Below are 57671 nucleotides of genomic sequence, written 5' to 3' on the forward strand. Positions count from 1 at the left end.
CGATACTTTGCCAGTTGATTAGGTTATGTAGTTCATCGAGTTCTTCGATGGCTTTGTGAGCGTTAATGAGACTGTCTGCTAGGGAGAGTTGCCCTGTTTGTTTCCATGCCATATTCGTGTCTTTTGCCATCTGTTTGATTTTACTGTATTATATCACTTTTACAAACTTTTGTGCATTTGTTCGTGCAAAGGTTTTTTTTATTTTAAATTCTTAAAAATTATCTAAACTTATTGAAAATTGCTGTCACAATCCCCGATAATGCATAAATCACGCTGATGGCTAAAATACCCGCAGGAATATCGTACAATACAATACCGAGTGCAAATACCAACAAAATCAGTACCACAAACGGTACACGTTTTTTGTCAAACTGCTTAAAGCTATGGTATTTTAAATTACTCACCATCAATAAACCCGAGATCACCACCCAAACAGCGGCAACGATCGCAAAACCATGACTACTGCGTGGTAGCTCAGCTTGCCAGCTCATGTGCACCATGACAAAACTGGTCACCAAAATTGCCGCCAGTGGGCTTGCCACACCGATAAAATATTTTTTATCCACCACACCGATTTGCACATTAAACCGCGCCAAACGCATAGCAGCGCACGCCGCGAACACAAATGCGCAGGCAATGCCAATCCGCCCCAGTGGTTGCAGAGCGTAATGATAAATCAGCAACGCAGGTGCAAGCCCAAAGGCAATACAGTCGGCTAGCGAATCCATCTGCTCACCAAACGGGCTTTGCGCGTTGAGCATGCGCGCGGCGCGGCCATCTAGCCCATCAAGCAGCGCGGATACAAAAATTGCCAAACTGGCATGATAAAAATGCCCATCTCCAAGCGCACTTTGGGTAATCGAATAAAACCCTGCCAACAGTGATAGCAGGGTGAAACTATTGGGTATCAAGTACACGCCTTTTTGGGCAATGGTTTTATCGGCCACGCGCGCATGCTCGATAACCTCAAAAGTCAAGCCGTCGTAGTGGTCGCCCTCAGCTTGTTGGCGCAGCTGCTGATCATGCAACTGTTCTTGCTCACTTAAGGGCGCATGGGGCGGTTGGTCGTTAAAATTGGGTGTCATGGTTGTTTGGTGGGGTTAAGATTCAGCAAAATTTTTGCACGTTGTTTAGGCGGCAGACTTTTTAACATTTCATCTTGACGCAAGGGCTAGCCACCCATCACTCACCAACCAGCCAGCGCACCTGTGTACGTGCATCTTGGGCGATGGGTGGGCTGTCAGGGTGCTGCAAAATCGGCTGCAGGTAGTCCAAAATTGCCGCCGCGTGGGTGTCAAATTGCCACGGCGGATTCATGATGAGCAATCCACTGCCATTAAGACCCATTGGCACATCGGGCGGATAAGCATACAGCTCAAGCACCAGTTGGCGGCGAATGGCGGTGCGCTGCATTTTTTTGTAAAACAGGCTCACCGCATCGGGATTTTTGAGCGGATACCACAGCGCCAGTACGCCTGTCGCCCATTTGCTATGCGCTTTTACCAACAAGTCCACCAAACTGCTAAAGTCGCGGTGTTCCTGCTCAAATGGTGGGTCAAGCAGTACCAAGCCGCGTTTTTCCTGCGGTGGCACGACAGCAAGCACGCCCTCATAAGCGTTACGGTGGTGAATGCCGATAGGCAGCTGGTGTAGCTGATAGTTGAGTGCGTCGTACTCATCGGCATGGTGTTCAAAGGCTTCGGCACGGATGGCAGGTTCGGGGTGTTTTTCGACATGGTGGGCGATAAACCATGGCGATCCGGGGTACACGTGCTTATCATAACGTGCTTTAGCCGCTGCCAAATCTTGCAAATAGGTCTGCACCGCAGGCGGCGCGTTGGTGTTATCGTGTGCCAAAAGGCGCGTGACACCAAGCTGGGCTTCGTTGGTTTTTTTTGCTTCTTCGCTTGCCAGCGAATACAGCCCACGACCGCCATACGCGTCAAGCACATAATACGGTTTGGGTTTTTGGCTTAGTTGGGCAAGCAGTTGCAACAGCAAGCAATGTTTGACCACATCGGCAAAATTGCCTGCGTGATAACTGTGAAGGTAATTCATCTGCGCCCCTTACTGCCAATGCTGGCTTAATTTATTCAAATGCCAATTGCAACGCTAAATTTGTGCAAATCTAGCTTGACGGCGGCAAATGTGTGTACCAATACACGCTGGTATCTTGCCACACACGCCAAGCTGTACCGCCTGTTGCCTTGATTATCAAACCGCTATGGTAGCATAGCTTGACACACGCTGCTGATATTTTTACACTTAAGTTTTTTGCAAAAGTGTGCCTAGCTTGACCACGACCTTTGACCCGACCTCAACGCTTGCTGATTGTGCCGAACAAGCCCCATCACACCGATTAGACCAATCGCCCCATTTAGCCACCCACCTGGCCACAAGTTTAGAACCCGATGCGCGGTTTATGGTGGATTGGGCGGCACGGATTGGCGATACGGGGCTTGATGCGCTGGCAACCAACGGTTTTTGGCAAATAGACGACTGCTTTGCCGCGCCTGCCTTACACGCCTTACAAACCGAAAGCGGCTTTATCGACTACCGTTTGGCAAATTTAACCGCAGGCAGGCACGCGCGTGAAATTCGTGGCGACCGTATCCGCTGGCTAGATGATACTTGCCCGTATGGTATGGCGTACTTACGCGCTATTGAGCATTTGGCAAGTTGGTTTAACGCCACGCTGTACACAGGTATTCAGCGGTGTGAAGCGCATTATGCCTGCTACCCGGCAGGCTTTGGTTACCAATGGCACACCGACAACCCACACGGGCGCGATGAGCGCGTGTTGTCCGCGGTGTTTTATCTCAATGATGATTGGGGCGCGGCAGACGGTGGTGAGTTGGTGCTGCTCGACGCGCACGATACGGTGCAAACGTGCCAACCGCGCGCCAATCGGCTGCTGATATTCAACAGCGATTTGCGCCATCAGGTCAATATCACCCAGCGTACTCGCTATTCTATCGCCACATGGATGCGCCGTGATATGGCGATGGTTTAATTGCTCATGGCACTGTCATCCTACTGTTAGGAACTTAATATGTCGCAACCGCTATCCCCTGTTTTGGATTTAAGCCTACAACTGATGCGTGAGCCTTCCGTCACGCCGTACGATGGTGCGTGCCAAGATATCTTGGCGGCGCGGCTGGCTTTATTGGGTTTTGACTGCGAAACCTTGTATTTTGGCGATGCCCAAGCCACAGGGCGCGACGCACAGGTCAAAAATCTGTGGGCAACGCGGCGCGGTGCTGCCAAAGCTGACCAAGAGACTGCCCCATCCAAGCCCGTGTTGTGCTTTGTCGGGCATACCGATGTTGTGCCAACGGGTGATGCAGCGTTGTGGATGTATCCACCGTTTGAGCCGACCTTACACGCAGGTTATTTGTACGGGCGCGGCGCGGCGGATATGAAAACCGCTATCGCGGCGTTTGTGGTGGCGTTAGAACGCTTTATTGGAAAGTACCCCGAGCATGGGGGCGATATCGCGCTCTTGATTACGGCCGACGAAGAAGGCCCATCGGTACATGGTACGGCAGCGGTGGTCAAGACACTACGCGAGCGCGGTGAGCGCATCGATTATTGCATTGTCGGTGAGCCGTCAAGCAGCCAGCAGGTGGGCGATGTTATCAAACACGGGCGGCGTGGGTCATTGGGCGGTTATTTGACTGTGACGGGCAGGCAAGGCCATGTCGCCTATCCGCAGCTGGCCGTCAATCCCATTCATCACGCTTTGCCTGCGTTGGCAGAGCTTGCCGCAACAACATGGGACAATGGCAACGCAGATTTTCCGCCAACCAGTTTGCAAATTGCCAATTTAAATGCGGGCACGGGTGCAAGCAATGTCATTCCGCAAACCTTGAGCGCACAGTTTAATTTTCGTTTTTCGACCCAAACAACAGCCGACGCACTACAAGCCAAAACCGAAGCGATTTTTGCCAAACACTTTGCCAACTGTGAGGCGCACTACCACATCGACTGGCAGCTATCGGGGCAGCCGTTTTTAACAGCGCGTGGGGCGTTGCTGGACGCTTGCCAAGCAGCGATTTTTGCCACGACGGGTTATCATGCCACGCCTTCAACGTCAGGCGGCACTTCCGATGGGCGTTTTATCGCGCCGATGGGAGCACAAGTGGTGGAGTTGGGTGTGTGCAATGCCACGATTCACCAAATTGATGAATGTGTCAAGGTGGCAGATTTAGAGGCGTTGGTGGATATTTATGAGCGCATTTTAACAAACTTGTTGGTCAAATCCTAAAACCAGCCAGACATTAACCCAACTGGCGATACACCAAAAATCCCAACACCACAACGATAATGGCAAAAATCAGCACGCGTTTTTGCCAACGTTTGAGCCATGGCAAGCGGATGTTGTTATCGGCTAGGTGTTGGTCTAAGCCGTGCTGTAGCTGCCCAACCGCGTTTTTGGTGGGTTGGGTAGCGGCGTGTGGCGGCTGAGGCTGAGCCGCGGTTTGGCTTTGTTCATACGCGTCAATTTGCGCTTTGGCTTGCTCTAGGCTCATGCCCTGCTCTTGGGCGTGGGTTTTGATGGCAATCACATAGTTTTTTTTATCGACCAACTGGCGGATATGGGCAGGCAAGGCATGGTTTGGGCGGTTTGGCATGGGTGATTCCTTCGACTATCTCCCCTGCCTAAAAGCAGGGGAATTTGTATAGGCAGGTTATGCCAAAAGGCTGACTAACCTGCCCGATGACTGGGCGTTTAATTTTTTTGTGGGTTAGGCATCGGCTGTATCACCTTGCGCCGCTGGGGTTTTTGCCAGCAACGCTTCAAGCAATGCCTTGATTGCGTCAATCCGCCCTTGCGGTGTGGCAAGTTTGTCATCGGTGTAGCGCAGCCCCGTCTGCCCGTGCATACGGTAATGCTTGGGCTTAGATTGAATTAGGCTGATGATGGTTATTGCCTCAACGGGGGTATCGGGTGCAAAGTCAAGCGTGACGCTATGGTCATTGCCGTCAATTTTGTGAATGCCCAGCGGCTCTGCCAATAGGCGCAGCTGGTGGACGGCAAACAAATTTTTGGTGGGCTCAGGCATACTGCCAAAGCGGTCTAGCATTTCGCTGCGAATACTGATGAGGCTGTCTATATCCTCAGCCGCGCTGATTTTTTTGTAAAACAGCAAGCGTTGGTGCACATCGCCCAAATAATCGTCGGGAATCAGCGCCGATAGCTGCAGGTTGATATCACTGGTCAAAGACAATGGCGTATTGAGGTCAGGCGTTTTGCCGGCCTTGATGGCTTTGGTCGCACGGTTTAGCATATCCATATACAGATTAAAGCCTATCGCCTGCATGTTGCCACTTTGCTGCTTGCCCAGTAGCTCGCCTGCCCCACGAATTTCCAAGTCTTCACTGGCAAGCATAAAACCTGCGCCCAAGGTATTGGCACGGCTAATCGCCTCAAGGCGACGCTGGGCATCACTGGTCAAGCCTTTGAGCGACGGCACAAGCAGGTAGCAATACGCTTGGTGGTGACTGCGCCCAACGCGCCCACGCAGCTGGTGCAGCTGGGCTAGGCCAAATTTATCGGCGCGGTTGATGATGATGGTGTTGGCATTTGGGATATCAATACCCGTTTCGATAATCGTCGTACACACCAGCACGTTAAATTTTTTGTGGTAAAACGCTTGCATGACTTGCTCAAGCTCGCGTTCTTTCATCTGCCCATGGGCGACAGCAACGCGCGCTTCGGGGACAAGTTCGCGCACAGTCTCTGCCATGCGCTCAATGCTGGCAACATCATTGTGCAACAAAAACACCTGCCCTCCGCGCAATAGCTCGCGCAAAATCGCTTCTTTTAACAGGTTATCGCTGCGCTGCATGACAAAGGTTTTGACCGCCAAACGACGCGCAGGCGGCGTGGCAATCAGCGACATATGACGCATCCCCGACAACGCCATATTGAGCGTACGCGGAATTGGCGTGGCGGTCATTGACAGGACATCGACATCGGTTTGCATCGCTTTGATGCGCTCTTTGTCACGCACCCCAAAACGGTGCTCCTCATCAATAATCATCAAACCCAAACGGGCAAACTTGACATCGGGCTGCAACAGGCGGTGCGTGCCGATGATGATATCAATTTTGCCCGCGCTCAAATCTTGCAAAATCGCCTCGTGCTGTTTTTTTGTGCCAAAGCGTGACAGCGACGCGATACGCACGGGCCAATCGGCAAAACGGTCTAAAAAATTGTCCTCATGCTGTCCTGCCAGCAGCGTCGTCGGCACGAGTACAGCGACTTGATAACCTGCCTGCACGGCAATAAACGCCGCACGCATGGCAACCTCGGTTTTGCCAAACCCGACATCGCCACACACCAACCTATCCATCGGCTGATTTTGCTTCATGTCATGGATGACCGCGTCAATCGCCAGCATTTGGTCGGGCGTTTCCTCAAAGGCAAACTGGCTGGCAAACAAATCATAGCTGACAGGATCAATGGGAAAATGAATGCCGACTTTGGCATCGCGCCGCGCCTGCACGTTGAGCAGCTCTGCCGCCACGTCGTGAATTTGCGTCATCGCCTTGGCTTTGGCTTTGTCCCATTTGCCGCTGCCAATACTGTGTAGCGGTGCGGTTGCCGTATCACCGCCTGCATAGCGGCTAATCAGCTGCAAATTTGCCACGGGCACATACACGCTGGCATCGTCGGCATAGGTCAGATGAATGAATTCTTGTAACTGCTTATCAATCTCAAGCGTCACCAGCCCCTGATAACGCCCCACGCCAAAGTCGATATGCACCACAGGGTCACCGATGTTCATTTCACTGACCGATTTGACCAAAAACTCCTCGGACACATCGCTTTGGCGACGGCGGCGCGTCTGTAGCACTTGCCGCCCAAACAATTGCGTTTCACTGATGATGGCAAAACGCTCAGGCAGCCACGCACCACGCTCAATCGGCGCGATGGTGATGGCGATTTGGTGGCTAAAATCCAGCGGACTTTGGGCAAAATCCTGCAAAAATTCGGGCAAGCCTGCCACGCTGGCAACGTTGAGTTTTTTAGCCAACAAATCCAATAAAATCTCACGCCGTCCTGCGGTTTCGGCAACCAGTAGCGTTGGGATAGGATGGTGATGCAAAAAATCCAGCAAATGCGTCAGCGGCTCGGCAAGCTGGTGCTCAACAGGCAGACTTGGCGGCGTTTGCGTGTTGGCATTGACCGCACCGCCGCGCTCACTGACCGATTGGCTGCTCACCAACACGCGCTCATAAGCGGCGATGTTGTCATTGAGTAAGCCTTCGGTGAGGTACAAATCCTCAGGCGGTAAAATCGGGTTGGCGCTGTCGTGGCGGCGGTCTTCATAGCGTTGGCTGACTTGTTGGCAAAAATGATGATACGCTGTTGCCGCGGTTTCCTCAACAATCAGCAAGCTATCTGCAGGCAAATAGCTAAAAAAATCGCTGGCGGTTTGCCACAAATCTGCGTCAAAAAACAGCGGCTGATAATATTCAATACCAGGCGGTGCGATGCCATTCATCACATCGCCGTGCCACTCCACCCGACGCGCGCTGGCATCGGGAAAACGGCTGGCAAAATTTGCCCGAAACGTCTCTTTGCCTGCCTCAAGCGGAAATTCTTTGGCAGGCAAAATCTGAAATGATGGAATTTTGCCCAAAATCTGCTGCACATCTTGCCCAGCAAACCGCAGCAAATTGGCGTACTGGTACGGGTCAGTCTGCTGCAACTCGTCCAAATCCGCCTGCGTCAAGCTGCGCTGGGTTTGCGGATTAAAAAAGCGCATACTGTCGATTTCATCATCAAACAAATCAAGCCGAATCGGAAACGGCTGCCCCACGGCAAACAAATCCACCACACTGCCACGCACGGCAAATTCGCCCGGCTCAAAGACATTATCCACCGCGCGATAGCCTGCGACGGCAAGGCGGTGACGCTCTTTTGCCACATCAAAACGCGCACCAACTGACCAGTCAAAATGCTGCCCAACCAGCCACGCGGCCGGGGCAACACGCTGCCCAAGCGTCTGCACGCTGATGAGCAGCACACCTGTGCGCGGCATATCGGTGAGTAGCCCGATACGCTCAGCAATGATATCTTGATGCGGTGACAGCGCGTCATACGCCAGCGTCTCCCAATCGGGAAAGACATGCGCATTGATACCACAAAACAAAAGTTCCGTCGCCAGCTGGTTCAGTTGGTTTTGGTCAGCGGTGATAACGACTTTGAGGCGATTATCCTGCCCGCTTGCGGTGGTGGTCAGGCTGGTTAGCCACAGGCTTTGTGCCATGCCTTGTAGATTGCCAAGTTTGTACTTGGCAGCGTCTTTTTTGGTGGTGAATAGCTTGGCATTGAGCGCATGGCTCAACGTGGTGATGGGGTCTGTGTGTTGTGTGTGTTCAGTGGCGTGCGCTTGGTTCATAGGTCGCAGATAGTCTTACCGTTTTTCTAAAATTTATTGGTGCTAATGGCTAATGAAATTGCGTTATAAGATAACGCTGGAGTAAAATCAAACGCTTTATTATACCCAACCTGCCGCTGAATATCGACGTTTAGCCACAATTGGCACGTTTTAGGCGGTTAAGCTAACGGTTTTGCTGGTGGCTGCCAATCCACTTGCACGTATTAAAAAATCTGTTAAACGGTTTTTAACACAAGATTTTGACAATTTTTATCCAGCACTCCGTGATGAATATAAATGGCTTATGAACCAGTTTTTGTATATTGTATTTCGTCTGACCATCACAGTTAGTTCAACGTTTTTATCATTCGTTGCCGTAAACCTGCGACTTCAGGCGGTGGATATAAGGCAATTGTTAAATGCGATAAGTTTTGCTAGACTCATCTCACTATATTCAATGTCTTACATTCCACAGTTAAGTTAAGACTAAATTGCGAGTACGCAGTAACTTAACGGGTAAGACGTTTCCAAACACACACTTAAGCTAATTCGTGTCTAAGACAATCCTAACGGTAGGATTAGCTTAAAATAAGAACCTAAGATGTACGGTGTGTCGTACGGGTGGTTGCCATTGTCTTAGGTTTGCGGTGGGGCTTCACCGTCTTGCAGAAGGAATCCCCGAACGATAGGGAGGGGAGGAAGTCAAATTCAGCGCGGCGCAAAAAATTGACGTTTTTTTGTCAAATTAGGGCGTTGTCACTGACGATAATGCCGTTGTTGTCGGCATACACATACATACCCGATGCCAACGTCATGTCGCCAAAACGTAGCGTGACATGGGTTTCGCCCACACCTTGGCGGTTGGATTTGCGCGGTGTACTGCCCAGCGCCTGTACGCCGATGGGCATGGCCGCTAAGTCATCGACATCGCGCACGCAGCCATACACAATCACACCTGCCCAGCCGTTGTCCACCGCGGATTGGGCTATCATATCGCCAAGCAATGCGCAGCGCATCGATGCACCACCATCCACCACCAACACCTTACCGCGTCCGTTGGCGTCTTTGCCATTGGTTGCCAGCAGTTCTTTGACGCGGCTATTGTCTTCAAAACATTTGACCGTCACCACCTCACCACCAAACGCACTGTGACCACCATAGCCAAAAAAACGTTTGCCTTCGATGTTGGGCGCGCACACTTGGCATTCGGGGGCTGCGTCAAGCAAATCACAGGTGACAAACGGGCGGCTTGCTGCAGCCAATGGATTGGGTATTGGGTTCATAACAACTTCCTTGTTTGCTGGTTGATTAAAGGTTTGCTGGTTGTTTAAGGTGGCTGGTTGAATAAAAAATCATTGCACCGTCATGGCTAGCATGTGCGCGTTATCGACTATATGCGTGTGCGGTACCGTGCGGTGTGAGGAGCATACGGGCATGGCGTTGGCAGTTTGAGCCATCGCTTGCGCGACGCGTTCGGCTTCGATGGGGCGCAGTCGTGTCTGCTCCAATGATTGGGGCAAAAACGGCTTGATTTTGCCAAATACCGTTTGTGCCAACGCCTCAAGCGGTCGGTCATCGTGTTGCCCAAGCAACAACGACGGGCGAAATATCACCACTTGAGTAAAACCCAACGCCTGCACGGCTTGTTCAAGCTCACCTTTGACGCGCGGATACAGCAACGGGCTGTTGGCATTGGCGTTCATCGCAGACAGTAAAAAAAACCGCTCAACGCCTTGTGCGCGGCACGCTTCAGCAAACGCAAGGTTATAGCCATAGTCGATTTGGCGAAACCGCTTGGCGCTGCCTGCCGCCTTGCGCGTTGTGCCCAGACAACTAAACGCGTCGGTCGCTGCATCCAGCGTGAGCGTTGCCAGCAAGTCTTTGAGCCCCGTAAAGTCCTTGCACACCTGCACGTCGATATTTGGCGCGGTGACACTCGGTTGGCGGCGAGCAATGACAGTAATTTTGGCATAGTCTTTGGCCAACTGTGCCAAGAGCGTCTGCCCCACCAGGCCCGTCGCACCTATCAAAATCGCTTTACGTTGGCGATGGTTGACCATTTTTTTATCGCTTATTTGTCTAAAGTCTACAAAAATCTTTGGGGTATTGGGCTAAGTTAGCACGGAATCTTGGCGCGTGCAAGCCGCGGCTGGTACGCGTTTTTGATGCTTTAACGCTTGTTATCACGCATTGACGCTGCTATAATAGCTAGCTTTTAAAACGCTTGCTATCGCTTGATTATGTTTTGCCGTGTCTGGTGATTAAAGCATACAAGTGTAGGCGGTGCGTGTTAGGCTGCAACATGCCCGCCGACAAATCATTGTATCACGTTTGGCACAGATGGTTTGCTAAACGTTCTTGTTACTAACATTGTTATTCAACGTGATTATCCAAGGAGCTATTCGTGGCAAATACTGCACAATCGCGCAAACGCGCCCGCCAAAACGTCAAGCGTCGTCAGCTAAAAGCGTCTCAACGTTCTATGGTGCGCACTTACATCAAAAACGTGGTAAAGGCGATTGACCAAAAAGACTACGCAGCGGCAACTGAAGCCTACCAACGCGCTGTGCCTGTGATTGACCGTATCGCTGACAAAGGCGTGATTCACAAAAACAAAGCGGCACGTCACAAAAGCCGCCTAAACAAAGCAATCAAAGCCTTGGCACCACAGTTTCAACAAGCTGCCCAAGCTTAATTGATGGGTTGTATCACCCATTAATTTGCTACTAGCACAAAAAAGCCAACATTGCGTTGGCTTTTTTTGTAACGGGGTGTGAGCCATTAGGCGTTAAGCTCTGCCAACACTTGTTTGCTGACTTCATCAATACTTTGCGTGCCGTCAAATTTGGCATAGCGGGGCGCATTGCTGTCGGTTTTTGCCAAGTCTTGGTAAAAATCCACCAACGCAGCGGTTTGGCGGTGGTAGGTTGCCAAGCGGTCGCGGATGATGTCTTCTTTGTCATCGTCGCGTTGTACCAGCGGCTCGCCTGTCTCGTCGTCGATATCGGTAACTTTTGGTGGGTTATATACCACATGATACACGCGCCCTGACGCAGGGTGTGAGCGGCGGCCTGATAGGCGCTCAACGATGGCGTTATCGGGTACGGCAATTTCGATGACGTTGTCGATGTGTACGCCTGCATCGGCCAAGGCTTGCGCTTGTGGGATGGTGCGCGGAAAGCCGTCAAAAATACAGCCGTTGGCGCAATCAGGCTGCGCGATACGGTCCTTGACCAGCCCAATAATCAAATCATCTGAGACCAAACCACCTGCATCCATCACGCTTTTGGCTTGTTTGCCAAGCTCAGTGCCTGCCTTGATGGCGGCGCGTAGCATGTCACCCGTTGAGATTTGTGGGATGCCAAATTCCTTGGTGATAACTTGGGCTTGTGTGCCTTTACCGGCGCCCGGCGGTCCTAAAAGAATGATACGTTTCATCAAGCTGTGTCCTTTGTGTTGGTTTGTGTGTTTACATTGCACCCAAAATGTTTATGCTAAAGCCAGCGGTTTTGGTTTTGACGCTAAACGGTTGGCTTGGCGTGTGACAGCGTGTTCTTTTGCCATATTTTTAAAAAATATCCATAGAAATTGGCAAAATAAACGCGGTGCACCCAGACAAGATACCGTGATGACGGCAAAATCTCAAGCGATTTTTTTTGATGGCGCTCGGGTCTGCTGCACGCTTTGCCCTATTTTGGTGGCGGCATTAAATCGCAGTATCACGGCACCAAGTGATTGACCATGACCGCCACCGCTGGATTTGCTTGGGTCTGATTGGGTGATAATTCAACGGCAGAGCTGACTAAGTCACCCGTTTGCGGCATGGCATTGCCCGAATGGCTCACCCGTGCCAAGACGGTCAATGTATCATTTGCTGCCAAGGCTTGCGACAGCTTAGCGGTTGGCATGGGGCTGTCGCTGTCTGATAGTGTGACTGTCAAGTCGGCCTTGCCTTGGGTCTGTGCCAGTGCGGCGGCGGCAAGTTTTTTGACCGCGATGGGCGCACCGCCTGCTTTTGGCCGTACCAAAACAAATAAGCTATCATTCGGCGCGATTTGATTGACCAAATCGGGTGCAATTTGCACGTTGATGGTCAGTGCAGCTTGGCTGGCAGGCGTTTGCGTGTCCGCTTGGGCGGCGCGTTCATCAATGGTTTGGGCAAGTTGGCTTAGGCTATTTAACGCCTGTGTGTGGTCGCCGCTGCGGCTTTGGATTTGCTGGCGCAAGCTTGCCAGCCAACGCCGCGCGTTGTCGTAGTCGCCTGCCTGCATGTCACCCATCAGCATGAGCATTTGCGCGCCTTCGTGCTGTGGATTGCGCTGCAAAATCCGCGCCACCACTTGCCGCGCTTCGTCATCCAGTGTGCCGCCTTGCCCAAAAAACCGCGTCTGGGCATAGGCTAAGGCGAGGCGTTCATCATCGGGGCTTAACCGATACGCGCGTTGCAAGGCGGTGATGGCTTGCTCGGGCGCTTGTACGGCCAAGTAAACTTCCGATAGATGATACCAGCGCATCGGGTCATCTGCATGGCGATAGACGTTGGTTTGAATCGCGGATAACAACGCTTGGGGGTCACGCGCCGCCTCAGCAGGTGGCGTGTCTATGCGCCCTGTCAAAAGGTCATCGGCGATATTGCCATAACGATCTTGCGCTTGCCACAGGTCATACACGGGGCTGCGGTTGCCAATCATCAAATACGCCGCCGCGCTCAAAAACGGCAACCACACCAAAAAAATCGCGTAGCTTTTCCAGTTGGGTACAAAGCTTGCAACTGTATTGGGCTCAGCGCTGATATCCAGTAATTGTCGCTCAAGCAAGCGTTTTTGGGTGGTATAAGTCGCGTCATCCACGCGCCCATTGGCGTAATCGTCGCCTAGCTCGGCTAGGCGTGCGCGAAACACGTCGATGTTTAGGCTTAGCAGTTGGTCATGCTGTGGGGCGCGTGCCACCTTGTGTTTGTCACGCAACCACGGTGACAGCACAATCAATGCCAACACCAACGCCAGCAGCAGTGCCGCTATCAAAAACCAAATCAAGGTCATGTTGTTACTCTTTATTTTGTTGCGGTGGCAGCGGTGCGGGTGGTTGTGCGGCCTTGTCACCCAGCAAGGCAGCTAAACGCGCTTGTTCGGCATCGCTCAAGGGTTCGGCAGGCAACAACGACGGCACGTTGGTGCGGCGATTTTTGACCCACCACCCCAACAACGCCATCACCAACAGTAACGGCGGAAAAAACCACAGCAGCCACGTTGAGGGGCGCACAGGCGGTTTGTAGCTGATAAAATCACCATAGCGTGCTTTCATGTATTGGCGAATCTCGGCATCGGTGCGCCCGTCTTTGACCATCTCATAGGTTTTGCGCTTCAAATCCTGTGCAATCGGTGCGTCTGAACCTGCCAAGTTTTGGTTTTGGCATTTGGGGCAGCGAAATTCATCAATCAATGCACGATACTGCGCCTCTTGGCGCGGATTGTCAAATTCATAGGTATCAATCGCCGCTTGTGCCACGCCAATGCACACGCTTAGCACCATCGCCGCCCATATAGGGGTATTTTTTATCATGGTTGGCACGCCTCGATGATGGCACGCTCATCGCGTTGTTCACGCAGCGCGGTTAGGCAGGGTAACACTTGGCGTTGGTAACGTTCAGCATTGACTTCACCGATAATATGTTGGCGCACCTCGCCACGGCTATCAACAACAAACGACTCAGGCACACCTGTCAAGCCCAGATCAATGCCATAATCGCCGCTATCTTGCACGTTTAGGGTAAATGGGTTTTGGTGCTCGGCAAGATAGGCTTGCGCGTCTTTGGCATCGTCTTTGTAATTGATCCCAACAATCGGCACGCCTGCGTTTGCTAACTGCAACAAAAACGGGTGCTCAACGCGGCATGTCGCACACCACGATGCCCAAACATTGAGCAAAAATGGCTGTTTGGGTAAATCGGCATTGGTGACCATACGGGTAGCTTGTCCTATTGCCTCATCCAGATCCAGCGCAGGTAGGTTCATTGTAGGCAAGGTTTTGTCCACAGCAGTGTTGGTGACCACTTGCGTGTCTTTGCCCAAACGGCTATAAAACAACCCAATTGCCAACAAAAATACCACCAACGGCAGGATAAACCACAGCATACGTCGCGTTTGTTGGTTCATAGTACCCCCTTGGGATTATTTAGCGTGTCGCTTGGCAATTTTTTAGGCGCGCGTTCGGCATTGGGTTCATACACGGTGACAGGCACAGGTTTGACGCGCCCTGCTTTGCGGTAGCGTTTATCAAGCATTGCCAGCAACCCACCAAACGCAATCACAAATGCGCCCCACCAAATCCAGCGCACGGCAGGTTTGACATAAATCCGCACCGCCCAACGCTCGCTTGTGGCAAGATTGCCTGCTTGCGTCGCTTGTGTATCTGACGCGATCGGCTCACCCAACGCCACATACACATCGCGCAATGGGCTATAATGAATCGCCGCCTCTGTCATCGGCATTTGGCTGATGACATACTGGCGTTTTTCAGGGTACAGCGTGGCGATTTGTCGTCCATTGTGGGTCACGCTAAATTGCGCGCGCGTACTGTCGTAGTTACTGGCATGGATTTGTTCAAAGTGATTTAAGGTAAAATCAAAGCCTTGCACCGTGACATGCTCACCTTGCGCCAACGCCACATCTTTTTCTATACTTAAACTGGTCGTCAATGCAATGCCAATCGCGGTCAGCAAAATACCAATATGTGCCACGTGCATGCCCCAATAACCCAGCGGCAAACGCGCAAGACCGCGCCCAAGACTTGGCGCGTTGCGGGTTTTGTCACGAATATCCACACCTATCCATACCAGCGCCCAACCGCACAACGCCAGCGTCACCACGATAGACAACGCCATACTGCCGCTTAGCAAATAGCTGACAATCGCCGCCAGCACACTTGTACTTGCCAAAATCGCAAGGCTGATGCCCAAAAACGGACGCGTGTCTTTTTTCCAGCGGCTAACAGGCCCAAACCCCAAGAACAACAGCAACAGCCACGTCAATGGCACAAACAGCGCGTTAAAATACGGCGCACCAACCGACACCTGCCCCAACTCAAACGCATCAGCAAGCATTGGGTAGAGCGTACCCAATAGCACCACAATCGTTGCCACCAAGATAATGGCGTTATTGACCACCAGCAGCGTCTCACGCGATTTTAATTGATAATGGCTCTCTTGGGTCAAACGCCAGCCGCGCCATGCAAACAGCACCAATCCACCGCCAATCACCACACCCAAAATCGCCAAAATAAACAGACCACGCGTTGGGTCAGCGGCGAAGGAGTGCACCGAGGTAATCACCCCTGAGCGCACCAAAAACGTCCCAAGCAAACTTAACGCAAACGTAAAAATCGCCAGCATAATCGTCCATGCTTTGAATACGCCGCGTTTTTCAGTCACCGCCAACGAATGCAGCAATGCCGCACCACCCAGCCAAGGCATCAAAGACGCGTTTTCTACAGGGTCCCAAAACCACCAGCCGCCCCAGCCCAACTCGTTATACGCCCACAGCGAACCAAACGCAATGCCAAGCGTCAAGCAGCACCACGCTGCCAACGTCCACGGACGTGACCAGCGCGTCCACACCGCATCCAACCGCCCAGCCCACAATGCCGCCAAAGTAAACGCAAACGGCACCACCGTACCGACATAGCCCATATACAGCATCGGGGGATGGAAAATCAGCCCCGGATCTTGTAACAATGGATTGAGATCCGCACCATCCACAGGCAAATTGGGCAACGTACGCGTAAACGGTGACGACACAAAAATCACCATCGCCAACATCATCAGCTGCACAAAGCCAACTATCACCAGCACCCGCGCCTGCATAGCAAGCGGCAAGCTTTTACTAAACAACGCGACCAACGCACCCCACAATGCCAAAATCGTCACCCACAGCAGCAGCGAGCCCTCATGCCCGCCCCACGTTGCCGCCAGACGATAGTACCAAGGCAACAGCGAATTGGACTGATTGGCAATATAGGCAATGCTAAAATCATTGGCATAAAACCCATACATCAAGCAGCCAAACGCTGTTAGCGTTGCCACGCATTGCGCCACGGCAAAACTTGCCGCCAACTGTTGCCACGCGGTTTGGCGTTGTACCACGCCGACCGTCGGGAAAATCACCTGCAACATGGCAATGACAAATGCCGCCACCAGTGCAAAATAGCCCAATTCGGTGATTACCATCGATGCCCCAACCTCTTACCCCACGCGCTTTGGCAAACCGCACCAAACACGCCTATTGCTAACACCCAATTTGGGCAGCAAAATCCAATTTATCTTAACATCTTGACACTTGACACCTTGACACTTGCACCACGCTTTAGCGTCAAATTTTGTCATTCATCAAACCAACGAGCCGACGCTTGAATGCCAGCCTCGCTCACCTCAACGAAACACCAACGCCACGTGCAAGCAGCCTGCCAAAAAGCCTGTTACAATACCCAAAATCACCAGTGTAATCTCATCTTCTTGAAACGCAGGGCGCAACAAATTTTGAAACTCACGCGGTGTTAGAGCAGCGATACGGTCACGCAGCAGCCCAAAAATTTTGTCGGCGCGGCTTTGATTGAGTATCGGGTCACTGACGGGCACCATCGTCGCGCTGATGGATTTATCCACAATCGTGTGTTTAAGCTGCCCAAACTCACGCCGCCCAAGTCCCACCTTTAGCGTTGTCTCCACCACATGTGATGACACAATCGGCTCAATATGCAACTTAATCAGCTCGCGCGTTTGTGCCGCTCGGCTACCGTACATCATCTCACGCATGACATTCTCAAGCGTCACCAACTCATGCACAATAATCCCTGCAAACACATTCGACACCTCGGTTTGGCGTTTCATAAAGCCGCCTTGCCAATTAAACGTCGCCATATGTGGACGCTCAAAACGCATAAACGGAAAATTTTTGCTTAAGCGAAAGAATTTAAGCGCGCGAAAATAATGCGGCTCAATCGGATGAAACACCATCCAAATGGCAATCCAGTTGGTCAAGCCGCCCCAAATCGCAGCAAAAAACGGCACTGTCCAATGCTGCGGCACAAACCAAAAAATCGCCATCTGCACAATGCCAAACAAAAAACCAATCACCGCGCTGATATGCCAAATAAAATTGATTTCTTTTTGTCCGACCTTCAAAAACATCTTGACCATCAGCGCGCGGTCATTTTCCATGCGCTTGACAATCATCTCACGCATATCGACCAACGTTTCAACATTGGCGGTCAAATCCAGCACCAAATCCTTAAGTAGCGTCGGCAACTGCTCGTGGGCATAGGCATAAATCCGCCGCTTGACCGCAAACGGCATACCCTCCCACAGGGATGCGGTGCGCTCGCGCATGATTTCATCGACCAACGCCTCAAGCTGCCCTTGCATGGTTTGGCTGATATAATCGGCGACCTCCTCAGGGTTCATCGCCTGAAAAAACTCATCCAGCGAGCCCAGTTTGGATAGGGTTTGATCAACCAAAATGCCCGAGATTTTGCCTGCTTTGCGCGGCACAATGCCCTGCCAGCCAAGCCCGCCCCACGGCACGCCTTTGATGGGAATACCCCAAAAATTGATGGGATAAAACAACATCTTGAGTGCCATCCACACATGCGCCCACGTGACAAACGCGGTGACAAACGGGATGCTCAGCATGGCAAAAAATTGCGGATTGCTCACCAAGTGTTGCCAAGACTGTATCCACATATGCCAAACCTACTGCAGCGTAAGACCGAACCAAAACCGCGCTGGCGGTGTTGTCAAAACAATATCGCAAAATTAAATCGCTTGATTTTAGCATATCCGTGCCTATTTTGCTGCAGCTTTTTCAAAGTCGATTTTTGTTAAGATTTTGCCAAATTTCTACCATCAAGCCAAGCCCAACCTGCCGCAAATTTATGCCACACTTGCGTTTAAACACCGCGCCAATTTGTGCTATACTACGCCGATTTTAAAGTCGGTTAAACCGTGGTTAAATGCTTGATTTTAAAAAATTTAACCAAATAACAGGCTGGATGGTAAAATTAGCACGGTGGTAAAAAGTTCGCGTTGTGAAAATCCCGTTTAAAAAATCCAATTTTGACCAAGTCGCGTTTAACTTTCAGACCGCAACGTTCAAAAAAAACCCACTTGCCAGCGACAGCCAGCGCGATACGGTGATTTTTAAACGCCGTGTGTGGGTGGCGGCGGTGTTGATTTTGTTGGGATTGTGCGGGCTGATTGCGCGCTATGCGTTTTTGCAAATTGTCAGCCACGAGCAGTACGCCACCCAAGCCGATAACAACCGCATCAAGCTGATTTCTGCGCCGCCCAGTCGTGGCGCGATTTATGACCGCAACGGTGTCTTATTGGCAGAAAATCAGCCCGTGTTCACCGCTGTGATTAGCCCCGATGAAATCGATGACCCCGAGCGCACGTTGCAACTGCTCACGCCGATTTTTGATTTGACCCCCGAGGACATCGAAGAAGCCAAAAAGGCGCTCAAAAAAAGCCGCAACCAACCTGTTACCATTAAAATTGGCTTAAGTGAGCAGCAAGTGGCGCAGTTTAGTGAGCGTCGTCCGTTTTTTCGTGGGGTCAGTATTCAAAGCAAGCTGACGCGCACCTACCCGTATGACGACTTATTTGCCCATGTCATCGGCTATGTGGGGCGTATCAGTGACGCAGACAGCAAAAAACTTGACAAACAGCTGTACGCAGGCACAGATTTAATCGGCAAAACGGGCATCGAAAAACAATACGAAGATCTGCTACTGGGCAAACCCGGCTATCAGTCCATCGAAACCAATGCCTATGGCGACGTTATCCGCAAGCTAGACACCAAGCCGCCTATTGCAGGCAATGACTTGTATTTAAGCCTAGATTATGGCTTGCAAAAAAAAGCCCATGACCTGCTTGACGGACGGCGCGGCGCGGTGATTGCCATTAATCCGCAAACCGGTGAGGTGCTGGCTTTTGTCAGTAACCCAAGCTATGACCCCAATCCGTTTGTGACGGGCATTAGCAGCAAGGCGTACAAAGCATTGCGCGATGACCCCGACCAGCCGCTGTACAACCGCGCCTTACAAGGCTTGTATCCGCCGGGTTCGACGATTAAGCCGTTTGAAGGCATGGGGTTTTTGCATTATAAAGTGATGACATGGGATAGCACGATTTTTGACCCAGGCTATTTTAGCATTCCAGGCGACAGCCACCGCTTTCGCGACTGGAAAAAATCGGGGCATGGCACGGTAAACTTGCACAAATCCATCATCGAATCGGTCGATACCTACTATTATAAAACCAGCTATCAACTTGGTATTGACAAATTGCACGATTGGATGACGCGGTTTAACTTTGGCAAAAAAACGGGCATCGACTTGCCAGGAGAAAAGGCAGGCATTTACCCATCATCGCAGTGGAAAATGGACACCTACAACAAACCATGGTCACCCGGCGAGACCATCTCGGTGAGTATCGGGCAAGGCTATTTTATTGCCACACCGCTACAGGTTGCCAACGCCACCGCCATGCTGGCTAACGGTGGGCAGCACCTCACCCCCCATCTGCTGCGCAAAACCACAGGCGCGGTCGCCTACCCGATTGCCAACCGCCCCGACAGCCGCATCGAATACAACGGCTCGCCGCAAGATTGGACGCGTATGCAGCTGGCGATGGAAGACACGGTCAAGCACGGCACCGCGCGGCGTGTCTATACCAAAGAATATCGCATGGGTGGCAAAACGGGTACGGCGCAGGTCAAATCCATCGCACAAGGCAAACGCTACAACGAAGCTGCACTTGACCAGCGCCATTGGGACCATGGCTGGTTTGAAAGTTTTGCCCCTGTCGAAAACCCCCAAATCGCCATTGCCGTATTGGTCGAAAACGGTCGTCACGGCGGTTCGGTTGCGCCGATTGCACGCGAAATGACCGACTACTGGCTACTCGAGCGGCAAAAAAATCCGATATTACCGCCTAAGCCTGACGAGTTGGCAAAAATCCGTGCCGAAAAACTTGCCGCCAAAATGCAAGCCGAGCAACTGGCAGCCCAGCAAGCGCAAGCCGCCAGCGCAGTGGATTCAACACCTGCATCCACCGCAAACGCCACACCCACGCCACCCCAACCGACACGCACCGCCGCACCTTTAGCCAACGCCAGCGGAGATTAATCCATGCCAGCCCATCGCCGCTCACCACGTGCCATCCCCACACGCACCCAGTCCAACCGCGCCGCCATCAGCCAAGTGCGCATCATCGGTGGCGAGTATCGGCGGCGGCAAGTCGGCTTTGTCGATGCCGATGGGCTACGCCCCACGCCTGACCGCGTGCGTGAGACATTGTTTAACTGGCTACAAGATAACATCACAGGCGTATCGGTACTCGATTGCTGTGCAGGTAGTGGCGTGCTTGGCTTTGAGGCATTGTCACGCGGCGCGCGCCATGTGACGATGGTTGAGCCCAATCGGGCGCAATTTGGCCAGCTACAAGCGACCCAACAACAGCTTGCCATCAGCGATGCGCGTTTGACCTTGCTGCCTACCACCGCTGAGCAAGCCCTAGACGGCATACCCGTGCGCACTCTTGCACCGTTTGGTGGTGTGTTTCTTGATCCGCCGTATGGGTTAAATTTGTGGCAGCCATTGCTTAGGCTATTATTGGATCATGCGCTGCTAGCGGCGGACGGTTGGCTGTATTTAGAAAGCGACCGCCCCCATGACACAAGCCTTGCGCCAGCGTTGGCAGCACTTGAGCCGCTGAAATACAAAAAAATGGGGCACGTGTTTGCAGGGTTATATCGGTTAAAAGACGAAACAATGTGACGGGGCTTGAAGCATTAAAGCGTATTGAGCAGACGATTGCCCACCCAGTCAAGTCGCTTGCCCGTATCAACCCAGCAAGCAATAGCGCGTCAAATCCAAACCGTCATGCGGTGCGCGGTTGTGTGGCACTGCGCGGTCGGGGGCATTTGCTGCCATCATGGGCGGCTTGTTCATCCTCCCATGGCAGGCATTGCGCCATGTCGTGCCAAGACCTTGTTGGCTAAGCCACTGATTTGACGATACAAAATGGCTGATACCAAACACGAACGCCAAGGCAAATGCCAGTGTAATCAACAACATGGCGGCAAAACGGTGGATGGTCATGCGAGGGCGTGGCGCAAAATCGGGTGCGCTAGACTTCGCTTGAGAGGTGCACGATGACATCACAACGCTCCTAAATTTTTCAACCAATCAATAACTTTTTTGGCTAACCACAACGTTTTTAAGCACATTCGTGCCACCCATGCCTGTCAGCCAAAACCACAATGTATCCCTAATTGTTGTTTTGTGCTTACATGATAGCGCGTTTGTGTTACGCAATTATAACACAAGAAAACTTTTTTTACTTTTACCAAAAAAATAAATATGCCTAAATCTGTTGGACCACTTTTTAGGTGACGATAAAACAAAACGCGGGCATAACACCACCTGATACCCATGACACCGCAAACGCTTGTCTAGATTCGGGTGTATCGTGTTGCTGCTTTGCCAGCCCGTAAGATTAAATTCAATGATAAGTAGTATTGATGAAAAATTCTTTAAATGCCCGCAAACGCTGGCAACATCTGCTGTCCTCACACAGTATTTGGCAAGATAGCCGCCGCAAAGCCCATCCACCCACGCGCACGGCGTTTCATAAAGATTATGACCGTTTGGTGTTTTCGCAGTCGTTTCGCCAGCTTAATCAAAAAACCCAAGTCCATCCGCTCAACCAACAACAAGGCATTCACACACGCTTGACGCATTCACTGGAAGTGTCGTGCGTGGGGCGTTCGCTTGGGATGTTGGCCGCGGACAAAATCGGCGATGATTTGCCGTCCAATATCAGCGGCGCGGATGTTGGCGTGATTGTGCAGGCGGCGTGTTTGGCGCATGATATCGGCAATCCGCCGTTTGGACATGCAGGTGAGTACGCGATTCGTGATTGGTTTTGTCAGCCCAAGCAGGCGGATTTTTTGGCACAACTGACACCCACGCAGCGGCTGGATTTGGTGGGTTATGAGGGCAATGCGCAGGGGTTTCGGCTTTTGACGCGCAATGAGCACCATCCCGACGCAGGCGGTATGCGCTTGACGGCGGCAACGTTGGGTGCGTTTATGAAGTATCCGTATTTGTCCACACCCATCAATGCCGCTGACCGCTTGCCGACACCGCTGACGGTACGCAAGTTTGGCTGCTTTGTCAGTGAGGCGGATGATTTGACACAGTTGGCGGACGTGCTGCATTTAGTGCCAACGTCATACGGCTATGCGCGTCATCCGTTGGCGTATTTGCTTGAGGCCGCGGACGATATTTGCTACGCGCTGATTGATTTGGAGGATGGGATTTTGCTTGGTATGCTTGAGTATGCCGAGGTTGAGCCGCTGCTGCTGCGCTTGGTGGGCAAGCGGCTGGGTATGCCGCCTGAGGTTGCCCGCGGTGCGCCTGTCAAGCAAAAACTGGCTGCCTTGCGTGGGCGCGCGGTACGGCGGTTGGTGGAAAAAATTACCGACGCGTTTGCCGCCAATCAAAACGCGCTGTTGGCAGGTCAATTAGAGGGCAGCTTGTTTGACCACTGCCCTGCCAATGTGCGCCAAAGTATCAACGAGGCTAAGCAGTTGGCCCGTGCGCGTATTTTTCAACATCCCAGCAAGGTGCAGCTTGAGATTGTGGCAAATCACTGTTTGCATACGCTGCTTGATGCGTTTATGCCGCTTGCTACCCTTGGCGCAGATGCCAAAGCGCAGGTGACGTCTTTTGAGCAGTTGCGCTTGTTGCAGCTACTTGACAGCCATTTGGCAGACGTGGAGCGTTCGTTAAGCGATGATAGGTATCAAAACGCGCTGTGCATTTTGGATATGATAACGGGCATGAATGATCATGAGGCGTACCATATGGCACAAGCGCTGACGGGCAATGCGGCGCTGCTATAGCCCAAAGCATAGCAAAAACCAGACTTTGGCACAAAAATCAAAATTTTTTGTTGGATTCATCAAAGCGTCATGAAGTTTGCGTTTAATACACGCACGTTAAGTTTTGTTTTAAGACATGGCTTAAACTTAAATTTATTACTAAACTTCAATACCCGATAAGGAAGCCGCTGATGTTTGCAAAAAATAAACTAACCCAAAAAACACTGCTCATCCTAAGCCTTGCTGCCGTCACTTTGACAGGCTGTAACGACGATGACGGCGATACCATCATCACGCCTGCCGCACCGACCACCACCGCCCCTTCCACACCAACCAATAACACCGACACGAATACCAACGCCAATACAGACAATACCACAGCAAATAACAACCCAACCACCAACCAACCAACCAGCCCTGCCGCCACGCCTGCCAATAGCTTAGCCACACCAGCCGTGACTTATGGCGTACGGCCGTTTTATTTGGTCGATGACATGGACGATGGCGCACTTAAAACCAAACTGCAAAGCTGTGGCAACCAAACGCCAAAACGCAGCGATTTTTCTATTGCCCACCGCGGTGCAACGCTGCAATTTCCTGAACACACCAAAGAGGGCTATTTGGCTGCCAACCAAATGGGCGCAGGTGTACAAGAATGTGACGTTGCTTTTACCAAAGACCATGAATTGGTGTGTCGTCATTCGGATGCCGATTTGCACACCACCACCAACATTTTGGCAACGCCATTGGCTGCCAAGTGTACACAAAACTTCACGCCTGCAACCTTTGATGCGCAAGGCAAATTGCTCACGCCTGCGTCTGCCAAATGCTTAACGTCAGACATCACGTTGGCAGAGTTTAAAACCTTAAAAGCCAAACAAGATGGCGCGAACAAAAACGCCACCACCGTTGCCCAATATTTGGCAGGTACGCCAACCTACCGCACCGACTTGTACAGTCAAACAGGCACGCTGCTGTCGCTCAAAGAGGCGTTGCAACTGTTTAAGCAAATGAACATCAAAGTCACCCCAGAGCTTAAAGAGCCGACCGTCAGCATGCCGCACAATGGCTACACCTATGATGACTACCGCAAACAGCTCATCGACACCGTGCGCGCGGCAGGCTATACGCCCGAGCAGACCATCGTACAAACCTTTAATATCGATGATATGAAATACTGGCTTGCCCATAATCCTGACTATGCCAAGACGGCGGTATTTTTGGTTGATGACAGCAACTTCACCAAAGATGGGATGACGTTTTCTTCACAAAACCCTGCCACTTGGAAGTACACCATGGCAGCGCTTAAAAACATGGGCATCCAAAACCTTGCCCCTGCCACGTTCTTGATGGTAACCAACGACAATGGCAAAGTCGCCGCCAGTGAGTTTGCCAAACAAGCTAAAGCACAGGGTTTGGGTATGTTTGCATGGACGATTGAACGCTCAGGCCCGCTGGCGTCAGGTGGCGGCTGGTACTATACAGGCATCAATGACATCACCAACAACGACGGCGATATCTATAACCTTGTCGATGTCTTGGCAAAAGATGTCGGCGTCAAGGGTATTTTCTCGGATTGGCCGGCAACCACCACTTATTATGCCAACTGTCAGGGCCTTTGACTTCCTCCCCTCCCTATCGTTCGGGGATTCCTTCTGCAAGACGGTTAGACCTGCCGCAAACCTAAGACAATGGCAACCGCCCGTACGACACACCGTACATCTTAGGTTCTTATTTTAAGCTAATCCTACCGTTAGGATTGTCATAGACACGAATTAGCTTAAGTGTGTGTTTGGAAACGTCTTACCCGTTAAGTTACTGCGTACTCGCAATTTAGTCTTAACTTAACTGTGGAATGTAAGACATTGAATATAGTGAAATGAGTCTAGCAAAACTTATCGCATTTAACAATTGCCTGATATCCACCGCCTGAAGTCGCAGGTTTACGGCAACGAATGATAAAACTCATTGAATTTTAAATTTAAAAATCCTGCTAAAAATTTAGCAGGATTTTTTTGGTCTGCACGTGGGTGGCATCGAATTTAATACCGATGATGATTTTAAAAATTTGCCAACGTATGAAATAATAACGGTTGGATTTTTTGCCATTTTGCTTGCTTTGTTTTGATCGCCATGCCAACCCCAACCAACGCGATACCCATCACCGACATCAGTGCGGCGTATGACGCTGATTTGCATGCGCTTAAAGCGTGGCTTCAGGCCCAAGCCGCAGACTTGGGCTTTGCTGATTGCGGTGTGGTACACCCTGACCATCCGATTTTTGCCCAGCAGCTGACCGCGTTGCAGACTTATTTGGCAAAGGGTTATCACGGCCATTTGCAGTTTTTGCAAGCGCATCACGACAAACGCGCCAACCCTGCAAAACTGGTGACGGGTACGCAAAGCATCATCAGTGTGCGCATGGACTATTTGACCGAAGCCCCCAAGCCGCGTGCCGTGACCGACAATGCCTTGCCAAATCAAGGTATCATCGCGCGTTATGCCCGTGGGCGCGATTATCACAAAGTCATGCGCGGACGACTCAAAACCCTTGCCGAACGCCTGCACCAACATTTGATTGCGCATTATCCAGCGCTTGCCGATGGTTTTATTTATCGCCCGTTTAGCGATTCTGCGCCGATTTTTGAACGTGCGTTGGCTGAGCAAGCAGGCTTGGGCTGGACAGGCAAGCACACGCTGCTGATTAACCGCACAGGTGGGTCATTTTTTGTTTTGGGGGAGCTGTTTACCAGTTTGCCGTTGCCGCCCGACGCACCCGTTGGGGCGCATTGCGGCAGTTGTTCAGCGTGCATGACCATCTGCCCAACGCAGGCGATTGTCGCGCCTTATACAGTCGATGCACGGTTGTGCATTTCTTATTTAACGATTGAGCTTGATGGCGAGATTCCTCCGCCTTTGCGTCCGCTCATGGGCAACCGCGTGTTTGGTTGTGATGACTGCCAGCTGATTTGCCCATGGAATAAGTTTGCCAAACGTGCGCAGGTGGCAGATTTTGCACCGCGCCATGGGCTTGATGAAGCGGCATTGCTGACGCTGTGGACATGGGATGAGGCGGCTTTTTTGCATCACACTGAGGGCAGCGCGTTACGCCGCACAGGTTATGCCAATTTTATGCGCAATGTTGCGGTGGCACTGGGTAATGCACCGTTTGATCCTGCCATCGTCACCGCGCTGCACGCCAAACGCGATTATTTGACCAACAACACCCAACGTCATATCGACTGGGCGCTTGCCGAGCAGGCGCGTAAGCAGCGGCAAAACGCGCCAAGCTGTGCTACAATAACGCCCGATTTGGACGTGCCTTGATTAAGGCACGCCAGCCGTTAGCACCCCTACATGCATGACAACAATTAGGACAAACCATGTACCCGTATATTCGTTTTGGCAAAACCATCGTCAATGGACTGGCGCAAGCTGTCAAAGGACACCGCCTTAAACTGACCGATACCAGCGAGATTCATTTTCGCGCCAGCGTCACTGATATCGACAATTTTTTTGAAATGAACAATGGCCGCATTTTGACGCTGTTTGATTTGGGGCGCACGGATTTGACCATCCGCACAGGCCTGGGCAAAAAACTGCTGCGGCACGGCTGGGGCGTGGTGGTGGCAGGCAGCAGCATTCAGTACCGCAAGCGCGTGCGCTGGCATGACCCAATCACCATCAAAACGCGCTTGGTGGGCATTGATGCGCGTTGGCTTTATGTTGAGCAGACCATGTGGGTCAAAGGATATGCCACTTCTATGGCGTTGATTCGCGCAGGGGTGACCAATTTTGCCACAGGTAAGGTGATTGCCACGGACAAAGTGCTTGATGTGCTTGGGCTAAGCGGGCTTGATATGCCGCCTGAAGACTGGGTGCAAGCGTGGATTGACGCGGACAAATTGCGCCCCTACCCCACGCCTGTCGCTGACCGACCCTAAGGTAACCGCTGTATGACCTCACGAGCGCCTGCCCAATCGCCCAACTGGACGTTGGATGATTTTGACTACACCTTGCCCGATGCGCTGATTGCGCGCCACCCCCTTGCCCAGCGCAGCGCGTCGCGGCTGCTGCAGGTGGCGGCCGATGGCACGCTGCATGACCGACAATTCACCGATTTGCCTGCGCTGCTGTCGGCAGGGGATTTGTTGGTGCTCAATGACACCAAGGTCATGAATGCGCGTTTGTTTGGGCAAAAGGCAAGCGGCGGCGCGGTCGAGGTGTTGGTTGAGCGCGTGTTACCGCCTGATTTGTCGCACAATCCGCCACAATATCGCGCTTTGTGCCATGTGCGTGCCAGCCGCGCGCCCAAGGCAGGGCAAACGCTTGCACTGGCCGAGGGAAATATTCATGCCAGCGTTGTCGGACGCGAGGCAAGTTTGTTTGTACTTGATTTTGCCCAGCCGATTGCGCCGTTGTTGGCGGCTTATGGCAGTTTGCCAATTCCGCCGTATTTTGAGCGTCTGGCAGATGCCGATGACGACACGCGCTACCAAACCGTGTTTCATGACCCCAACAAAACCGCCAGTGTCGCCGCGCCAACCGCAAGCCTGCATTTTGATGACACGTTGCTCAAGCAGTTGGCGGATCGGGGTATTGGGCGCGCGTTTGTGACCTTACATGTGGGAGCAGGCACATTTGCCCCTGTCAAAACCGATGACATCCGCCAGCACCAAATGCACAGCGAATACGCTGAACTCCCTGCCGACACCGCCGCGCTGATCAATGCAACCAAAGCGGCAGGCGGACGCGTGATTGCGGTTGGTACAACGGTGACGCGTGTGCTAGAAACCGCCTACCGCCACACCCAACCATCACAACCCAGCGATGCGCCTTTGCAGCTACAAGCATGGGCAGGCGATACCGATATTTTTATTTATCCGCCGTATCGTTTTGGTGTGATTGACCGCTTGATCACCAATTTTCATTTGCCCAAATCCACGTTGTTGATGCTGGTATCGGCATTGGCAGGACGTGAGCGCATGTTGGCGGCGTATCAACACGCGATTGATGCGCATTATCGGTTCTTTAGCTATGGCGATGCGATGTTGATTGATAAAGCGGACAGCGATTAAAACACCGCCTGTTTTGCAGGTGGTTGGCAAATACCAGCAACCTCAAGGACTACGATTTATGCAATTTATCCTACACAAAACCGCGACTGGCACGAGCCGCGCGCGTCGAGGCACGCTCAAGCTTGCCCATGGTGAGGTGCAAACACCCGTGTTTATGCCCGTGGGTACGTACGGCACGGTCAAAGGCATGTTGCCGCGTGACCTGCACGCCATTGAGGCGCAAATCATCTTGGGTAACACGTTTCACCTGTGGCTGCGCCCCACGCCTGCGGTGATTGAGCAATTTGGCGGATTGCACGGGTTTATGGGCTGGGATAAGCCAATTTTGACCGATTCGGGCGGTTTTCAGGTGTTTAGCTTGGGCGCGATGCGCAAAATTCGTGAAGAAGGCGTGTATTTTCGCTCACCGATTGATGGATCACGCGTGTTTTTATCGCCTGAGATATCAATGCAAATTCAACATAGCCTCAATTCTGATATCGTCATGCAGTTTGATGAATGCACGCCCTATCCTGCCACACATAGCGAGGCGCAAGCGTCACTACAACTGTCATTGCGCTGGGGCAAACGCTGCAAAGATGAGCACCAACGCCTCGGCAATCCCAACGCGCTGTTTGGCATCATCCAAGGCAGTATGTATGCCGATTTGCGCGCGCAATCGCTGGCAGGACTTTTGGACATCGGTTTTGATGGCTATGCCATCGGTGGCTTATCAGTCGGTGAGCCCAAAGCAGACATGCGTGCGGTGCTCAGCTATCTGCCCCACCAGATGCCTGCCGACCGTCCGCGGTATCTAATGGGTGTGGGCACGCCTGCCGATATCGTTGAGGCAGTACGCTGTGGCGTGGATATGTTTGATTGCGTGATGCCGACACGCAACGCGCGCAACGGGCATTATTTCACCCACACAGGTGCGGTAAAAATCAAAAACGCTGCCCACCGTTTTGACGAATCGCCACTGGATGCCGAATGCGATTGCTACACCTGCCAAAACTTTAGCCGCGCGTATTTACACCATCTGTTTAAATGTGGTGAAATGCTCTCAGCGCAGCTGGGCACGATTCATAACTTACGCTACTATCAAACTGTGATGGCAGATATCCGTGCCGCGATTGAGCAAGACCGCTTCGATGAATTTGTTGATGAATTTTATGCCAAGCAAGGGCTCGGCGTACCCGAACTGCTGCTGACTTAATCAACGTTTAACGCACAACACCGCGCTGGCTGTTGTTGAGTGAATCAATCAACAGCTGAGCCCGTGGCTCGTGCGGCAAAACTTGCTCACGCACGGCGGTGATGGCCTCATCTTTGGTCAGCCCTGCGCGAAAAATCAGCCGATACGCTTGGCGCAAGGCATTGATGGTGTCTTTTGACCAGCCTTTGCGCCGCATACCCTCGATGTTTAAGCCGTGGCTTTTGGCGGGGTTGCCTGAGACCATATTAAACGCTGCCACGTCTTTTAAAATCAAACTTGCCCCACCAATCAAGCTATAGTCATCAACACGGCAAAACTGGTGAATACCCGAATTGCCGCCAATGATGATATGATTGCCAATATGCACATGACCAGCCACCCCCACGTTGTTGGCAATCACGTTGTCATCGCCCACCACACAATCATGCGCGATGTGGGTATTGACCATCAATAAATTACGACTGCCAATGCGCGTGATGCCGTTGTCTTGCGCCGTACCCCGATGCAGGCTACACGCCTCACGGATGCGATTATCATCACCAATTTCAAGCCATGTCACCTCGCCACGGTATTTTAAATCTTGGCAATCCTCACCGATACTGGCAAATTGAAAAATCTCATTACGCGCACCGATACGGGTGTACTTTTTGACCACCACATGCGGATGCAATACCGTATCCGCGCCAATGGTCACATGCTCGCCGATGATACAATATGCACCAATCTGCGCGCTTGGGTGAATTGTCGCGCTGCTATCGACAAGGGCCGTTGGGTGAATTGTCATAGGTTATCCTGCTTGCTGATGACTTGTTATGGGGCATACGGGCGTGCTTGCGATGTCTGGATAAAATCCCACACGCTTTATAGCCGAATCGCGCCACGCTGCTCAGAAATCACGATATCGGCACACGCCGCCAGCTCATCGCCCACCCGTGCGGTGCAGCTAAATTTATAAATTGTATGACGCTCCATGGTTTTTTCGGCACGGATGATAAGCTGGTCACCTGGTACAACAGGACGCTTAAAGCGCACTTTGTCCACACCAGCAAACAAATACAAATAGCCATCGCTGGGCTTGATGTTTTTGCTGATATAATTGAGCACGCCTGCCGCCTGAGCCATCGCTTCAATCATCAAAACGCCTGGCATGATGGGCTCATCGGGAAAATGCCCCTCAAAATACGGCTCATTGACGGTGACATTTTTTAGCGCGCAAATCCAATGATTGGGCTGACAGGCGGTGACGCGGTCAAGCAGCATAAACGGATAACGATGCGGCAAATAGTCGCGTAGCTGGGCGGTTTTAAGTGGCAACATCACACCGCGTTCAGCAAGCGCGGCATAATCTTCGGGCGTAAGTTTGTTAGAATCCATAGAGTGTCCTGTTAAATACCAGCCAAGCTAGCACTTAACCCCTTTTTTGTATCAGTTTTCAGCAAATATTTTAAATTTTTTTAAATAAAAAATAGCCAATTTAATTAAGCTTATCTGCAGCAGCAAGCTGCTTAAAGCGTACCGCCGCGCGCCGCCATTGGGCGGCAGGCATCATGGGCGTACCAGAGCCATACTCACCTGCTTGGGTGATGGATTTGGTAATGCGGCTCATACCGATAATCACCACATCATCGGTGATGCTGATATGCCCGTTGATACCAACACCGCCACCCAACAGGCAACGCCGTCCAATGCGCGTGCCGCCTGCGATGCCGACACAGGCGGCTATCGCCGTACCTGCGCCTATGTGTACGTTGTGTGCGATTTGTACCAAATTGTCAATGATAACATTGTCTTCAATCACCGTATCATCAAGCGCACCGCGGTCAATACAGGTTTGGCTACCGATGCGCACACGATTACCAACCACCACGCGTCCTAGCTGATGGATTTTGTACCAACCCTCGCTGTCGGGGCGTTTGGTTGGCGCAAAGCCAAACCCTTCATTGCCGATACTGGCATGGCTGTGCAGCATCACGCCATCACCCAATACACAATGATGCCCAACAAAGCAATGCGCCTGTAGCTGACCGTTTTGTCCCAGTATCGCACCGGCCTCAATGACGCAATGCGCTGCCAACACCGTGCCTGCGCCGATTTGCACATGCTCGCCAATATGACAAAATGCACCAACCTGCACGCCTTGACCCAGTATGGCACTATCAGCCACCACGGCTGTCGGGTGGATTTGCGGCGGCCTATCCGCCAAATGCTGCTTCGCGTTTTGCCAATCAGGCGGGCAAGGCTGATAGGCAAATAGCTGCGTTGTCACCGCATACGCGCGATACGGGTTATCAACCACCAGCGGCAAGCTGTTTGCGGGGCAATTTTGGGCTTGCTCGGCGTTTAGCAAGACCAAGCCTGCCTGCGTGTTTTTTAGCTGCGCTTGATAACGAATATCTGCCAAAAAGCTAATGGCTTGTGCATCAGCGCGACCAAGCGACGCTATATGCGTCACGGTGCGTTCCTCGTGGGGCAGCAAGTCTGCCGCGTTGTGCACGTCGATACCATGCGCGGCTAAATGCGCAACAATTTGCGCCAAGTGATAAGTGGTTGCCATCTGGGGACGCTTTTAACCGATTATTTGGCAGGTACTTGTTCGTTGATGCGTTGGGTAAAATCCGCGGTCACATCAAGCTCGGGCTTGACATACGTCACCACGCGATCACGGCTGTCAATCAAGACATCGATATTTTTTTGCTTGACGATGCTTTCGGTAATGGCTTTCATTTTTGGGGCAATTTGGCGCAGCACGTCATCTTCACTGGTGGCTAAGGTCTTGGCAACCTGCTCGGCAATGGTAGAATAACTTGCGATGTTGGTGTCGATTTGACGGCGTAGTTCTTGTTTTTGTGCCTCGGTCATCGTGGCTTGCTGGCTGGCGTATTGCTGCTGCAAACGCTCGATGGTGCTTTGGTAGGTTTTTAGCTGTTGCTGCCGTCCTGCTAGGCTGGTTTGCAGATTGGCAAGTTTGGCTTTGGCGTAGTTGGTATTGATTAATGCTTGCTGAGAGTTCCACACCGCCACCACGCCTGCGGTCGCGCATGGGCTCAATAACAACGCGCTTAGCGCGATACTGGCTGAAGTTACCAAGGATTTTTTCATCGTCTTTACTCGGGTAGTGATTTGTTTTTGTAGCCACCGCTTGACCACATACGGCTTTAGAACAAGCGACCAATTTCAAATTGGACATTGTCCACTTGGTCGTATTTTTTCTTGTTCAGCGGCTTGGCGTAGCTGATAGAAATCGGGCCAATCGGTGTGATCCACGTCATACCAACACCTGCACTAAAGCGCAAGTCTTCATCTTTGTCGTTGAGGAGTTTTGCTTTGACGGTATTGCCATCGATGTCGGTGATGTTGATGGTTTTTTTGTAGCGGTCGGTGGTGTCAAACACTTGCCCACCTTCAACAAACAACACAGGGCGGACTTGGCTTGCCCAATCGGCCTTACTGGGTGTGGGCAGCACCAATTCTAGCCCAAATTGTGCCATCGCGTTGCCGCCGACTTCTTCGGGGTATGGGTCTTGTCCGTTGTAGTTTTGCGCGACATAATACCGCGGACTGGTTGGCCCCAATGTGCCGTTTTCAAAGCCGCGCACCGAGCCGTAGCCCCCTGCAAAGAAGTTTTCCCAAAATGGCAAGTCATTGCCATAGCCGAGTTTGGTGTAGCCGCGCAACACGGTGTTTTTATAAAATGGGTGGTAGTAGTTGCCGTTATAAACGATCTTTTGGTAGTCCACATCGCCAAATGCCAAGCTTAAATTGACATCGTGTGACATACCTTTGGTAGGAAATACGCCGCGATCCAGCGTGCTCCAGTTCCAACCCAAATCCAAACTTGCGGTCTTAAACGGTGCGCTAAAGCTTGGAATGCCGTCACTGTCTAAGCGTCTATCAAGTTTGCCTTCATCAACCAAGTATTGATAGTTTGACACCGCCAAGTAGCGACCGCCTTGGATTTTGGTGCGGTCAAGGGTGAGACCTGCGCTGAGGCTTTTGGTTTCGTCAATCGGGTAGCCCACGCCTAGGCGCAAACCGTATGAGTCGGTGACGTAGTTTGAAATATTTTTGTTGTCGTATTTGGTTTTGCGGTAGTACGCTGACCCACTTTGCGACACGCCATCGGCGGTAAAGTACGGATTGGTGTAGCCAACGCTATAGTTATCAACGGTTTCTGAGCGTGATAGCTGAATATTGACGCGGTTACCTGTGCCCATGAAGTTTGATTGGCTCAAACCTGCCTGAAACGTCACACCGCCACTTTGTGAATAACCTGCTGCCACCGTCACTGAGCCCGAGGGCTGCTCTTCAACAGCGATATTGATATCGACTTGGTCGGGGGTGTTGGGTACGGGCTTGACATCGACATTGACGGTCTTAAAAAAGCCTGTGCGCATAAGGCGTGTGCGCGATAGCTGGATTTTTTCATTCGAGGCAAGCGCGCCTTCAAGCTGGCGCATCTCACGGCGCAAGACTTCATCATCGGTTTTGGTATTGCCCGTAAAATTGATACGGCGCACATACACGGGGCGCACAGGGTCAATAAAAAAGTCGATATCGACGGTTTTGCTGTCTTCGTTGATGTGTGGCACAGGGCGCACTTGCGCAAAATAATAGCCATCTGCGCCATACATTGAGGTCAGATTGTCCACCGTTGTGGTGATTTGCTGCTGCGAGTAGCGCTCATTGGGCTGAAAGGCGACTTGTTTTTGCAGCTTTGCCATGTCGTAGTTGGGGTTGCCCAAAAAGTTGATTTTACCAAACTTGTATTGCTCACCTTCGCTGACATTCAGTTCAATATAAATCTTGTCTTTTTCGGGGCTGATGTTGATGATGGCATCATTGATGGTAAAATTGACAAAACCTGCGTTTTGGTACAGCGCGGTCACGCCCTCAAGGCTTGCGGCAAGTTTTTCACGCGCATAGCGATCCGACTTGCTAAATACGTTGTACCAAGGCTTTTGCTTGATGCTCATGGCATCTTCGATGTCTTTGTCGCTAAAGTACTGGTTGCCGATGATATTGATATCCACAACGCGTGCAGGCTTGCCTTCATGGAACTGAAATTTAAGCGCGACGCGGTTGTTATCAAGCGGTGTTTGGGTGACGGTGATGTCACTGTTGTAATAGCCTTGCTGGTTGTACTGCTGTTTTAGCTCATTGGTCAGCTGCTCAATGGTGGATTGCTTGAGCGGATTGCCTTCAATCACGCCAATGCGCTTAAGCCCGTCCATCAATGCCTCTTTGGGCACCATCTTATTGCCATCCACATCAATACTGGCGATAATCGGGCGTTCTTTGACCGTAAATACTAGATTATTACCAATTTGTTCGGCTTTAACGTCAGAAAAATTACCCGTTTCATACAGCGCATTGATGCTTTGGGCAATATTATCTTCGGTGGCAGTCTCGCCTGCGCTGACGGCAAGCAGCGGATAGATATTGTCAGGTGTAAGACGGCTTAAGCCGACAATTTGCACGCTTGAGGCGACAAAATCCGCCGCGTGGGCGTGTTGGGCAACGATTGCCAACGGTGCTAGAAAAAATAACGCTGAATTTCGCATACGCTGTTCCACTTCATTGCCCTGCTTACGCGTTGGGCTTGCCGCCCTCAACGGGCTGAATCATGCAAACGACCATTTGGGTAGGCTGATGGTTAAAACGCCTGATTGTATGGCTGTATAATTTGGCGTACCATGATAACAATAACGCTTAACTTTGTCACCGAAAAATCGCAAGGCGTGTACGCAATTTGTACGTTTGGGCAAGCTCGTTGGTAGGATTGGTGAGATGGATTAAAAAAACCGCAACGCCCAAACGCTGCGGTTTTTTGCCGTTTAAATCATAAATAACTAAAACAACCGACTGATATCATTACCAATTGCTAAAATCATAAAGCCACCCAACAGTATCAGCCCGATGTTCATGCCAATGGCTTGCACGCGCTCGGGCATGGGCTTACCGACTATCGCCTCATAGGCATACATCACGATATGACCACCATCTAGCACAGGTATCGGTAGCAAGTTGAGCACGGCAAGGCTTAGGCTGACCACCGCCATAAACGATAGCACCGCCTGCCAGTTGATGCCAAAACTTTGATGCGCCACTTTGGCGATGGTTATCGGCCCTGATAGGTTCTCAACACCAATTTGCCCTGTCACCATTTTGCCCATGGATTTAAGCGTCATCAGACTTAGATCCGCCATTTGGGTGACTGCCTTGCTTGCCGCTTGTACGGGCGTGTAGCGTACGGTGGTTTGGTACTCGGCAGGTATCTGCACGTTGTCGGTTTTGGCTTGCGCACCGATTTGCCCAATGCGATTGCCCATGACATCTTTTTTGCCTTGTGGCATGACGGACAGCGTCACGAATTGCTGGTTACGCCGCACGGTGATATTCAGCAAGGTTTCAGGATTTTGGCGCACGATTTTGCTAAAGCTTAGCCAGTCATCAATCGGCTGCCCATTGACGGCTGTGATGGTATCGCCAACTTGTAAACCTTGCCGCGCCGCAGCACTGTTGGGCATGATGGCTTGAATCACAGGCGCGATTTTAGGCTGCCACGGTATCGCGCCAAACCCGTCAATGGGTGATTCGGTGGCGGCGCGTGCATCTGTCTGATGTTTGGTTTGCAAAAAATGCGCAATCGGCACAGCCACGTCACGCGGGCCTTGCGCGTCGTTTACCGTCACCACGATGTCGCCTGTTTCACCCATGCGGTCTGCCAAGGCAAAATTGATGTCTTGCCAGTTTTGCACGCGCGTGTGGTCAATCGCGGTGATGTGATCACCAACGGCTAACGCGGCATGGCTGGCAGGTGTGTTGGGCGCGATGCTGCCAATTTTGGTTGCCAGCATGGTTTTGGGTACTAGCAAAATCGCCCAAAACAGTAGCACGGCAATTAGTAGATTCATCACTGGCCCTGCCGCAACCACGGCAATTTTTTTGAGCGGTGCTTGGTTGTTAAAGGCCAGATGACGCTCATGCGCGGCAACCTCACCTTCGCGCTCATCAAGCATTTTGACATAACCGCCCAGTGGCAACGCCGATAACGCGTAATTGATGCCCGTTTTGCGGCTTGTCCAGCTCACCAATTTGGGCCCAAATCCGATGGAGTACGTCAGCACCTTGACACCGCACAGTCGAGCGACGATATAGTGCCCCCATTCATGCAGGGCGACCAATGGGCCAAGCACCACGATCGCCGCTAAAATCGTCATTAATAACGTCATAGTTTGCCTTTGATTCACACAGTCACGCAAACAATAATTGGGCTATTTTTTGCCAAAACAACACGTTAAGCGCGAAGATTGAACGTTTTATGTGCCTAAAACTGCTGCGGCGCGTTGGGCAATTGCACGCGATAGACTTTGGTCGGGGGTTGCTGCTTTAACCAAGCCAGTACCTGTGCTTGCCAGTCGGTTTCGGCCCCTTGTAGCTCGATGTTGGGCTTAACCCCAACGCCATCAATAGTTTTGCCTTGCCCTGAGTAATAATGCGCGACGGTCAGCTTGACCGCGGTGTTGTCTCCTAATGGCACAATGCTTTGAATCGAGCCTTTGCCATAGCTGGTTTCACCAAATACGGTGGCGCGGGCATTTTCTTGGAGGCTACTGGCAAGCACCTCAGCGGCGGATGCAGAGTAGCGATTTTGTACAATCGCCAGTGGCATATCGGCAAACTGCATTTGCCCATGCGTCATGACGTGTTCTTGTAGCTGCTGCTGTTTGCGCACCTGTGCGACGGGTTTATCTTGCATAAACAAACTTGCCACGTCACTTGCTGCCGAGAGCACGCCACCTGGGTTGTTACGTATATCAATCACCAACGCGCTAAACGGCTGCGGCAGATTTGCCAATGCTGCCATCAGCTGCTGCCCTGTGGTGTTTTGAAACACAGGAATGTGCACCACCGCCACGCCATCGACCCATTGCGCGGCAATCGGCTGCTGCTGCACCAAACTGCGCTGCACGGTTACGGTTTGCTTGCGTCGCCCTTTGTCCGATACCACAAGGCGCACCTGCGAGCCTGCAATCCCTGATAGCAACTGTTCAATATCTTGCTGGGTTTGCTCATCGCTAAGTTTGATGTCATTGATTTGGTGCAGATAAAAATTGCGCAAAATGCCTGCACGCGCGGCTGGCGAATTGGGCAAGACCTCATCCAATACCCACATTTTGTCATTGGGATGAAAACTTGCCGTCACGCCGATACTACCAACATCGCCATCGGTGAACAGGCGCAAATTGTCAAACGCCTGCGCGTCCAAATACTCCGAGTATGGGTCAAGTCCCGTCAGCATCCCGTTGATGGCATTGGCAAAAATACTGTCGTCATTGGTGTTGCGCACATATTGCTGGCGAATGGTGTCCACGACCTTGACAAACTTTGCCACTGTGGTTGGCGCAATCGCCCCCAAAGCAACCTTGCCTGCCGCACCGACATCGGGCACACTGGCATCCATCGGTACGCTGGCAGACGGGATGATGTTGGGTGCGTTGCTATCGGTCACATGGACGTTTGACAAATCAACATCACCGCCGTCCATTTCATCGCCTGAGCCTTCCGTGTCATCGCCCGTCACGTCATAGCGCGTCGCTGAGCCGTTTGGCAAGGGGGATGGTGCGCTGGCTTGGGTGTTGATGGCATCAACCACCGCGTCATTGAGTTTGACGCTTTTTTGCGCCCTTGCTTTGGCTGGTTGGGTGGGTTGATGGGTGGTTGGGTTTGGCAGCTTGGAGGTGGGTGTGGGTGCAGCTTTGCTTGCCGTTTGGGCGGTGGTGTCTTTTAGCGCGTTGGGTCGCGCTTGCGCTGTTGCCGCCCATACACCACCCAACAACGCGCATACACCCAGCACACGCACCAACCTGCGCCCAGCGTTTGGCAGACTCGATGTTTGGCTGACTTGATGAAGGCGATGGTTATGGGTTGGTTTCACAAACGGCACTCGACGCTGGTCTTTGACAATGTTGATTTAAATTTTTTTCAAAAAATACACACAATAAAAATTATGCACCTGTACACACCAATAAGCTTTCGCCTGTCATGTCGGCAGGTTTAGGCACGTGCATCAAATCCAAAATCGTCGGGGCAACATCCGACAACCGCCCGTTGGCACGAATTTGGGTATTGCCAGCGGTGGCGTGTTGGCTGATGTAAATCAGCGGCACCAGCTCAGTGGTGTGCTGGGTGTGCACCTGCCCGCTGTCATAATCCTGCATTTGCTCAACGTTGCCGTGGTCAGCGGTAATCAGCAAATGCCCGTCGGCTGCCAGCACCGCCTCGCTGATGGTATGCACGCAGTTATCCAGCGTCTCGACCGCTTTGACCGCCGCGTCAAACACGCCTGTATGGCCGACCATATCGCCATTGGCATAGTTCACCACCAAGACGTCATAATCGCCCGATTCAATCGCGGCTTTAAGCTGATTGGTGACTTCATACGCGCTCATCTCGGGTTTTAAGTCATAAGTCGCCACATCGGGTGACGGCACCAAAATCCGCGTCTCACCGTCGTATTCTGCCTCGCGCCCACCGCTAAAGAAAAACGTCACATGGGCGTATTTTTCGGTTTCCGCAATGCGTAGCTGGGTTTTGCCCAATTTTTGCAAGTACTCGCCCAGCGTGTTATCCAGTGATGTCGGCAAAAACGCCACCTCACTGACCGCTTGAGCCGCTAAGTCGTCCGAATACCGCGTCAGCATCACCAAACGCGCAAGCTGTGGTGTACGCTCACGGCTAAAGCCATCAAACTTAGGATCAGTCAAAGCGGCGGTTAATTGTCGTGCACGGTCGGCGCGAAAATTCATAAACACCACGCTATCACCGTCTTGAATCGCACCAAATTGCGCCGCATGATGGGGCGCGGCAATGCGTGTGGCTTGCACAAATTCATCGCTCTCGCCTGCTGCGTACGCTGCCGCTAAGCCTGCCTCAGCGGTGTCTGCCGTGCGCACGGCTTTGGCTTGGGTCAAAAGATCATACGCTTGCTGCACACGCTCCCAACGCTTGTCGCGATCCATGGCAAAATACCGCCCGATTAAACTTACCACCGCAATATTGCCTGTGTTGTAGCGTTGATTAAGCGCGGCAATCGCGGTATCAAAGTCGCTTAGGTATTTGTCGGCACTTTTTGGTGGGGTGTCGCGCCCATCCAAAAACGCATGCACCAATACCTGCTTAGCCCCTTGCTGTAGGGCAAGCTCACACATGGCCACCATGTGGTCTTGATGGGCGTGCACGCCCCCATCGGACAATAAGCCCAGCACATGCACGCGCCCATTGTGGGCGTTGGCGGCTGTCACGGCTTCAACCAGCACAGGATTATGAAAAAACTCGCCGTTTTTGATTTGTTGATGAATCCGCGTTGAATCTTGGTACAAAATCCGCCCAGCACCCAAGTTCATATGCCCAACTTCTGAGTTGCCAAACTGCCCGTCAGGCAAACCAACGTCCTCGCCTGAGCCTGAAATCAGACCATGCGGATAAGTTTGATAAATTTTGTCCAAATATGGCGTGTGGGCAGCGGCAATAGCGTTGTCACGCGTGTCAAGACGATGCCCAAAACCGTCTAAAATCATCAAAACGTGGGGAATTTTTTTATGGGTTGTTGGTGCGTGGGTGGTCGGGTGCGCCATGCTCATAGCTTATTCTCAAATTTAGCCAGTTTAGAATGTGTAAAAAATATGCCAAATTATAGCACAAGCTGGCTGGCGGTGCGTGTTGGCAATTTGCAAATTGACTTTTGCGCGCGTGGCGCGTTTATGCTATAATAGCGTCATCTGGGGTATTCGCCAGTCTATGCATTACCTGAGCTGATAATATATTTTAGGGTATGCGATCTATCCGCTTGGTGTGCAAGCCTGCATCTTTGGATGAATCAGGAAGCCTGTAGAGCGGTTGCCATACCCACCCTGAACGTTTCAGTTCATGGGTTCACATAGGCAGCGGTACTCTGGAGCTTTATTGTCTAATTAAGCTTTGTTTTTATGCCATCTATCATCCCCTTGTTTTGATAGATGGTTTTTTTGTGCGCGATAGTTGGCCTAATTCATCGGCCCCGCTGGCAAGTTTGGCACAAAACGCCGATTAAACGCGACGATGGTTTTGGGTTGATTTTGCGCCATGGTGGGATTGGTTGGAGCAAGCGCATTGTGGTTGGGTGTATCGACCTTTGCCAGTGTGCTTTGTAAGACACGCTGCTTGCCGTTTTGTTCGGCGGTCACGGTGATATCAAACGCGCGGCTTTGCACGTCAAACAATGCCGCTAAGCGTGCTAGATCTTGATTTTGGGCAAACATCGGCAATGCCCAAAACTGGTTCACCGTATCAATCGGCGGTGCGGTGCGACGGGTATTTGCCCATGCGTTCACGGCTTGGGTGTCAAGCGTCAAGGTTGCAGGGTCAAGGTTGGCGGCTTGGCGGTTGGTTGATGAGGCGGCGGTATTGGTGTGGGTGTTAGTCAGCGCGGCGGCAAGCGGTGCGATTTGCACCAATACGGGCTCAACGGTATTGACATTCATCGGCACATAAAACGGCTGCGCAGTCAGATACGGCTTGAGGGCGTTGAGTTTTTGCGCGTCCATCCCACGCACAAAAACCAATTCATCCACCGAATGAAATGGCTGGTTACTGATGGGTGGTACACTGTCATTGCCCAGACTTTGGTAATACTCGGCTTCTGCGCCGCCATCTGGGCTGGGCTGGTTGTCAGGGTCTTGCCAGTCCAGTGCGGCATTGGCAATGCTGGGCTCTAACCCGACATGCACCAGCAACGCCTGTAAGTACGCCAGTGCCAATGGGTCGGGCTTGCCATCGTGGTAGAGGTTGTTGAGGTTAAAGCGGCTGGCAGCATCGTTGATTTGTACTTGTATGTTGCCACCGTCAAAAGCAGGCGCGTTGATCGGTTTTGCCCAGTTGTCTTGTAGGCTGTCGGTGGCATTGACTTGGCTGTCTTGCTGTAGGACTTGTCGCGCCATGCCCTCGCCCAGTAGCGTTGCTTCGCGCAGTTGGGTTTGGTCTTTTGTCAAGGCATATTCGCGCAGCAGCAACCGCTGGCGTGCCAGCATACTGCCTGCGATGATGGTCATAGCAACAACCAATAGCAGCACGGTCAGCAATGCCATGCCGCGTTGTTGGCGCAACCGTCGGCTTGGCAAAAATGCTGATACTGGCACGCGCATTTGTGGGCTCATGGATTTGCCCCTGTTGGTGCAGACGCTGCGCGATTGGCGTTTTCGGGCGTATTTGCCACATTGGCCATAACCACAGGCGCGGCACTGGGCAAGGCAAATCGCCACACAATCGGCGTATCGGCATAGGTGAAGCTGACTTCTACCGCTTTGGGCAAGGCGCCCAGCTGCGCAATCGGGTCATTGGGGTCACCGCTATCGGCAGACGCGGTCGGATAGCTGCTGGTTTTATCAGGTGTAAACACCGCCCACGTCACGTCTTTGACATCATGCAGTAAGACGCTGCGACTGGTTAGGCTGGCATCGGGCTGCGTCTGGCTACGCCCATAGCGGCGCGTGCGTACCAATGCGTCATTTTCGCTGGCATAGCCAATCTGTGCCACCGTCGGGGTATAGCCAAAGCGTGGGTCGGGCGGCACGTTGCGTACAAATTCAACGTGGTTATTGGCTAACACAAAACTTGGCGTGATTTGGCTGCTATCAATTTGGGGGGCGGTGGGCGTACTGGCGGCCGCGCCATCGGCACGGCTACTGGCAGCAAGACTGGCACTTGGCGGCACGCTGACCACCCCAACCGCTTGGCTAAAATCCTGCGCCAACTGCCCATACGCGTATTGCAAATCCGATAAGCGGTCGGCTTGTAGCTTGGCGCGGTCACGGGCTTGGCTCAGATTGTCCATGACCTGCCAGCCTGCCAATGCCAACGCGGCAAAAATTGCGATTGCCACCAACAATTCAATGAGGGTAAATCCGCGCTCGGGCGGTGCTTGCCACATGCCTGCCTACCTTGTCTGCACCAACGCCGCATCAAGCGTCACTAGGCTGCGCGCGCCCGTTACGCCATCATCAAGCGGAGCGACGGCAATTTGCACGCGCTCAAGCGTATCACCCACAGACGTTGGGGTGATGGTGACTTGCCAACGCCGCCCCTGCGCCTCGACTTGGTTGCTTGTTGGTGCGCTCAGCCATGTTTGTTGGGTGCGTAAATCCGTCAAGGCGTTGTTGGCAACAAACTGCGCCAGCGTACGCGTTTTGAGATTGGCCACCGATTGCACATAGCTGCGGCTGGCTTGACTGGCTGCCACCGCCACCACCGCCAAAATCGCCAACGCGACCATGACCTCAAGCAGGGTAAAGCCTTGCTGACTGGCAAGCCGCGCTGTTCGCCATGCCATCTTTCGCATCATTGCACCACCTCAACCGCGCCTGCTGCATTGACAACCAACGGCGCGCCCACGGGGTAACGCTGGTCATCGGCATTTTTTTTGGTAACGATGATTTGCACAGGCGTTGCCTCACCTGTGCCAAACCACACCACAGGCGGTGCTTGGTAACCAACCAACCACGCAGGTGTTTGACGGTTGGCGTTGTCTGCCGCATCCAGTGGCTGAATGGTGACATCCACACCTTTGGGAATATCCAGCGGCGCAATGCTGTCTTCAAGCTGCCAGCTTGGCGGTGAATTTGGCTGATTGCCACCAGACGATGTTCCAAGCGGCAGTTTGACCACCATCAGCTGATTGGTGGCGGCGTCCGTCAAGCCTTGCCCGTCTGCCAGCTTAATCGCCACCCCATACGGCTGCATCCGCTCACTGCTCAGCAGACGCACATAGCGCAAATTGCTTTGCACATGCTCATAAAACGCCAAATTTTTGCGGTTATCCCCACCCGATACGGACAGCGTCATCATGCCAGCAAACATTGCCAAAATCACCAGCACCACCAACAGCTCAACCAACGTAAAACCGCGCATCGGGCGATGGGTTACCATCGTCGCTTGGGTTGGCCAATACGCGCGCATCGCTGCTGCAAGTTCCGTCAAATTAGTTAGCCGTGGGGTGGCGGTAGTGCTTGGGCAAATCCAATATCTGCTGCACCAATGCCCAGCGCAGCGTATCACGCCGCCCCAAATACCGCTGATAAAAGCTTGAATTAAGCAAGCCTGCACCGCCTTGCCCCAATGCCCAAATCGTCGCCAAATAATCGCGCGTGGACAAACGGCTGTCTTGCTCCTGTAAGTAATGATTGGTCGTGGTAATTAAAATCCGCATACGTTGGCGGCGCACGTCGTATAGCCGCGCAAACAGCTTGTTCAGCCCCGTCGCCGAGCTTGCCAAACGCTCCTCAATTTGATTGAGCAACATGGTTTTTTGCGGATACAACAACTGATACATAATCACCCGTGCCACGCCTGCCGCCGCACTGTCCTCAATACTACTTAGCTCAAGCAACTGCAGCTCTTGGCGGATGATAATGCGTAAAAACAGCTCATCCTTGCTGGTAAAATGCTTATACAGCGTACCTTTGGCAAGGTCAAGCTGCTGAGCAAGGCTGTCAAGCGTGATGTCACCTTCACCTGATTCTAACAACAATTGTTCGGCGGTCGCTAAGATGCTCTCTTCACGCTGTTCAAACTGTTGCTGGCGATTCATTATGTTTCCTTTTTTATTTTAAAAAACCCACAAAATCAGCGCGCCACCTTGTAATTTACCTAAAATCTCTCTGCTATTTTATATAAAACACAAAGCGGCGAATGCAGTCTGCCAGCCACCCAAGATGCCCAGATGACTGACGAATCTAACCTGTTAAATCCCAACGATAGGCTTGGTAGGATGGTTGGCTGATATCAAAGCCATGCTGTGCTAAACGCCTTTGACACAAAAAACTCACCCCGTCAAACAAGTTTGCCCAAACTTGTTTGACCCACCTGACTGCCCATTTAACCCACCTGACTGGCCAACAAAAGTCAGCTCGACAACATCAAGCCCACTAAAATCTTGCACTATCATACCTGACTGGCAGGTCATTGCCAAACCCTTTTGGCTTAAATGTGCTAAGTTTTTGTTTTAAGCGCATTTTTGTACCAAAATTGAGCCGATTGAATAGCCTGCGCCAAACGAACAAATCACCCCGATATCGCCTGCTGTCATGCCCGCTTGGTGGCGGTGAAACACAATCATCGGGCTTGCCGAACTGGTATTGGCAAACTCATCAATCACCAATGGCGCAATGGACTTGTCCGCCTCTTTGCCCATGACGCTGCGCAAAATCAAATCCACCATATTGGCGTTGGCTTGGTGTAGCCACAATTTTTTGACGCGCGTTTTATCAATGTGATGCTCGGCTAATTGCGCCAAAATCAAGTTGGACACCGCAGGACAGACTTCACGAAAGACCTTGCGCCCCTCTTGCAAAAATAGCTTATCATGCACAGGCGCGTTGTAATCATCCGCCGCTCTGCCTGCTGCCAAGTTTTCGCTACGGTCTAAAAAGCCAAACTCGTTTTTGACATTGGTTGAAAATTCGGTGAACAGCTTACTGCCCAAAATTTCATAACCGTGTGGCGTTGCCGTTTGCTCAATCAAAGTCGCCATGGCAACATCACCAAAAATAAAATGGCTATCACGGTTGCGCCAGTTGAGATGCGCTGAAGTGATTTCAATGTTGAGCACCGCAACACGCTTGGCAAGTCCTGTTTCAATCAGCCCCACCGCCTGCGCAATACCAAACGTCGCCGCGCTACACGCCACGTTCATGTCAAAACCAAACCCACCCGTCATGCCGATCGCCTGCTGAATCTCAATGGCAATCGCAGGGTATGCGCGCTGAAAATTTGATGACGCAACGATCACCGCGTCCAAATCCTGCCCCGTCAAGCCTGCCGCTTGCAAGGCTTGTTGTAGCGCGGCCACGCCCATCTCTGCCATCACGGACAATTCCTCACCCAATTTGCGCGCAGGAATTTTGGGCGCCATCACCGCAGGGTCTAAAATGCCTGCTTTGTCCACCACATAGCGCGATTTTATCCCCGATACCTTCTCAATAAATTCTGCCGAAGAGGGTTGCAACGCGGTTAGCTCACCTGCGGCAATCGCGTCGGCGTGCTCGGCGTTGTAGTTATCAACGTATTGGTTAAATACCGTCACCAACTCTTCATTGCTGATACGATGCGGCGGCGTGTATAGCCCTGTTGCGGTAATGCAAATCGCCATTGTAGTTCCTTGTGTGTTACGGTCTGATGTTGATAGATTGGCGCGTGCCAACGTTTTATCGGCAAACATGGCGACAAAAAGATGCCGCACAAATGTCTGTATTATGCCTGTAAATGGCTGGGTTGGCGATGGATGTTACAAAATATTTCATAGCTGATGGCCGTTTTTTACGCACAAAAAACGGCAAACCGTCACGATTTGCCGTTGTTGGGTCAAAAATTGGCCAAATTAGCGTGGATTACAGCCTTTATAAACGATTTGCTGGTTGGGCGCGGTGACCATGATAGGTTTTTGGCGGTAGTTTTTGCTGTTAAGGCTATCTGTTACCAAGCGATAGCCGCGCACGCTATTAAACTCACTATCGACATTGTCTGAGCGGTTAAGGTCAATCGGTAACGATTGCATACGCCCACCATCGCGGAAGGCGGCATACGTTGGTAAGCCTTGGTGGTTAAAGCCGTACGTGACCGTTAGCGATTTGCCACCCTGACAGCGATAATTGACGTTGCGTGTGTATTGGGTTGGGTTACTGATGACTTGATGCGGCGGATTGGTTTCATTTGCAAAACGGTGCTCAAGCGGGCGGTTGTCGTATTCATAGGTGTGGTCGTGGTAGGGTGTGTGGTGCGTTGCGGCTTGCGCTGTGCCACTGACCAAGCCTGCCACCAGTGCTGCGCCAAATAATGTTTTACCCAACGTCATGTGTTTGCGATGCATGTTTCCCCCCGTTAGTAAAATTTCAGTTGTTAAGATGTCCGCTTTGACGGTGCTGTCATCATACGCCTAAAATCCACCAGACGCAAAGCGTGCAATTTATCCCAACGATTTTGCCACACTTGCGATAACTGGCGGTAAGTTTGTCTGCGTCAAGCGTTTTGACAAGTAAAAAATAAGCCACGCAAGACAAGGTGGCTTATTTTTATTCAAATTTTTGGACAAAAAACCGCTTAGCTCACGCGCAATTTATCAAACGTCAAGCGATTGTCCGCGCCAACTTCAACCTTGATGGTATCACCTGCGACAAAATCACCCGACAACAAGCGCATTGACAGCGGATTTTCGATTTCCTGCTGAATCGCGCGTTTGAGTGGGCGCGCGCCATACACGGGGTCATAACCCACAGCCACCAGCTGGTTTATCGCCTCATCGGAGAACACGATACTGATGTCGCGCTCAGCCAGGCGTAGGCGCAAGCGTGCCAACTGGATATCGGCAATACCGGCCATTTGCGCTTGCCCGAGCGGATGGAACACAACGATTTCATCAATACGGTTGATGAATTCTGGGCGGAAGTGCTGATTGACTGAATTCATCACCGCAGCCTTGATGTTATCGTAGCTGTCACCTGCCATTTCTTGGATTTTGTGGCTACCTAAGTTGCTGGTCATGATGATGACGGTGTTTTTAAAGTCCACCACGCGGCCTTGTGAGTCGGTCAAACGTCCGTCGTCTAGCACCTGTAGCAAGATGTTAAACACATCGGGATGGGCTTTTTCCACCTCATCAAATAACACCACACTGTAGGGCTTACGGCGTACCGCTTCGGTCAAAACACCGCCTTCTTCATAGCCGACATAACCAGGAGGCGCACCGACCAAACGGCTGACGCTGTGTTTTTCCATGAATTCTGACATGTCAATACGAATCATGGCGTTTTCATCGTCAAACAAGAAGTTTGCCAAAGATTTGGTCAGCTCAGTTTTACCCACGCCTGTTGGCCCTAAGAACAAGAACGAACCACTGGGGCGGTTGGGGTCAGCCAACCCTGCGCGGCTACGACGGACGGCGTTGGCAACGGCTTGTACGGCTTCGTCTTGTCCGACCACACGCTCATGGAGCTTGTCTTCCATGTGCAGCATTTTTTCGCGCTCGCCTTGTAGCATTTTATTGACAGGAATACCCGTTGCTGCACTGACGACTTCGGCAATTTCGTTGTCGGTGACTTTGTTGCGTAACAGTTTTGCGCCACCATCCTCGCTTTGCGCCTTGGTTTCGGCAAGGTTGGTTTCGCGAATTTGACGCTCTAGCTGTGGGATGGTTTCGTACTGCAATTTTGCCATGCGCTCGTAGTCGCTGTCGCGGCTGGCTTTTTCTAAGGCGGTACGGGCTTTGTCCAATTCCTCTTTTAGCTGTTGGCTGCCTTTGTCCAAGGCTTTTTCAGCTTGCCAAACTTCGTTCAAATCAGCGTATTCTTTGTCAAGTTCAGCGATTTGGCTCTCTAGCAGTTTAAACTGCGCTTTTGCGCCTTCGTCTTCCTCATTTTTCAAGGTTTCACGCTGCATTTTAAGCTGCATGATACGGCTTTCTAGTTTGCCCAAGGCTTCAGGTTTGCTGTCCATTTCCATACGCAAGCGGCTAGCGGCTTCGTCAATTAAATCAATCGCTTTGTCGGGCAGTTTGCGATCGGTGATGTAACGGTGGCTCATACGCGCCGCGGCGATAATCGCGCTATCTTGAATATCCACCCCGTGGTGCAGCTCATAGCGTTCTTTGAGTCCACGTAAAATAGCGATGGTGTCCTCAACGCTGGGTTCATCAACCAAGACTTTTTGAAAACGACGCTCAAGCGCGGCATCTTTTTCGATGTACTGGCGGTATTCATCCAACGTGGTTGCGCCCACACAGTGCAACTCACCGCGCGCTAGAGCAGGTTTAAGCATATTGCCTGCGTCCATCGCGCCATCGGCCTTGCCCGCGCCAACCATGGTATGAATCTCATCGATGAATAAAATCACCTGTCCTTCTTGTTTGGCAAGCTCAGATAGCACGGCTTTGAGGCGTTCTTCAAACTCACCACGGAATTTTGCGCCTGCAATCAACGCGCCTAAATCCAACGACAACACGCGTTTGTTACGCAAGCCTTCGGGAACTTCACGGTTGATGATTTTTTGCGCCAAACCTTCGACAATGGCGGTTTTACCCACCCCCGGCTCGCCAATCAGCACGGGGTTATTTTTGGTGCGGCGTGATAAGACTTGGATGGTACGGCGGATTTCGTCATCACGTCCGATGACGGGGTCAAGTTTACCGCTTTCGGCGCGTGCGGTCAGGTCAATGGTGTATTTGTTGAGTGCATCGCGTTGATCTTCGGCGTTTTGGTTATTCACGGTTTGGTTGCCTCTTATTTGTTGAATCACTTGGCGCAAGTTGGCGGCATTTACGCCGACTTTTTGTAATAAGTGTTGGCTGTCGCTGGTTTCTGCCAATGCCAAAAGCACCCATTCGGTGGCGATAAAGTCATCGCCTGCTTTTTGGGCATGGCGATCGGCAAGGTTTAGCACCTTAACGCTGCCTGAGCTTAAATTTGCCTCACCCGTTGGGTTAGATAGCACGGCTTGTTGGTCAAGTGCCTGTTCAACCGCTTGGGTCAAACGCTCGGCATTCGCGCCTGCCTGTGTGTAGATAGCTAGGTGGGCAGGATCTTGCAGCAGCACGCTGAGCAAATGAATCGGCTCGATGGCGGTATTATCTCGCCCAACGGCAAGACTTTGCGCTTGGCGAATGGTGTCTTGCAGTTTTTGGGTAAATTTTTCAAATTGCATTGTTGTTGTCCTTGAAAGTGAATTGGTGGTTATATGTGGTTATGTTTTGGGGTTTCAATAGTAAAAACAGAAATTTTTTAATTTGTCTAGTTTTTTTTATGACTTTTGCGTCATGGTAGGATTAACTGACAAAGTCTATCAATCATAACTATCAATCATAAAAAGGTTATCCGCAAAATTTTTTGTCCTATAAAGTCATATTTTGGTGCAATCTCTTTTTTTAGGAATATCGCTGAGGTTTAGCGCAAAATTTGTTACACTAAACCTGTATTTTGCGCCCACATCCGCGTATGTGTTAATGGTGTGCGTAGGAAGATACGCCGACACCCCGTGATATTCGCACCTGTGCAAATTTTTAAATTTGTTGTTAAATCACAAAAATTTGACCATCCAGCGTAATGGCAAGACCTTCATGCCGATACCAATCGGCAACCACGGCCAAGCAGGCACAAACGCCTCGTCCACGCCTGCCTCAATCGCCTGTACAATCGCCTCTACCCCTTCTTCTTCGCTGCTTTCAAACGGTAGGTATTTTGCGCCAATGTTGAGCTCGGTGCGGATATACCCCGGATAAATCGTGGTGACTTTAATGGGCAATTTTTCGCGCAGCATATCGGCGCGGATACCCTCGGCAAGCCGTGCCAGCCCTGCCTTGGCGGCGGCATACGTCGTCAAATGACGCGGCAGGCCACGCACGGCAGACATGCTAGAGATAACCACCAAATGTCCGTGATGCTGACGGCGAAACATCTGCATCGCTGCCTCGCATTGTGCCAATGCGGCAATAAAATCAATCTCTGCTGTGCGCCGATTGACATTAAAACGCCCATGCCCGATGACGCGGCTATCACCCACGCCAGCATTGACCACCACGCGATCTATGCGGCCGCATTCGGCTGCAAATGCATTGAACACATCAAAAATCGCGTCATAGTCGCTGACATCAAGCACCTTAACATGTACGCGCACGCGATATTGTGCCTCAAGCTCGGTTTTTAGTGCGTGCAATCTGTCCTCGCGCCGCGCACAAATCGCCAAATCATAGCCCAAGGCGGCAAACCGCCGCGCCATCATCGCGCCAATGCCTGAGCTTGCGCCCGTGATCAGCACGGTTTTGCCATGCCCGATACCGTTGAGATCATCAAGATTTGGGTAGCGCATCAAGCGTTGGGTCACGGCTTGTCCGTATTTGTCGATACAGGCAAAGGCTTGTTCAAGTTTTTTCATCATTGTGTTAAATTTTCCGTAAAATACAACCTAATATGTGCCATCACTATTATACCTAAGCGGTGTGGGGTTGGCGACAAGGCAACGTCAGGTTTTGCGCTTGGCTTTTGTTGAATGTTCCAGCATGAATTTAAAAGCACGGGTTTTTAAGGGCAGCTTTTTGGGTGCAATAAAAAAGCCAGCCAAACGCGCTTGACCGACTTTTTGCCATACCTTAAAAATTTAACGCTGACTTCCTCCCCTCCCTAAAGCGAGGGGATTTCTTCTGCAAGACGGTTAGACCTGCCGCAAACCTTAGACCGTGGCATCCGCCCGTACGACACACCATACATCTTAGGTTCTTATTTTAAATTCGCCCTACCGTTAGGCTTATCTTGTGCATTAAGTGCACGACACGAACCAATTTAAGTGGGTGTGCAAACGCTTTACCCGTTAAGTTACTGCGTACTCGCAATTTAGTCTTAACTTAACTGTTTGATGTAAGACGTTAAATATCGTGCCATGAGCATAGTAACACTTATTTCATTGAACAATATGCCTAACATCCGCCACCTAACGTTGCAGGTTTACGCCAACAAGTGATAAAGACTATAACGCCGCTACCACCGCATCGCCCATCGCTTGGCAACCGATCAGCGTCATACCGTCTTCAAAAATATCCGCCGTGCGTAGGCCTTGTGCCAAAACAGATTTGACCGCGTTCTCTACCTGTGTGGCGCGTGCTTCGTCTTGTAGGCTATAACGCAGCAACATCGCCAATGATAAGATGGTGGCAAGTGGATTGGCTTTATCCTGCCCTGCAATGTCGGGCGCAGAGCCGTGCGACGGCTCATACAGACCTTTGGCGTGTTCATCCAAACTTGCCGATGGCAACATGCCAATCGAACCTGTCAGCATTGAGGCTTGGTCGGATAAAATATCCCCAAAAATATTGCCCGTTACGATGACATCAAACTGCTTGGGTGCTTTAACCAGCTGCATGGCAGCGTTATCCACGTACATGTGGCTTAGCGCGACATCGGGATAATCGGCGGCCACCTCGTTAAAGACCTGCTTCCACAGCTCAGTGGTTTCAAGCACATTGGCTTTGTCCACCGAGCAGAGTTTTTTGTGACGTTTTTGCGCGGCACTAAAGGCAACGTTGGCGATACGGCGAATTTCAGACTCGCTGTATTTCATGGTGTTAAAGCCTTCACGTTCGCCATTGTCTAGCGTGCGAATACCGCGCGGTTCACCAAAATAAATATCGCCCGTCAATTCACGCACAATCAAGATATCAAGCCCCGATACCACCTCAGGCTTCAAGGTTGAGGCATTGGCAAGTTCGGGGTACAAAATCGCAGGGCGCAAATTGGCAAACAGCCCCAAATCCTGCCGAATTGCCAACAAGCCGCGTTCGGGGCGTAGCGCGCGCTCAAGGTTGTCATACTGTGGGCTACCGACCGCACCCAACAGCACCGCGTCCGCCGCACGGCACAAATCGCGGGTCACATCAGGATAGGGCTTGCCGTGGGCGTCATACGCTGCCCCACCCAATGGCGCGTAGTCATAACGCGCATCAAGCCCGTCTGCAACCAGTTTATCCAACACCTTAACGGCTTGCGCGATGATTTCAGGCCCGATGCCATCGCCTGGCAAAATTGCAATTTGTTTGGTCATTGTCGTTATCCTTGTTGTCATCAAAGTTGTCAGCAAAATTTTAGCATCACGCGCCTGTTGGACGTAGCTCGGCAAATACCCACGGGTGTGCCGTGCGTGCGCGCGTTTCATAGGCGGCAATCGCATCGCTTTGCTGCAACGTCAAACCAATATCATCCAAACCATTTAACAAACAATGTTTGCGAAATTCATCGACATCAAAATGATAGTGCTCACCTGTCGGGGTGATGACCTGCTGCGCGGCTAAATCCACGGTTAGGCTGTAACCTTCATGCGCAAAGGTTTGCTCAAACAACCGCGCAACCACGTCCTCAGGTAGCACCACGGGCAACATACCATTTTTAAAGCAGTTGTTATAAAAAATATCGGCAAAACTTGGCGCAATCACCGTGCGAAAGCCGTATTCTTCCAACGCCCATGGCGCGTGCTCACGGCTTGAGCCGCAACCAAAGTTTTTACGCGCAAGCAAAATCGTCGCGCCTTGGTAGCGCGGTTGGTTTAGTACAAAATCGGGATTAATCGGGCGGCGGCTAACGTCTTGGTTGGGGTAGCCTTCGTCCAAATACCGCCATTCATCAAACAAATTGACCCCAAAACCCGTGCGTTTGATGGATTTTAAAAACTGTTTGGGGATGATTTGGTCGGTATCGACGTTGGAGCGGTCTAGCGGACAGACAAGCCCGTGTTCGGTGGTGTATTGTTTCATGTGTTTTTCCTAAACTTTATAAATCGTATTTCAAAGCGTTGGCGTTTTTTTGGCATCTTGTGGTTGATTTTGCTGAATATAATCAATGGTTTGCTGCTGCCATTGCTCAAGTTCCAAATTTCCTGATGAATTTTTATCAAGAAATTTTTTGTATTTCAACAAATAAACGTCCAACTCCCTTGGCGTGGATTGACGCCCAAGTAACTTAGGCTCAAAAATTTCATCTCTAAAAACCAAACAACGCTTTACAAAAACCGAATACTCAGCATCATAGTTTTGTGGAATATCATGTTTCTTGCCTTGATTTAAATGGGTAATACTTCGATTGGCTAAAAAGTCATAAATAAACACTGCATTTGGCAGATGAAAATGTAAGTACTTTGAAGCTAGCGAACGCTTATTTAAATCTGTGATTTGTTTTAAAACGTCGGTGAAGTTTTTATGCAACGCTAAAACTTGCTCGCAGTTGTCATGGGTCAAACGGTCGATTGGTCTTACTTTAGCTATCCATTCATCTATATTAGACTGTTTGATTGTTGGGGCGACAGTATCGGCAATAAAATTTTCAACATCTTTGAGCAAACTTGAATTTCTAACTCGATTGACAGCGGCAGAGTAGCTATGACCAATTAGCCAGATTTTACCTGCAATAACATCAATATCATCGTGATGAGGGTATTCCGCACACATTTTGTATAAAATGGCGTTGCCAAAATTACTCATTTTGCCCCCCTAGGATCAAAAATCCCTGACATCAACAAAATACCCAGCAATCGCCGCTGCCGCTGCCATGGCAGGGCTGACCAGATGCGTGCGGCCGCCATTGCCTTGTCGTCCCTCAAAGTTGCGGTTTGAGGTGCTGGCGCAATGCTCTTGTGGGGCAAGTTTATCCGCGTTCATGGCAAGGCACATCGAACACCCAGGTTCGCGCCATTCAAAGCCTGCGTCGGTAAAGATTTTGTCCAAACCTTCTGCCTCAGCCTGCTGCTTGACCAGCCCAGAACCCGGTACAACAATGGCTTCTTTAATCGTATCGGCAACTTTGCGCCCTTTGATGACTGCCGCGGCCTCGCGAATATCCTCAATGCGTGAGTTGGTGCATGAGCCAATAAAAATACGGTCAAGGCGGATATCCGTCATCGGCTGCCCTGCTGTCAAACCCATGTAATTGTACGCGCGCGTCCATGCCTCTTGTTGCACGCTGTCTTTGGCATCGGCAAGGGTCGGCACGTTGGCATCGATGGCGACCACCATCTCAGGCGATGTACCCCACGATACCTGCGGTGCGATCTCGGCTGCGTCGATGTCGATGACTTTATCAAACACCGCGTCATCGTCTGAATGCAGCGTGCGCCAATACGCCTCGGCTTGTTGCCACAGCTCGCCTGTGGGCGCGTAAGGTCGCCCTTTGACGTATGCAAGCGTTGTCTCATCAACGGCAACCATGCCCACGCGCGCGCCTGCCTCAATCGCCATGTTACACACTGTCATGCGGCCTTCCATAGACATAGCTTGCATGACTTGCCCGCCAAATTCGATGGCATAGCCTGTACCGCCTGCCGTACCAATCCGCGCAATAATCGCCAACACCACGTCCTTGGGTGTCACACCTGCACCCAGCGTGCCATTGACACGGATCAGCATGTTTTTCATTTTAGATTGGACCAGACATTGGGTGGCAAGCACATGCTCGACTTCAGAGGTGCCGATGCCATGCGCCAAACAACCCAGCGCGCCATGCGTTGCGGTGTGACTGTCGCCGCACACCACCGTCATGCCCGGTAAGACCAAGCCTTGCTCGGGCCCGACCACATGCACGATGCCTTGACGAATGTCATTGATGGTAAACTCGGTGATATCAAATTTTTGGCAATTTTCATCCAGCGTTTGCACCTGAATGCGTGAAACATCATCCTTGATACCTGCCACCCCTTGCTCGCGCTCTTGCGGCACGGTTGGCACGTTGTGGTCAGGCGTGGCGATATTGGCAGATAACCGCCACGGCGCGCGCCCTGCCAACGCCAAACCCTCAAATGCTTGAGGGCTTGTGACCTCATGCAGCAAATGGCGGTCAATATAAATCAAGCTTGCGCCATCATCGCGCTCAAGTACCAAATGGTCTTGCCAAAGTTTGTCGTATAGGGTTTGTCCTGCCATGGGTTACCTCGTTATGTTAAAGCAATGCAACAAATGCGACTTGCCAAAATCGAGCGGTTCAAATCCAGCCGTTTTATGCGCACAACTGTTACCAATACCTGTTTACAGTTGTTTGGCTTGTTAAACGTGCGTATTGGTAAAAAACGCGTATCTTAGCATGGCTGGTGAATATTTGGTCACGTTTTACCGTCCTTGTCATGAATAAGTCAATTATAGCAAAGACCTTTCATAATTTTTATTGATGATTTTTATGTATTTAAAAACTTAAAATTATATATTGATTACTATCAAGCCTTACCAACCTTTTTTTACCCATTTTTATATCCAACCAAACTTTTTTTTATGGTTAAAATCCCGTATAATGCGCATAATCTAACGTCCATCAAAATCAGCGACCAGCAAGCGAGTGCCTATGAATACCACCAACCTCAACACGTTTTTGGCGGTGATGCAAACAGGAAGTATTTCGCAAGCGGCGGATAAGCTGTTTATCACTCAGCCTGCTGTCAGTAAACGGATCAAAAATTTAGAAGACGAATTTGATGTCGCGCTGTTTGATACGGTTGGGCGCGGTATTATTCCTACCCAAGCCGCGTATGATTTAGTACCACACGCCAAACGCTGGCTTGATGATTACAATAATCTTAAGATAAATTTAAAGAATAACCAACGAACTGTATCGGGTAAACTGGTGATTGGCACCAGTCACCATATCGGCTTGCACCATCTACCTGTGGTGCTCAAGTCCTTTATGCAACAATACCCCGATGTGCAGCTTGACGTGCATTTTATCGACTCTGAACAAGCGCACAAGGCAGTGCTAGATGGTGATTTGGCATTGGCGTTTTTGACCCTGCCGCCAACGCAAGACAAGCGTTTGCATTATTTTAATCTGTGGCAAGATACCTTGCAGTTTGTCACGGGCACAGGCTCAGTGCTGGCACAAAAAACCCAAGTGACGCTGGAGGACTTGACGCATTTCCCTGCTATCTTGCCTGCTGCCAATACGTTTACCAGTCAAATCACGTTGGCAGAATTTGCCAAACACGGGCTAAAGCCGTACGCCACCATGAGCACCAATCCGCTAGAATCCATCCGCATGTTGGTGTCGATTGGTTTAGGCTGGTCAGTGTTGCCGCAAACGCTGATGAATGAAGAGTTGCAGCCGATTGCACTGGCCAAGCCACTGGCGTTGCAGCGTGATTTGGGGGTGGTGATGAACCCAAATATTACGGTGTCTGCCAGTATGTTGGCGTTGTTATCACTGCTCGGCTTAGAACTGCCCGAAACCTTTCATATCGGCTAGGCGTTTTTGGTTCGATGTTTTTTAACAACGCCCATGCAGATTTAGACCCAGCATGGGCGTTGTGAGATAGGTTTTGGGCGATTTTTTGGTAAGCTATTTTTTTTGGTAAGTTAGGCGCAAGCCGTAGACTGTGGCGTGGTTGTCCTCAAATTTGCCGACAACCGTGTCATCGGGCAGGCGTGCTTTGGCATCGCCAAACATCAAGTATTTAGCACCCAATGACGCTGACCACTCGGGCGTGATGTTGTAACGCGCGCCAAGCCCCAAGCCCCAGTAGCCATTAACAGGCCCTAGTGAGGTCACGGGGTCGCCTGCGCCGCTGTCCCATGTTACCTGCCCCGATAACGCCCAGCGGTCGCTGACTTTTTTGCCCACACCGATATCAACCGCCCATGAGTCTTTGTCATAATCGACCAAGTTTAGCCCACTGACATCGCCGTACAGTTTGGGTTTGATGGCAAAATCACTCCACGGCACCCAGCGCACTTTACCCGTCAAAAGTGTGGTTTTGTTAAGACCTGTTTGAAAATCCAAGTTCACCGATTGCGGCGTGGTCACCGTTACTTGGTTGGTTTGGCGCGGATTGCCACCGCGTAGCGCGTACAAAGGCAGGTTTTCGCCGATGTTCAAATCATGGTCGATTTCTGAGCGATAGGTCAAAGACGCTTTGAGAGCGATTTCAGGCTTGCTATACGCCACGCCAGCCAACCAACCAACGGCCGATGAGGTCGGTATCGTCGCGTCATAGTTGGTCGCGGTTTTGTAGCTGTCGCCGCGCAGGTGGACCTCGCCCTCAAGTTTTTGAAACGAAGGCCCGGCATAGACTTGCCAGTTTTTGTTTTCGCCAAATTTAACGCCAAACACGCCAGCGATTTTTTTGCTGCTGACTTTAACTTTAGTGCCTTCGGTGTTATTCACCAGTGGTGTGGTGGCAGCTTGCAAGCCGCTTAAGGTTTTGACCGCGCCTTTACCTGCCTCGACTTGCTTTTGTCCTGCTGCCAGCTGTGCTTTGCCTGCGTCAATGTTTGCCGTTCCTGCAGCAATGCCTTGCTCTAGTGCAACAATTTTGGGATTGAGCGCGCTGGCAAGGTTTGGGTTGGCTGCCAATGCCGCTTGCGCTTGGGTCAATTGGGTTTTGGCAGCATCAAGCTGACTTTGGGCTTGGGTAAGTTGGCTGCTGGCGGCGGTCAGTTGGTTTTCGCCTGCGGTGACTTGGTTTTGTAGTTCTGTGATGGTGTTTTGTAAATCCGCTGCGTTGGTGATGTTGGCATTGACACCTGCGG

47 protein-coding genes, 1 other RNA gene and 1 pseudogene (1 of these 49 running past the window's edge) are annotated in these 57671 nt (G+C 51.4%); 13 read left to right on the forward strand and 36 right to left on the reverse strand.

Features of this window, described 5'->3' with window-relative positions:
* From AC5L4R_RS04915 to AC5L4R_RS04925, 3 genes and pseudogenes are all read right to left on the reverse strand, one after another.
* Positions 1-112, reverse strand: a pseudogene (locus tag AC5L4R_RS04915) (IS5/IS1182 family transposase); the annotation flags it as partial.
* Between the two features lie 106 nt (positions 113-218).
* A complete protein-coding gene (gene pssA / locus AC5L4R_RS04920; protein ID WP_494472949.1) occupies positions 219-1085 on the reverse strand; it encodes a CDP-diacylglycerol--serine O-phosphatidyltransferase in 867 nt (288 codons plus the stop codon).
* A gap of 97 nt (positions 1086-1182) precedes the next feature.
* Complete coding sequence (locus AC5L4R_RS04925; RefSeq protein ID WP_494472950.1) at positions 1183-2058, reverse strand: 23S rRNA (adenine(2030)-N(6))-methyltransferase RlmJ; 876 nt, start codon at positions 2056-2058, stop codon at positions 1183-1185.
* A gap of 226 nt (positions 2059-2284) precedes the next feature.
* Here AC5L4R_RS04925 and AC5L4R_RS04930 point away from each other — a divergent pair, with 226 nt between their 5' ends.
* Both AC5L4R_RS04930 and dapE read left to right on the forward strand, forming a co-directional pair.
* The gene (locus tag AC5L4R_RS04930) at positions 2285-3013 is read left to right on the forward strand and encodes a 2OG-Fe(II) oxygenase (protein ID WP_494472951.1); all 729 of its coding nucleotides are present in this window, start codon (positions 2285-2287) and stop codon (positions 3011-3013) included.
* A 39-nt stretch (positions 3014-3052) separates the two neighbouring features.
* Positions 3053-4267 carry a succinyl-diaminopimelate desuccinylase gene (gene dapE, locus AC5L4R_RS04935; protein WP_494472952.1) on the forward strand — a complete coding sequence of 405 codons (1215 nt, stop codon included), beginning with the start codon at positions 3053-3055 and terminating at the stop codon, positions 4265-4267.
* Between the two features lie 13 nt (positions 4268-4280).
* Here dapE and AC5L4R_RS04940 read toward each other — a convergent pair whose 3' ends face one another.
* The 4 genes from AC5L4R_RS04940 to AC5L4R_RS04955 form a co-directional block, all read right to left on the reverse strand.
* Entirely contained in the window at positions 4281-4634 is a 354-nt protein-coding gene (locus tag AC5L4R_RS04940; protein ID WP_494472953.1) for a hypothetical protein, read from the reverse strand.
* A gap of 114 nt (positions 4635-4748) precedes the next feature.
* Entirely contained in the window at positions 4749-8414 is a 3666-nt protein-coding gene (mfd, locus tag AC5L4R_RS04945) for a transcription-repair coupling factor (protein ID WP_494472954.1), read from the reverse strand.
* Between the two features lie 719 nt (positions 8415-9133).
* Positions 9134-9676: a ribonuclease E activity regulator RraA gene (gene rraA / locus AC5L4R_RS04950; RefSeq protein WP_494472955.1), complete on the reverse strand. Its 543-nt coding sequence runs from the start codon at positions 9674-9676 to the stop codon at positions 9134-9136.
* Between the two features lie 69 nt (positions 9677-9745).
* Positions 9746-10453 (reverse strand): NAD(P)H-binding protein, encoded by a 708-nt coding sequence (locus AC5L4R_RS04955; protein ID WP_494472956.1) that lies wholly within the window; start codon positions 10451-10453, stop codon positions 9746-9748.
* Between the two features lie 344 nt (positions 10454-10797).
* Between AC5L4R_RS04955 and rpsT the strand changes: the two genes are divergently transcribed.
* A complete protein-coding gene (rpsT, locus tag AC5L4R_RS04960) occupies positions 10798-11088 on the forward strand; it encodes a 30S ribosomal protein S20 (RefSeq protein WP_494472957.1) in 291 nt (96 codons plus the stop codon).
* A gap of 86 nt (positions 11089-11174) precedes the next feature.
* Here the strand turns inward: rpsT and adk are convergent, their stop codons facing one another.
* The 6 genes from adk to AC5L4R_RS04990 form a co-directional block, all read right to left on the reverse strand.
* On the reverse strand, positions 11175-11831 hold the full coding sequence (adk, locus tag AC5L4R_RS04965) for an adenylate kinase (RefSeq protein WP_494472958.1): 657 nt from the start codon (positions 11829-11831) through the stop codon (positions 11175-11177).
* A 281-nt stretch (positions 11832-12112) separates the two neighbouring features.
* Positions 12113-13435 carry a c-type cytochrome biogenesis protein CcmI gene (gene ccmI / locus AC5L4R_RS04970; protein WP_494472959.1) on the reverse strand — a complete coding sequence of 441 codons (1323 nt, stop codon included), beginning with the start codon at positions 13433-13435 and terminating at the stop codon, positions 12113-12115.
* 4 nt (positions 13436-13439) lie between these two features.
* Complete coding sequence (locus tag AC5L4R_RS04975) at positions 13440-13955, reverse strand: cytochrome c-type biogenesis protein (protein WP_494472960.1); 516 nt, start codon at positions 13953-13955, stop codon at positions 13440-13442.
* Positions 13952-14548 carry a DsbE family thiol:disulfide interchange protein gene (locus AC5L4R_RS04980; protein WP_494472961.1) on the reverse strand — a complete coding sequence of 199 codons (597 nt, stop codon included), beginning with the start codon at positions 14546-14548 and terminating at the stop codon, positions 13952-13954. The genes AC5L4R_RS04975 and AC5L4R_RS04980 overlap by 4 nt, the downstream gene beginning before the upstream one ends.
* The gene (locus AC5L4R_RS04985) at positions 14545-16617 is read right to left on the reverse strand and encodes a heme lyase CcmF/NrfE family subunit (protein WP_494472962.1); all 2073 of its coding nucleotides are present in this window, start codon (positions 16615-16617) and stop codon (positions 14545-14547) included. Before AC5L4R_RS04985 ends, AC5L4R_RS04980 begins: the two co-directional genes overlap by 4 nt.
* 201 nt (positions 16618-16818) lie before the next feature.
* Positions 16819-18129, reverse strand: a complete 1311-nt coding sequence (locus tag AC5L4R_RS04990; protein WP_494472963.1) for a DUF445 domain-containing protein — start codon at positions 18127-18129, stop codon at positions 16819-16821.
* Between the two features lie 449 nt (positions 18130-18578).
* On the opposite strand from AC5L4R_RS04990, the gene mrdA reads away from it, so the two are divergent.
* Both mrdA and rsmD read left to right on the forward strand, forming a co-directional pair.
* The gene (gene mrdA / locus AC5L4R_RS04995; RefSeq protein ID WP_494473017.1) at positions 18579-20573 is read left to right on the forward strand and encodes a penicillin-binding protein 2; all 1995 of its coding nucleotides are present in this window, start codon (positions 18579-18581) and stop codon (positions 20571-20573) included.
* Between the two features lie 3 nt (positions 20574-20576).
* Positions 20577-21224, forward strand: a complete 648-nt coding sequence (rsmD, locus tag AC5L4R_RS05000) for a 16S rRNA (guanine(966)-N(2))-methyltransferase RsmD (RefSeq protein ID WP_494472964.1) — start codon at positions 20577-20579, stop codon at positions 21222-21224.
* Between the two features lie 66 nt (positions 21225-21290).
* Here the strand turns inward: rsmD and AC5L4R_RS05005 are convergent, their stop codons facing one another.
* A complete protein-coding gene (locus AC5L4R_RS05005; protein ID WP_494472965.1) occupies positions 21291-21608 on the reverse strand; it encodes a hypothetical protein in 318 nt (105 codons plus the stop codon).
* 362 nt (positions 21609-21970) lie between these two features.
* Between AC5L4R_RS05005 and AC5L4R_RS05010 the strand changes: the two genes are divergently transcribed.
* The 6 genes from AC5L4R_RS05010 (at position 21971) to tgt (ending at position 29608) form a co-directional block, all read left to right on the forward strand.
* Positions 21971-23356, forward strand: a complete 1386-nt coding sequence (locus tag AC5L4R_RS05010) for a deoxyguanosinetriphosphate triphosphohydrolase (protein WP_494472966.1) — start codon at positions 21971-21973, stop codon at positions 23354-23356.
* A gap of 170 nt (positions 23357-23526) precedes the next feature.
* Entirely contained in the window at positions 23527-24957 is a 1431-nt protein-coding gene (locus tag AC5L4R_RS05015) for a glycerophosphodiester phosphodiesterase family protein (RefSeq protein WP_494472967.1), read from the forward strand.
* A 511-nt stretch (positions 24958-25468) separates the two neighbouring features.
* The gene (gene queG / locus AC5L4R_RS05020) at positions 25469-26662 is read left to right on the forward strand and encodes a tRNA epoxyqueuosine(34) reductase QueG (RefSeq protein ID WP_494472968.1); all 1194 of its coding nucleotides are present in this window, start codon (positions 25469-25471) and stop codon (positions 26660-26662) included.
* A 56-nt stretch (positions 26663-26718) separates the two neighbouring features.
* A complete protein-coding gene (locus tag AC5L4R_RS05025; RefSeq protein ID WP_494472969.1) occupies positions 26719-27279 on the forward strand; it encodes an acyl-CoA thioesterase in 561 nt (186 codons plus the stop codon).
* A 12-nt stretch (positions 27280-27291) separates the two neighbouring features.
* Positions 27292-28413, forward strand: a complete 1122-nt coding sequence (queA, locus tag AC5L4R_RS05030; protein WP_494472970.1) for a tRNA preQ1(34) S-adenosylmethionine ribosyltransferase-isomerase QueA — start codon at positions 27292-27294, stop codon at positions 28411-28413.
* Between the two features lie 58 nt (positions 28414-28471).
* Complete coding sequence (gene tgt / locus AC5L4R_RS05035; protein ID WP_494472971.1) at positions 28472-29608, forward strand: tRNA guanosine(34) transglycosylase Tgt; 1137 nt, start codon at positions 28472-28474, stop codon at positions 29606-29608.
* A gap of 7 nt (positions 29609-29615) precedes the next feature.
* On the opposite strand, the gene lpxA is transcribed toward tgt, so the two are convergent.
* The 8 genes from lpxA to gpmI form a co-directional block, all read right to left on the reverse strand.
* On the reverse strand, positions 29616-30392 hold the full coding sequence (gene lpxA, locus AC5L4R_RS05040) for an acyl-ACP--UDP-N-acetylglucosamine O-acyltransferase (protein ID WP_494472972.1): 777 nt from the start codon (positions 30390-30392) through the stop codon (positions 29616-29618).
* Positions 30393-30469: 77 nt separating this feature from the next.
* Positions 30470-30982, reverse strand: a complete 513-nt coding sequence (gene fabZ, locus AC5L4R_RS05045; protein ID WP_494472973.1) for a 3-hydroxyacyl-ACP dehydratase FabZ — start codon at positions 30980-30982, stop codon at positions 30470-30472.
* Between the two features lie 100 nt (positions 30983-31082).
* On the reverse strand, positions 31083-32162 hold the full coding sequence (gene lpxD / locus AC5L4R_RS05050) for a UDP-3-O-(3-hydroxymyristoyl)glucosamine N-acyltransferase (RefSeq protein WP_494472974.1): 1080 nt from the start codon (positions 32160-32162) through the stop codon (positions 31083-31085).
* A 20-nt stretch (positions 32163-32182) separates the two neighbouring features.
* The gene (locus AC5L4R_RS05055; RefSeq protein ID WP_494472975.1) at positions 32183-32707 is read right to left on the reverse strand and encodes an OmpH/Skp family outer membrane protein; all 525 of its coding nucleotides are present in this window, start codon (positions 32705-32707) and stop codon (positions 32183-32185) included.
* A gap of 56 nt (positions 32708-32763) precedes the next feature.
* Positions 32764-35169: an outer membrane protein assembly factor BamA gene (gene bamA / locus AC5L4R_RS05060; protein WP_494472976.1), complete on the reverse strand. Its 2406-nt coding sequence runs from the start codon at positions 35167-35169 to the stop codon at positions 32764-32766.
* 288 nt (positions 35170-35457) lie between these two features.
* Positions 35458-36840 (reverse strand): RIP metalloprotease RseP, encoded by a 1383-nt coding sequence (gene rseP / locus AC5L4R_RS05065; RefSeq protein ID WP_494472977.1) that lies wholly within the window; start codon positions 36838-36840, stop codon positions 35458-35460.
* 95 nt (positions 36841-36935) lie between these two features.
* Positions 36936-38546, reverse strand: coding sequence for a S41 family peptidase (locus tag AC5L4R_RS05070; protein WP_494472978.1), 1611 nt, complete (start codon positions 38544-38546; stop codon positions 36936-36938).
* Between the two features lie 70 nt (positions 38547-38616).
* Positions 38617-40245 carry a 2,3-bisphosphoglycerate-independent phosphoglycerate mutase gene (gene gpmI, locus AC5L4R_RS05075; RefSeq protein WP_494472979.1) on the reverse strand — a complete coding sequence of 543 codons (1629 nt, stop codon included), beginning with the start codon at positions 40243-40245 and terminating at the stop codon, positions 38617-38619.
* 138 nt (positions 40246-40383) lie between these two features.
* Here gpmI and ssrS point away from each other — a divergent pair.
* Positions 40384-40573: non-coding RNA, 6S RNA (ssrS, locus tag AC5L4R_RS05080), on the forward strand.
* Between the two features lie 80 nt (positions 40574-40653).
* Here the strand turns inward: ssrS and gspK are convergent.
* From gspK to leuC, 13 genes are all read right to left on the reverse strand, one after another.
* Positions 40654-41802 carry a type II secretion system minor pseudopilin GspK gene (gene gspK, locus AC5L4R_RS05085; RefSeq protein WP_494472980.1) on the reverse strand — a complete coding sequence of 383 codons (1149 nt, stop codon included), beginning with the start codon at positions 41800-41802 and terminating at the stop codon, positions 40654-40656.
* Positions 41799-42575, reverse strand: coding sequence for a type II secretion system protein GspJ (locus AC5L4R_RS05090; protein ID WP_494472981.1), 777 nt, complete (start codon positions 42573-42575; stop codon positions 41799-41801). The genes gspK and AC5L4R_RS05090 overlap by 4 nt, the downstream gene beginning before the upstream one ends.
* A 6-nt stretch (positions 42576-42581) precedes the next feature.
* Positions 42582-42974 (reverse strand): type II secretion system minor pseudopilin GspI, encoded by a 393-nt coding sequence (gspI, locus tag AC5L4R_RS05095; protein ID WP_494472982.1) that lies wholly within the window; start codon positions 42972-42974, stop codon positions 42582-42584.
* Between the two features lie 8 nt (positions 42975-42982).
* Complete coding sequence (locus AC5L4R_RS05100; RefSeq protein ID WP_494472983.1) at positions 42983-43621, reverse strand: prepilin-type N-terminal cleavage/methylation domain-containing protein; 639 nt, start codon at positions 43619-43621, stop codon at positions 42983-42985.
* A gap of 1 nt (position 43622) precedes the next feature.
* Positions 43623-44231 (reverse strand): TetR/AcrR family transcriptional regulator, encoded by a 609-nt coding sequence (locus tag AC5L4R_RS05105; RefSeq protein ID WP_494472984.1) that lies wholly within the window; start codon positions 44229-44231, stop codon positions 43623-43625.
* Between the two features lie 414 nt (positions 44232-44645).
* Positions 44646-45791, reverse strand: a complete 1146-nt coding sequence (locus AC5L4R_RS05110; protein ID WP_494472985.1) for a beta-ketoacyl-ACP synthase III — start codon at positions 45789-45791, stop codon at positions 44646-44648.
* A gap of 228 nt (positions 45792-46019) precedes the next feature.
* Positions 46020-46508 carry an ACP-like domain-containing protein gene (locus tag AC5L4R_RS05115; RefSeq protein ID WP_494472986.1) on the reverse strand — a complete coding sequence of 163 codons (489 nt, stop codon included), beginning with the start codon at positions 46506-46508 and terminating at the stop codon, positions 46020-46022.
* 230 nt (positions 46509-46738) lie between these two features.
* Positions 46739-49333: an ATP-dependent chaperone ClpB gene (gene clpB, locus AC5L4R_RS05120; protein WP_494472987.1), complete on the reverse strand. Its 2595-nt coding sequence runs from the start codon at positions 49331-49333 to the stop codon at positions 46739-46741.
* A gap of 372 nt (positions 49334-49705) precedes the next feature.
* Positions 49706-50560 (reverse strand): SDR family oxidoreductase, encoded by an 855-nt coding sequence (locus AC5L4R_RS05125; RefSeq protein ID WP_494473018.1) that lies wholly within the window; start codon positions 50558-50560, stop codon positions 49706-49708.
* Positions 50561-51148: 588 nt separating this feature from the next.
* Complete coding sequence (gene leuB, locus AC5L4R_RS05130; RefSeq protein WP_494472988.1) at positions 51149-52219, reverse strand: 3-isopropylmalate dehydrogenase; 1071 nt, start codon at positions 52217-52219, stop codon at positions 51149-51151.
* A gap of 46 nt (positions 52220-52265) precedes the next feature.
* Positions 52266-52925, reverse strand: a complete 660-nt coding sequence (gene leuD / locus AC5L4R_RS05135; protein ID WP_494472989.1) for a 3-isopropylmalate dehydratase small subunit — start codon at positions 52923-52925, stop codon at positions 52266-52268.
* Positions 52926-52955: 30 nt separating this feature from the next.
* Positions 52956-53648 carry a hypothetical protein gene (locus tag AC5L4R_RS05140; RefSeq protein ID WP_494472990.1) on the reverse strand — a complete coding sequence of 231 codons (693 nt, stop codon included), beginning with the start codon at positions 53646-53648 and terminating at the stop codon, positions 52956-52958.
* Between the two features lie 15 nt (positions 53649-53663).
* Positions 53664-55082: a 3-isopropylmalate dehydratase large subunit gene (gene leuC, locus AC5L4R_RS05145; protein WP_494472991.1), complete on the reverse strand. Its 1419-nt coding sequence runs from the start codon at positions 55080-55082 to the stop codon at positions 53664-53666.
* A gap of 412 nt (positions 55083-55494) precedes the next feature.
* Between leuC and AC5L4R_RS05150 the strand changes: the two genes are divergently transcribed.
* Positions 55495-56388: a LysR family transcriptional regulator gene (locus tag AC5L4R_RS05150; RefSeq protein WP_494472992.1), complete on the forward strand. Its 894-nt coding sequence runs from the start codon at positions 55495-55497 to the stop codon at positions 56386-56388.
* Between the two features lie 93 nt (positions 56389-56481).
* Here the strand turns inward: AC5L4R_RS05150 and AC5L4R_RS05155 are convergent, their stop codons facing one another.
* Positions 56482-57671, reverse strand: partial view of a hypothetical protein gene (locus tag AC5L4R_RS05155; RefSeq protein ID WP_494472993.1) — the 3' portion only. It continues 436 nt past the right edge of the window; the window shows 1190 of its 1626 coding nt (coding positions 437-1626); the start codon falls outside the window, past its right edge; the stop codon is at positions 56482-56484.

Source organism: Faucicola sp. SE7633, assembly GCF_059264685.1.

Coding starts and splice junctions, on each gene's coding strand:
- pssA (WP_494472949.1), bottom strand. CDS start 1,085: ATGACACCCAATTTTAACGACCAACCGCCCCATGCGCCCTTAAGTGAG.
- AC5L4R_RS04925 (WP_494472950.1), bottom strand. CDS start 2,058: ATGAATTACCTTCACAGTTATCACGCAGGCAATTTTGCCGATGTGGTC.
- dapE (WP_494472952.1), top strand. CDS start 3,053: ATGTCGCAACCGCTATCCCCTGTTTTGGATTTAAGCCTACAACTGATG.
- AC5L4R_RS04940 (WP_494472953.1), bottom strand. CDS start 4,634: ATGCCAAACCGCCCAAACCATGCCTTGCCTGCCCATATCCGCCAGTTG.
- mfd (WP_494472954.1), bottom strand. CDS start 8,414: ATGAACCAAGCGCACGCCACTGAACACACACAACACACAGACCCCATC.
- rraA (WP_494472955.1), bottom strand. CDS start 9,676: ATGAACCCAATACCCAATCCATTGGCTGCAGCAAGCCGCCCGTTTGTC.
- AC5L4R_RS04955 (WP_494472956.1), bottom strand. CDS start 10,453: ATGGTCAACCATCGCCAACGTAAAGCGATTTTGATAGGTGCGACGGGC.
- adk (WP_494472958.1), bottom strand. CDS start 11,831: ATGAAACGTATCATTCTTTTAGGACCGCCGGGCGCCGGTAAAGGCACA.
- ccmI (WP_494472959.1), bottom strand. CDS start 13,435: ATGACCTTGATTTGGTTTTTGATAGCGGCACTGCTGCTGGCGTTGGTG.
- AC5L4R_RS04975 (WP_494472960.1), bottom strand. CDS start 13,955: ATGATAAAAAATACCCCTATATGGGCGGCGATGGTGCTAAGCGTGTGC.
- AC5L4R_RS04980 (WP_494472961.1), bottom strand. CDS start 14,548: ATGAACCAACAAACGCGACGTATGCTGTGGTTTATCCTGCCGTTGGTG.
- AC5L4R_RS04985 (WP_494472962.1), bottom strand. CDS start 16,617: ATGGTAATCACCGAATTGGGCTATTTTGCACTGGTGGCGGCATTTGTC.
- AC5L4R_RS04990 (WP_494472963.1), bottom strand. CDS start 18,129: ATGTGGATACAGTCTTGGCAACACTTGGTGAGCAATCCGCAATTTTTT.
- rsmD (WP_494472964.1), top strand. CDS start 20,577: ATGCCAGCCCATCGCCGCTCACCACGTGCCATCCCCACACGCACCCAG.
- AC5L4R_RS05005 (WP_494472965.1), bottom strand. CDS start 21,608: ATGTCATCGTGCACCTCTCAAGCGAAGTCTAGCGCACCCGATTTTGCG.
- AC5L4R_RS05010 (WP_494472966.1), top strand. CDS start 21,971: ATGAAAAATTCTTTAAATGCCCGCAAACGCTGGCAACATCTGCTGTCC.
- AC5L4R_RS05015 (WP_494472967.1), top strand. CDS start 23,527: ATGTTTGCAAAAAATAAACTAACCCAAAAAACACTGCTCATCCTAAGC.
- queG (WP_494472968.1), top strand. CDS start 25,469: ATGCCAACCCCAACCAACGCGATACCCATCACCGACATCAGTGCGGCG.
- AC5L4R_RS05025 (WP_494472969.1), top strand. CDS start 26,719: ATGTACCCGTATATTCGTTTTGGCAAAACCATCGTCAATGGACTGGCG.
- queA (WP_494472970.1), top strand. CDS start 27,292: ATGACCTCACGAGCGCCTGCCCAATCGCCCAACTGGACGTTGGATGAT.
- tgt (WP_494472971.1), top strand. CDS start 28,472: ATGCAATTTATCCTACACAAAACCGCGACTGGCACGAGCCGCGCGCGT.
- lpxA (WP_494472972.1), bottom strand. CDS start 30,392: ATGACAATTCACCCAACGGCCCTTGTCGATAGCAGCGCGACAATTCAC.
- fabZ (WP_494472973.1), bottom strand. CDS start 30,982: ATGGATTCTAACAAACTTACGCCCGAAGATTATGCCGCGCTTGCTGAA.
- lpxD (WP_494472974.1), bottom strand. CDS start 32,162: ATGGCAACCACTTATCACTTGGCGCAAATTGTTGCGCATTTAGCCGCG.
- AC5L4R_RS05055 (WP_494472975.1), bottom strand. CDS start 32,707: ATGAAAAAATCCTTGGTAACTTCAGCCAGTATCGCGCTAAGCGCGTTG.
- bamA (WP_494472976.1), bottom strand. CDS start 35,169: ATGCGAAATTCAGCGTTATTTTTTCTAGCACCGTTGGCAATCGTTGCC.
- rseP (WP_494472977.1), bottom strand. CDS start 36,840: ATGACGTTATTAATGACGATTTTAGCGGCGATCGTGGTGCTTGGCCCA.
- gpmI (WP_494472979.1), bottom strand. CDS start 40,245: ATGGCGCACCCGACCACCCACGCACCAACAACCCATAAAAAAATTCCC.
- gspK (WP_494472980.1), bottom strand. CDS start 41,802: ATGAGCCCACAAATGCGCGTGCCAGTATCAGCATTTTTGCCAAGCCGA.
- AC5L4R_RS05090 (WP_494472981.1), bottom strand. CDS start 42,575: ATGTGGCAAGCACCGCCCGAGCGCGGATTTACCCTCATTGAATTGTTG.
- gspI (WP_494472982.1), bottom strand. CDS start 42,974: ATGGCATGGCGAACAGCGCGGCTTGCCAGTCAGCAAGGCTTTACCCTG.
- AC5L4R_RS05105 (WP_494472984.1), bottom strand. CDS start 44,231: ATGAATCGCCAGCAACAGTTTGAACAGCGTGAAGAGAGCATCTTAGCG.
- AC5L4R_RS05110 (WP_494472985.1), bottom strand. CDS start 45,791: ATGGCGATTTGCATTACCGCAACAGGGCTATACACGCCGCCGCATCGT.
- AC5L4R_RS05115 (WP_494472986.1), bottom strand. CDS start 46,508: ATGCATCGCAAACACATGACGTTGGGTAAAACATTATTTGGCGCAGCA.
- clpB (WP_494472987.1), bottom strand. CDS start 49,333: ATGCAATTTGAAAAATTTACCCAAAAACTGCAAGACACCATTCGCCAA.
- AC5L4R_RS05125 (WP_494473018.1), bottom strand. CDS start 50,560: ATGAAAAAACTTGAACAAGCCTTTGCCTGTATCGACAAATACGGACAA.
- leuB (WP_494472988.1), bottom strand. CDS start 52,219: ATGACCAAACAAATTGCAATTTTGCCAGGCGATGGCATCGGGCCTGAA.
- leuD (WP_494472989.1), bottom strand. CDS start 52,925: ATGAAACAATACACCACCGAACACGGGCTTGTCTGTCCGCTAGACCGC.
- AC5L4R_RS05140 (WP_494472990.1), bottom strand. CDS start 53,648: ATGAGTAATTTTGGCAACGCCATTTTATACAAAATGTGTGCGGAATAC.
- leuC (WP_494472991.1), bottom strand. CDS start 55,082: ATGGCAGGACAAACCCTATACGACAAACTTTGGCAAGACCATTTGGTA.
- AC5L4R_RS05150 (WP_494472992.1), top strand. CDS start 55,495: ATGAATACCACCAACCTCAACACGTTTTTGGCGGTGATGCAAACAGGA.